At 41.7% G+C, this 57671-nt stretch carries 53 protein-coding genes (2 of these 53 only partly in view); 34 read left to right on the forward strand and 19 right to left on the reverse strand.

What is annotated here, in order from left to right:
* Nucleotides 1-616, forward strand: the end of a protein-coding gene (locus LEP1GSC185_RS06980; RefSeq protein ID WP_008595774.1) for a glycerol kinase 5. Its footprint begins 932 nt before the window's first position; only the last 616 of its 1548 coding nucleotides appear in the window; the start codon falls outside the window, past its left edge; it ends in the stop codon at nt 614-616.
* 1 nt (nt 617) lies between these two features.
* Here the strand turns inward: LEP1GSC185_RS06980 and LEP1GSC185_RS06985 are convergent, their stop codons facing one another.
* Nucleotides 618-1052 (reverse strand): hypothetical protein, encoded by a 435-nt coding sequence (locus LEP1GSC185_RS06985; RefSeq protein ID WP_008596391.1) that lies wholly within the window; start codon nt 1050-1052, stop codon nt 618-620.
* Between the two features lie 98 nt (nt 1053-1150).
* On the opposite strand from LEP1GSC185_RS06985, the gene LEP1GSC185_RS06990 reads away from it, so the two are divergent.
* The 4 genes from LEP1GSC185_RS06990 to LEP1GSC185_RS07005 all read left to right on the forward strand — a co-directional run bounded on the left by LEP1GSC185_RS06990 (nt 1151) and on the right by LEP1GSC185_RS07005 (nt 6645).
* Nucleotides 1151-2377 (forward strand): alpha/beta fold hydrolase, encoded by a 1227-nt coding sequence (locus tag LEP1GSC185_RS06990; RefSeq protein WP_008594781.1) that lies wholly within the window; start codon nt 1151-1153, stop codon nt 2375-2377.
* Nucleotides 2378-2615: 238 nt separating this feature from the next.
* On the forward strand, nt 2616-4472 hold the full coding sequence (locus LEP1GSC185_RS06995; RefSeq protein WP_008594770.1) for a SpoIIE family protein phosphatase: 1857 nt from the start codon (nt 2616-2618) through the stop codon (nt 4470-4472).
* Between the two features lie 59 nt (nt 4473-4531).
* A complete protein-coding gene (locus LEP1GSC185_RS07000) occupies nt 4532-5887 on the forward strand; it encodes an ammonium transporter (RefSeq protein ID WP_010513555.1) in 1356 nt (451 codons plus the stop codon).
* An 83-nt stretch (nt 5888-5970) separates the two neighbouring features.
* The gene (locus LEP1GSC185_RS07005) at nt 5971-6645 is read left to right on the forward strand and encodes an LIC11874 family lipoprotein (protein WP_008594545.1); all 675 of its coding nucleotides are present in this window, start codon (nt 5971-5973) and stop codon (nt 6643-6645) included.
* A 140-nt stretch (nt 6646-6785) separates the two neighbouring features.
* On the opposite strand, the gene LEP1GSC185_RS07010 is transcribed toward LEP1GSC185_RS07005, so the two are convergent.
* Nucleotides 6786-7535, reverse strand: a complete 750-nt coding sequence (locus LEP1GSC185_RS07010) for a menaquinone biosynthetic enzyme MqnA/MqnD family protein (protein ID WP_008596054.1) — start codon at nt 7533-7535, stop codon at nt 6786-6788.
* 176 nt (nt 7536-7711) lie between these two features.
* Here LEP1GSC185_RS07010 and LEP1GSC185_RS07015 point away from each other — a divergent pair, with 176 nt between their 5' ends.
* Genes LEP1GSC185_RS07015 through LEP1GSC185_RS07025 form a run of 3 tightly spaced genes read left to right on the forward strand, consistent with a single transcriptional unit; the run spans nt 7712 to nt 9231 of the window.
* Nucleotides 7712-7981, forward strand: coding sequence for an STAS domain-containing protein (locus tag LEP1GSC185_RS07015; protein ID WP_008593872.1), 270 nt, complete (start codon nt 7712-7714; stop codon nt 7979-7981).
* A 3-nt stretch (nt 7982-7984) separates the two neighbouring features.
* Nucleotides 7985-8860 (forward strand): CheR family methyltransferase, encoded by an 876-nt coding sequence (locus tag LEP1GSC185_RS07020; protein WP_008595428.1) that lies wholly within the window; start codon nt 7985-7987, stop codon nt 8858-8860.
* A gap of 20 nt (nt 8861-8880) precedes the next feature.
* Entirely contained in the window at nt 8881-9231 is a 351-nt protein-coding gene (locus LEP1GSC185_RS07025) for a rhodanese-like domain-containing protein (protein ID WP_008593600.1), read from the forward strand.
* A 26-nt stretch (nt 9232-9257) separates the two neighbouring features.
* On the opposite strand, the gene LEP1GSC185_RS07030 is transcribed toward LEP1GSC185_RS07025, so the two are convergent.
* Nucleotides 9258-11249 (reverse strand): methyl-accepting chemotaxis protein, encoded by a 1992-nt coding sequence (locus tag LEP1GSC185_RS07030; protein ID WP_008594921.1) that lies wholly within the window; start codon nt 11247-11249, stop codon nt 9258-9260.
* 23 nt (nt 11250-11272) lie between these two features.
* On the reverse strand, nt 11273-13267 hold the full coding sequence (locus LEP1GSC185_RS07035; RefSeq protein ID WP_008595731.1) for a methyl-accepting chemotaxis protein: 1995 nt from the start codon (nt 13265-13267) through the stop codon (nt 11273-11275).
* 308 nt (nt 13268-13575) lie between these two features.
* Here LEP1GSC185_RS07035 and rsmH point away from each other — a divergent pair, with 308 nt between their 5' ends.
* The 13 genes from rsmH to LEP1GSC185_RS07100 all read left to right on the forward strand — a co-directional run bounded on the left by rsmH (nt 13576) and on the right by LEP1GSC185_RS07100 (nt 29065).
* Nucleotides 13576-14538 (forward strand): 16S rRNA (cytosine(1402)-N(4))-methyltransferase RsmH, encoded by a 963-nt coding sequence (gene rsmH, locus LEP1GSC185_RS07040; protein WP_008594702.1) that lies wholly within the window; start codon nt 13576-13578, stop codon nt 14536-14538.
* Nucleotides 14535-14894, forward strand: a complete 360-nt coding sequence (locus LEP1GSC185_RS07045) for an FtsB/FtsL family cell division protein (protein WP_008594785.1) — start codon at nt 14535-14537, stop codon at nt 14892-14894. Before rsmH ends, LEP1GSC185_RS07045 begins: the two co-directional genes overlap by 4 nt.
* Complete coding sequence (locus LEP1GSC185_RS07050; protein ID WP_008593739.1) at nt 14872-16362, forward strand: UDP-N-acetylmuramoyl-L-alanyl-D-glutamate--2,6-diaminopimelate ligase; 1491 nt, start codon at nt 14872-14874, stop codon at nt 16360-16362. Before LEP1GSC185_RS07045 ends, LEP1GSC185_RS07050 begins: the two co-directional genes overlap by 23 nt.
* Before the next feature lie 187 nt (nt 16363-16549).
* Nucleotides 16550-17662, forward strand: coding sequence for a phospho-N-acetylmuramoyl-pentapeptide-transferase (gene mraY, locus LEP1GSC185_RS07055; protein ID WP_008594967.1), 1113 nt, complete (start codon nt 16550-16552; stop codon nt 17660-17662).
* A complete protein-coding gene (locus LEP1GSC185_RS07060) occupies nt 17659-18810 on the forward strand; it encodes a peptidoglycan glycosyltransferase FtsW (RefSeq protein WP_008593518.1) in 1152 nt (383 codons plus the stop codon). The genes mraY and LEP1GSC185_RS07060 overlap by 4 nt, the downstream gene beginning before the upstream one ends.
* On the forward strand, nt 18807-19883 hold the full coding sequence (locus tag LEP1GSC185_RS07065) for a UDP-N-acetylglucosamine--N-acetylmuramyl-(pentapeptide) pyrophosphoryl-undecaprenol N-acetylglucosamine transferase (protein WP_008595025.1): 1077 nt from the start codon (nt 18807-18809) through the stop codon (nt 19881-19883). Before LEP1GSC185_RS07060 ends, LEP1GSC185_RS07065 begins: the two co-directional genes overlap by 4 nt.
* The gene (murC, locus tag LEP1GSC185_RS07070; RefSeq protein ID WP_008593585.1) at nt 19883-21280 is read left to right on the forward strand and encodes a UDP-N-acetylmuramate--L-alanine ligase; all 1398 of its coding nucleotides are present in this window, start codon (nt 19883-19885) and stop codon (nt 21278-21280) included. The genes LEP1GSC185_RS07065 and murC overlap by 1 nt, the downstream gene beginning before the upstream one ends.
* A 137-nt stretch (nt 21281-21417) precedes the next feature.
* A complete protein-coding gene (locus LEP1GSC185_RS07075) occupies nt 21418-22416 on the forward strand; it encodes a glycosyltransferase family 2 protein (protein WP_008595798.1) in 999 nt (332 codons plus the stop codon).
* A gap of 5 nt (nt 22417-22421) precedes the next feature.
* Nucleotides 22422-23528 carry a glycosyltransferase gene (locus tag LEP1GSC185_RS07080; protein WP_008594427.1) on the forward strand — a complete coding sequence of 369 codons (1107 nt, stop codon included), beginning with the start codon at nt 22422-22424 and terminating at the stop codon, nt 23526-23528.
* Nucleotides 23529-23639: 111 nt separating this feature from the next.
* Entirely contained in the window at nt 23640-25058 is a 1419-nt protein-coding gene (locus LEP1GSC185_RS07085; protein ID WP_008595594.1) for a lipopolysaccharide biosynthesis protein, read from the forward strand.
* Nucleotides 25059-25109: 51 nt separating this feature from the next.
* On the forward strand, nt 25110-26021 hold the full coding sequence (locus LEP1GSC185_RS07090) for a polysaccharide pyruvyl transferase family protein (protein WP_008596490.1): 912 nt from the start codon (nt 25110-25112) through the stop codon (nt 26019-26021).
* Nucleotides 26022-26033: 12 nt separating this feature from the next.
* On the forward strand, nt 26034-27026 hold the full coding sequence (locus tag LEP1GSC185_RS07095; RefSeq protein WP_008594148.1) for a glycosyltransferase: 993 nt from the start codon (nt 26034-26036) through the stop codon (nt 27024-27026).
* Nucleotides 27023-29065: an acyltransferase family protein gene (locus tag LEP1GSC185_RS07100; RefSeq protein WP_008595409.1), complete on the forward strand. Its 2043-nt coding sequence runs from the start codon at nt 27023-27025 to the stop codon at nt 29063-29065. Before LEP1GSC185_RS07095 ends, LEP1GSC185_RS07100 begins: the two co-directional genes overlap by 4 nt.
* A 48-nt stretch (nt 29066-29113) precedes the next feature.
* On the opposite strand, the gene LEP1GSC185_RS07105 is transcribed toward LEP1GSC185_RS07100, so the two are convergent.
* From LEP1GSC185_RS07105 to LEP1GSC185_RS07115, 3 genes are read right to left on the reverse strand one after another with little or no spacing between them, the layout of a single operon-like run.
* On the reverse strand, nt 29114-30232 hold the full coding sequence (locus LEP1GSC185_RS07105; protein WP_008594409.1) for a 5-(carboxyamino)imidazole ribonucleotide synthase: 1119 nt from the start codon (nt 30230-30232) through the stop codon (nt 29114-29116).
* Complete coding sequence (purE, locus tag LEP1GSC185_RS07110) at nt 30229-30717, reverse strand: 5-(carboxyamino)imidazole ribonucleotide mutase (protein ID WP_008595503.1); 489 nt, start codon at nt 30715-30717, stop codon at nt 30229-30231. Before purE ends, LEP1GSC185_RS07105 begins: the two co-directional genes overlap by 4 nt.
* A 48-nt stretch (nt 30718-30765) precedes the next feature.
* Complete coding sequence (locus tag LEP1GSC185_RS07115) at nt 30766-32178, reverse strand: UDP-N-acetylmuramoyl-tripeptide--D-alanyl-D-alanine ligase (RefSeq protein ID WP_008594687.1); 1413 nt, start codon at nt 32176-32178, stop codon at nt 30766-30768.
* 91 nt (nt 32179-32269) lie between these two features.
* On the opposite strand from LEP1GSC185_RS07115, the gene LEP1GSC185_RS07120 reads away from it, so the two are divergent.
* The 5 genes from LEP1GSC185_RS07120 to LEP1GSC185_RS07140 are packed head-to-tail and all read left to right on the forward strand — an operon-like array spanning nt 32270 to nt 37198.
* Nucleotides 32270-33319 (forward strand): Gfo/Idh/MocA family protein, encoded by a 1050-nt coding sequence (locus LEP1GSC185_RS07120; RefSeq protein ID WP_008595758.1) that lies wholly within the window; start codon nt 32270-32272, stop codon nt 33317-33319.
* A 4-nt stretch (nt 33320-33323) separates the two neighbouring features.
* A complete protein-coding gene (locus LEP1GSC185_RS07125; RefSeq protein ID WP_008593732.1) occupies nt 33324-35027 on the forward strand; it encodes an ABC1 kinase family protein in 1704 nt (567 codons plus the stop codon).
* On the forward strand, nt 35024-35581 hold the full coding sequence (locus LEP1GSC185_RS07130) for a lipoprotein signal peptidase (protein WP_008594863.1): 558 nt from the start codon (nt 35024-35026) through the stop codon (nt 35579-35581). Before LEP1GSC185_RS07125 ends, LEP1GSC185_RS07130 begins: the two co-directional genes overlap by 4 nt.
* Nucleotides 35582-35583: 2 nt before the next feature.
* Complete coding sequence (locus tag LEP1GSC185_RS07135) at nt 35584-36111, forward strand: cyclic nucleotide-binding domain-containing protein (RefSeq protein ID WP_008594032.1); 528 nt, start codon at nt 35584-35586, stop codon at nt 36109-36111.
* On the forward strand, nt 36104-37198 hold the full coding sequence (locus LEP1GSC185_RS07140) for an AI-2E family transporter (RefSeq protein WP_008594376.1): 1095 nt from the start codon (nt 36104-36106) through the stop codon (nt 37196-37198). Before LEP1GSC185_RS07135 ends, LEP1GSC185_RS07140 begins: the two co-directional genes overlap by 8 nt.
* Nucleotides 37199-37226: 28 nt before the next feature.
* Here the strand turns inward: LEP1GSC185_RS07140 and LEP1GSC185_RS07145 are convergent, their stop codons facing one another.
* The 4 genes from LEP1GSC185_RS07145 to LEP1GSC185_RS07160 all read right to left on the reverse strand — a co-directional run bounded on the left by LEP1GSC185_RS07145 (nt 37227) and on the right by LEP1GSC185_RS07160 (nt 41763).
* Complete coding sequence (locus LEP1GSC185_RS07145) at nt 37227-38765, reverse strand: sodium:solute symporter family transporter (RefSeq protein ID WP_008594988.1); 1539 nt, start codon at nt 38763-38765, stop codon at nt 37227-37229.
* Complete coding sequence (locus tag LEP1GSC185_RS07150; RefSeq protein WP_008593615.1) at nt 38765-39076, reverse strand: DUF485 domain-containing protein; 312 nt, start codon at nt 39074-39076, stop codon at nt 38765-38767. The genes LEP1GSC185_RS07145 and LEP1GSC185_RS07150 overlap by 1 nt, the downstream gene beginning before the upstream one ends.
* Nucleotides 39077-39198: 122 nt before the next feature.
* Nucleotides 39199-39915, reverse strand: a complete 717-nt coding sequence (locus LEP1GSC185_RS07155) for a hypothetical protein (RefSeq protein WP_008595065.1) — start codon at nt 39913-39915, stop codon at nt 39199-39201.
* A 21-nt stretch (nt 39916-39936) separates the two neighbouring features.
* The gene (locus LEP1GSC185_RS07160; protein WP_008594285.1) at nt 39937-41763 is read right to left on the reverse strand and encodes a hypothetical protein; all 1827 of its coding nucleotides are present in this window, start codon (nt 41761-41763) and stop codon (nt 39937-39939) included.
* A gap of 113 nt (nt 41764-41876) precedes the next feature.
* Between LEP1GSC185_RS07160 and LEP1GSC185_RS07165 the strand changes: the two genes are divergently transcribed.
* The 3 genes from LEP1GSC185_RS07165 to LEP1GSC185_RS07175 all read left to right on the forward strand — a co-directional run bounded on the left by LEP1GSC185_RS07165 (nt 41877) and on the right by LEP1GSC185_RS07175 (nt 43744).
* Nucleotides 41877-42239 (forward strand): STAS domain-containing protein, encoded by a 363-nt coding sequence (locus tag LEP1GSC185_RS07165; RefSeq protein ID WP_010513535.1) that lies wholly within the window; start codon nt 41877-41879, stop codon nt 42237-42239.
* A gap of 61 nt (nt 42240-42300) precedes the next feature.
* Nucleotides 42301-43044, forward strand: coding sequence for an LA_1326/LA_4305 family lipoprotein (locus LEP1GSC185_RS07170; RefSeq protein WP_008595881.1), 744 nt, complete (start codon nt 42301-42303; stop codon nt 43042-43044).
* A gap of 13 nt (nt 43045-43057) precedes the next feature.
* On the forward strand, nt 43058-43744 hold the full coding sequence (locus tag LEP1GSC185_RS07175) for a DUF1003 domain-containing protein (protein WP_008594761.1): 687 nt from the start codon (nt 43058-43060) through the stop codon (nt 43742-43744).
* A gap of 38 nt (nt 43745-43782) precedes the next feature.
* On the opposite strand, the gene ileS is transcribed toward LEP1GSC185_RS07175, so the two are convergent.
* From ileS to LEP1GSC185_RS07205, 6 genes are all read right to left on the reverse strand, one after another.
* Nucleotides 43783-46521 carry an isoleucine--tRNA ligase gene (ileS, locus tag LEP1GSC185_RS07180; protein WP_008593656.1) on the reverse strand — a complete coding sequence of 913 codons (2739 nt, stop codon included), beginning with the start codon at nt 46519-46521 and terminating at the stop codon, nt 43783-43785.
* Nucleotides 46522-46524: 3 nt separating this feature from the next.
* Nucleotides 46525-47169 carry a leucine-rich repeat domain-containing protein gene (locus tag LEP1GSC185_RS07185; RefSeq protein WP_008593775.1) on the reverse strand — a complete coding sequence of 215 codons (645 nt, stop codon included), beginning with the start codon at nt 47167-47169 and terminating at the stop codon, nt 46525-46527.
* Nucleotides 47166-49397 carry a phosphoribosylformylglycinamidine synthase subunit PurL gene (gene purL / locus LEP1GSC185_RS07190; protein WP_008595166.1) on the reverse strand — a complete coding sequence of 744 codons (2232 nt, stop codon included), beginning with the start codon at nt 49395-49397 and terminating at the stop codon, nt 47166-47168. The genes LEP1GSC185_RS07185 and purL overlap by 4 nt, the downstream gene beginning before the upstream one ends.
* A 77-nt stretch (nt 49398-49474) precedes the next feature.
* Nucleotides 49475-49837, reverse strand: a complete 363-nt coding sequence (locus LEP1GSC185_RS07195) for an LA_3696 family protein (RefSeq protein ID WP_008594061.1) — start codon at nt 49835-49837, stop codon at nt 49475-49477.
* Nucleotides 49838-50108: 271 nt separating this feature from the next.
* Nucleotides 50109-50588 carry a flavin reductase family protein gene (locus tag LEP1GSC185_RS07200; RefSeq protein ID WP_010513527.1) on the reverse strand — a complete coding sequence of 160 codons (480 nt, stop codon included), beginning with the start codon at nt 50586-50588 and terminating at the stop codon, nt 50109-50111.
* Nucleotides 50589-50644: 56 nt separating this feature from the next.
* Complete coding sequence (locus LEP1GSC185_RS07205) at nt 50645-52135, reverse strand: amidase (RefSeq protein WP_008596395.1); 1491 nt, start codon at nt 52133-52135, stop codon at nt 50645-50647.
* A gap of 206 nt (nt 52136-52341) precedes the next feature.
* Between LEP1GSC185_RS07205 and LEP1GSC185_RS07210 the strand changes: the two genes are divergently transcribed.
* Both LEP1GSC185_RS07210 and LEP1GSC185_RS07215 read left to right on the forward strand, forming a co-directional pair.
* Nucleotides 52342-53310: an ankyrin repeat domain-containing protein gene (locus LEP1GSC185_RS07210; protein WP_010513525.1), complete on the forward strand. Its 969-nt coding sequence runs from the start codon at nt 52342-52344 to the stop codon at nt 53308-53310.
* Nucleotides 53311-53457: 147 nt separating this feature from the next.
* Complete coding sequence (locus tag LEP1GSC185_RS07215; protein ID WP_008595654.1) at nt 53458-55170, forward strand: HsdM family class I SAM-dependent methyltransferase; 1713 nt, start codon at nt 53458-53460, stop codon at nt 55168-55170.
* Between the two features lie 6 nt (nt 55171-55176).
* Here LEP1GSC185_RS07215 and LEP1GSC185_RS07220 read toward each other — a convergent pair whose 3' ends face one another.
* Both LEP1GSC185_RS07220 and LEP1GSC185_RS07225 read right to left on the reverse strand, forming a co-directional pair.
* Nucleotides 55177-55602 carry a MarR family winged helix-turn-helix transcriptional regulator gene (locus LEP1GSC185_RS07220; RefSeq protein ID WP_008594860.1) on the reverse strand — a complete coding sequence of 142 codons (426 nt, stop codon included), beginning with the start codon at nt 55600-55602 and terminating at the stop codon, nt 55177-55179.
* 18 nt (nt 55603-55620) lie between these two features.
* On the reverse strand, nt 55621-56085 hold the full coding sequence (locus LEP1GSC185_RS07225) for a MaoC family dehydratase (RefSeq protein WP_008594866.1): 465 nt from the start codon (nt 56083-56085) through the stop codon (nt 55621-55623).
* Between the two features lie 516 nt (nt 56086-56601).
* Here LEP1GSC185_RS07225 and LEP1GSC185_RS07235 point away from each other — a divergent pair.
* The 3 genes in view from LEP1GSC185_RS07235 to LEP1GSC185_RS07245 are tightly spaced (each overlapping or abutting the next) and all read left to right on the forward strand, a layout consistent with a single transcriptional unit that may run on beyond the window.
* Nucleotides 56602-56979, forward strand: coding sequence for an NADH-quinone oxidoreductase subunit A (locus tag LEP1GSC185_RS07235; RefSeq protein ID WP_008593867.1), 378 nt, complete (start codon nt 56602-56604; stop codon nt 56977-56979).
* Nucleotides 56970-57530 carry an NADH-quinone oxidoreductase subunit B gene (locus LEP1GSC185_RS07240; RefSeq protein WP_008595348.1) on the forward strand — a complete coding sequence of 187 codons (561 nt, stop codon included), beginning with the start codon at nt 56970-56972 and terminating at the stop codon, nt 57528-57530. The genes LEP1GSC185_RS07235 and LEP1GSC185_RS07240 overlap by 10 nt, the downstream gene beginning before the upstream one ends.
* Nucleotides 57527-57671 carry the start of an NADH-quinone oxidoreductase subunit C gene (locus LEP1GSC185_RS07245; protein WP_008594213.1) on the forward strand. It continues 377 nt past the right edge of the window, so the window shows 145 of its 522 coding nt (coding positions 1-145); the start codon lies at nt 57527-57529; its stop codon lies off the right edge, out of view. Before LEP1GSC185_RS07240 ends, LEP1GSC185_RS07245 begins: the two co-directional genes overlap by 4 nt.

The following is a 57671-nucleotide window of genomic DNA, read 5'->3' on the forward strand; positions in this document are numbered from 1 at the left end:
ACTGAACGGAAAAGCAACTTATATGTTAGAAGGTTATACTGGAACCGTAGGAACTCTGATCGACTGGCTTGGAAAAGGTATCGGTCTTTCCGATACTCCGAAAGTTTTGAACGAACTTGCTTCTCAAACAAACGATACAGAGGGGGTTGTATTCGTTCCGACCGCTTCCGGGATGAGATATCCCCATTTTAATCCGAATGCAAAGGCTTCCGTATTCGGATTATCTCTTGCAACTCATAGAAGACATGTAGCAAGAGCGGTGCTGGAAGGGATTGCATTATCTTTATTTGATATACTGGAAGGAATCAAGAAGGACACCAATGTTTTGGTAAAGTCCATCATGGTAGACGGAGGAGTTTCTCAATCGGATATACTACTACAATGTCTTGCGGATTTTTGCAATGTGGAAGTAAAACGTGCACCTGAGCCTGATATGACAGCTACCGGCGCCGCTTATCTTGCAGGACTCGGTTCTGGTTATTGGAAAAGTTTAGAGGAGTTGAGTAAATTGGAAAGAGGTTATAAAATTTTCAAACCTAAGATGGATCCAAAATTCAGAGAATTAAAATTGGAACGCTGGCATAGAGCGGTTCAGTCTACACTGAAGATAGACTGAACTATTCTTGGATACGAATGGAGCTGACCACAGTGGTTAATTGTTCCGCCAAATCCTCGGTAGGCTCCTCGTCCCCATTATAAGTGATTAAGATCATTCTTTTTTTAGCGGAGACCAGATAGACCATCCAATGTCTTCCATCTTCCTTTAAGAATTCGCAAGCGATGATCTTGGAACCTTCGTTGTTTTCGAAAAAGGCAGCCATTTCTCTTACATATTCTATTTTATGGGTCGCGAGATATCTTTCTAATTCTTGTTCCGGTTCGAAGCTGCCTTCTTTATTCTCGAAAGCATAAACTTGCATAGCGCCTGCGCCATTCTCCTCGAAAAAGGCCGGAATACCTTCGATCACAATATTTTGCCAATGGCCTGGGATCACCATGCTGTACCAGCCGGAGGGGGAGCGATAAAGTCTGTAGTCTAACTTTTTATCCATTGGAGAAACTATTTCGTCATCTTAATCCGGTTAAAAATCCATGCAAGCATGTTTGGGAATACTTGACATTCGTATTGTCTCAGTGATCCTCTCCTGTTGTGATCGCAATCCTGAAAAATAGAAGAGGCCCCTTTTATCTGATCACTACGTTTTTCGCGATCATATTTTTTGCGGTCTTTGCTTCTTCCCTAGCAATCCTATTTTCCTTATTCTTGATAGCAGTACTTCTTTTATATCCAGTTTTATTAGACTGGTTCTCCCGCTTATACGGACAGGAAGATATTGCGGACGAACTCCATTTTGCAAAGACCAAAGACGGGTGGAATATAGCTTTACATAGGCATATTCCACCGATTCCGAATCCTGAACTCGCTCCAGTCATCGTGGTGCATGGGATCGCTACGAATAAGTATGTGATCGATTTGGACAAAAGACATTCTCTTCCATATTATCTGAAACTGAGAGGTTACGAAGTATTTGCAGTTTCTTTGAGAGGTGCCGGGAGTTCCTACCATGAAAGTAGTGGAGGTTACGAGGATTTTACTTTTGATGATTTAGTAAAATATGATGTTCCTGCGATCATTTCCAAAGTGCTTTCTCTGACGGAGAGTAAACGTGTGAACTGGGTTGGCCATTCTATGGGCGCCATGATCTTCTATTCATACTTAGGGACCGTTTCTAAGTCCGAAAAGGAAAAGATCGCAAGCTTTGTTTCTCTGAGCGGGCCGGGGAATTTGAATCATCTTGGCCTAAGCCTTATCGGTTTACTTTCTAGATTTCCTCGTGCCAGAAAAGTTTTGGATCTGAAGTTCGGTGCTTCTATGCTCGCACCTTTAGCCGGAGAGATCTACACACCAATCGATCAGATACTTTATAATCCTAAAGCGACCCGACCTAGAATCGTTAAGAAGGTAATGAAAAACGCGGTCGAAAATATCAGCGAAGGACTGATAGAACAATTCATGTCTTGGATAGAGACGAAGAGGATGAGCTCCCTCAACGGATTCTATGATTATATAGATCTGCAAAAAGAAATCACTGTTCCTAGTCTGTTTATTGCAGGTGCAAACGATGCGATCGCAACCCCTGACACTGTCCGATTTGTATACGAAAGAGCGGGAGCTAAGATCAAAAAATTTTATGTGATCTCCAAGGAAGAAGGGGCAAGTGACGATTATGGTCATGGCTGCTTGATCCTAGCCGAGAAGGCGGAAGACGATGTGTTTCCTAAGGTCGATGCCTTCTTGAGAGAACATGGAACTTCGAAAAAGCAGAGCTGGTTTTTGAAGTTAAAACGAAAATTCGGGCGTAAAGTTCGGGCCTAAACACGACATAATTCAGAAATTGCCACCTTAAAAGAGTGGCATTCTTCCTCATATCTCACCAAATCCTAAGTATGTCTCAATATAAATATGCTTAGATAATAAACATATTCCAAAATTGTACCCACAAATTATGCATAATAGTTGAATTTGGAGAATTGGTACGCTAATTGCATAAGATATCGGTAGAGCGAAACGAATCCAAAGAGAAAAAGAATCGGATACGTAGAGGTGCTTGACCATGATAGAACTTAAATTTGGGCAAAGAAAAGTAGTTAACTTTCGCGGGGCAAGGAAGGTCGTCGGAGGTTTAACCGAGAAGAATAAGATCGATATCCTTCTTTATATCAGCAAGGAATTCGCGAACGCGGATAAGGAAGAGGAACTTTACGATATCGTGATCAGCCTCTGTAAGGACATCTTCGAGTGCGATAATACCACTCTCAGGATGTGGAAGGGAAATCTTTTGGTCCCTTCTCGCTTCTTTAAAGAAACTATACCTCCTCGTCGGGACCTTAGTCAGGATGAGGGTTATTCGGGATTCACTTTTAAGACCCGTATGCCTTTGCTCATTCAGGACTTAACCCATCACGCGGAATATATAGACGAGGGGGAAACCACTCGGGCCGTTATGTGCGTTCCGATCATGTACAAAGAAGATTGTCTCGGGACGATCGCTGTGGAATCGGACACCGAGTTTTTTTATAGAGAAGACGATCTTGAAATCTTAGAAGCTCTAGGTTCCCAACTTGCCCTTGCGATCACAAGTGTCCGTTTGATCCAAGGTTTGGTCCACGCGAACGAAAGAGAGGCCCAGATCCTAAAACAATTGGAATGGGATATGAGAATGGGCCGTAACGTTCAGAGCCAGATCGTAGAGACCGCGATCGCTCCTTGGAACGGTTTACATTTCGGAACTTATTATGAGCCTATGACAGAGGTTTCCGGAGATTATTTTAACGTAGTCAGACAAGGAAACTCTATCACCGCGATCATAGTGGACGTATCGGGGCACGGTATTCCGGCTGCGTTAGTCACGATGTCCATCCACTATCAATTCCAACGTTGTACTTCCCTTGGTATGGGACTATCCGAAACTTTGGCCGAGTTGGGTGAATCCATTCGGCCACAGCTTCCGGATGGGACTTATTTTACCGCGTTCATCCTAAAAGTTTATAGCGACTATACGTATTCCTACGTGAATGCGGCTCATCAAAAAATGCTACATTACCATAACGGTCATGGAAGGATAGAAGAGTTGGATACCCAAGGAGTTCCTCTCGGTATTTTCGAAGTAGAAAGAAGTAATTTCGAAGAGAAACATGGAAGGATACTTCCCGGCGATATCCTGTTCCTTCCTACGGACGGTATTACGGAACAGAAGAATGAGCAACGCCAAGAGTTGGGAAACCAACGTTTTATAGAATGGATCCGCCAAGAAAAATCCACCATAGAAGAGCAAAGAGATAAGATCTATATTGCAGATTTAGTCGGTTCCTTGATCGGAAGATTCAAAAGATATAAAGGCGATATGAGAAACGGAGACGATGTTTCTTTATTAGCGCTCCAATGTAATCCCGAGCTTGGAAAAGCTAAGACATTACTTTCTCTCGCAAAGTCTGCCGCAAAAGCAAAGAAAGACCAAGTTGCATACGATAAGGCGCTGGAAGTATTTTCCATGGACGAGTCTCTCAAAGACAGTTTGGTACTTCTCGGAAAAATGTATTACAGAGATAGGAATTTTGAAAAGAGCGTTCAGTTCTTGGAGAAGTATATCAAAACGAGCGGAGAAGAATCCGAGCATATCCATTATCTCTTAGGAAGAGCGTATTACGAACTGGAAAATATTCCGGAAGCGAAAAGAGCATTAAAACGTTCTCTTGCGATCGATCATACATACGCAAAGTCCAGCTTAAGGTTAGCTAGATGCTATTTAAAAGATAATGAAACTCCTAAGGCTATCAAGGTCCTACAACAAGGGATCAAAAGTGCGCCTACGAACGAGTATTTAAAAATTTCCCTTAAAAAGTTGGAGGAACTAGTAAAAAGAAAATCAGGAGATCTAGTCGTTTCGGAACAAAGAAAAGAAGCGGTTTAATTTAATAAGCGAAGTTCAGGAATCGTGTTTAAAAAATATATAGGAGATTTAGGAAAAATATGCGCATATTGATATTACTTACGCTCGCCTTTGCCTCGAGCGGAATTTGGGCCGATGATGCCGCACCCGCGACCGCAGAATCCGCGTTAAGCGCAGTCGCAACTTTAAGAGATGAAACGAACTGGTTATGGACCTGTATCGCGGGCTTTTTGGTATTTTTTATGCAAGCAGGTTTCGCTTTGGTCGAAGCCGGATTTACCAGAGCGAAAAATACAGTAAACATTCTCATGAAGAACTTTATGGACTTCTCCTTGGGCTCTTTGGCTTTCTGGCTAATCGGATTTTCAATCATGTTCGGACCACAGATTATTAGTGGTGTCGGATTTGGTTCCATATCTTTGGCGGACAGTCTTTTGATCGTGGACGGAAAGCCCGACCCAGGAAAGTTTACATTCTTCATATTCCAGTTGGTGTTCGCAGGAACTGCAGCGACCATCGTTTCTGGAGCTATGGCGGAAAGGACTAAGTTCGTGGATTACGTAATCTTCTCCGTATTGATCACTGCTTTTGTATATCCGATTTTCGGTTCCTTAGCATGGTCCAATTTATTTAACCCGGATAACAAAGGTTATTTGGTAGAAGCGGGATTTATAGATTTTGCAGGTTCCACTGTGGTCCACTCAGTAGGTGGATGGGCAGGACTTGCCGGAACCATAGTGCTCGGGCCTCGTATCGGAAAATACCAGGACGGGAAAGTTCTTCCTATCTTAGGTCATAACATGACGATCGCCGCTCTTGGGGTCTTTATCCTTTGGTTGGGCTGGTTCGGATTTAACCCGGGATCCACTACTTCAGTAGGTGGAGGAACCTTCGCGATTATCGCAGTTACGACTAACTTTGCGGCTGCTGCCGGTGCCGTTTCTTCCATGATAGTGACCTGGATACTTTTCAAAAAGCCGGATATAGGTCTGACTTTGAACGGTGCCTTGGCTGGACTTGTGGCGATCACTGCTCCTTGCGCGAACGTAAGCATTAGTTCTGCGATCATCATCGGTCTTGTAGCCGGTGTGCTTGTAGTATTCAGCGTTTTATTCTTTGATAAGATCAAAGTTGACGATCCTGTGGGAGCGGTTTCCGTTCACGGAGTTTGCGGCGCTTGGGGAACTATAGCTGCGGGTTTATTTGCAGAGCAGGCTTTTGGCGGAGTAAACGGCTTATTCTTCGGAGGCGGGATCGACCAATTGTTGGTTCAGCTACAAGGTGTAGGGATCGGATTTGTTTGGGCATTCGGAGCAAGTTTAGTAATCTTCTTAGGACTCAGATTCACCATCGGTCTAAGAGTTTCCGAAGACGAAGAGATCCAAGGTCTGGATATTCTGGAGCACGGAAACGAAGCGTATCCAATTTCCAAATAAAAGACTTACGAAAACCTCCGCAGTCGACTGCGGGGGTTTTCTTTTACGTTGACGAAAAAGAAAGGTTCCTCCCGAATTGAGGTATGCGTTCGGGTTTTTCCATCCGCTTTCTCCAAAAATCGCTTTTATTACTTTGTTTTCTTTTTTTCGGATGCTTCGAATACGAAGAAACTTTGACAATCAATTCCAACCTAAGCGGCACTTTAGAAATTTCCTATGTGGTTCCCACCAAACGTAAGTCGGAAGAATCGCTGATCAAATTCCTTCCCACCAGAAAAGAAGAGATCCAGAATAGATTGAACAAAGGATTTTTCTCCAAAAGTCTCGTACTAAAAGATTATACTTTTCAAAAATTAGAAAGTTCGGAAGCGGAACCGGGTGCATTCCGTGAAAAAGCAAAGGTTACCTACAAAGTAGACTTCACCGATATTTCTCAATTGGAGAATGTACTTCTCGGAAATGTTCAGATCAAAAAAGAGAAGGCGAATACGATCTATATCAAAAGGGAATTTCCTTCCATCAGTAAATCTCTAGAGTCCATGCAGATGGACGGAGAGAAAAAAGTCTTAAGCGAAACTCTAAGATTGATCCGTGGAAATGCGCTTAACTTCAAAGTGAATTTTCCGATCACTTCTGTTTGTTATACGAATCGGGGAGAACAAAGTTTGGGAAGACTATCCTACAGATTGCCTCTTGCTGACACTGTGGAGAAGTCGGGGAACAAGTCCTGGGATTACAGGATTACATTCGTCTACTAATTCTTTAAGTGAAGATTGGGTGCTTGTCGCAAGGCCTTCGGCACATTTCCCTTCGGGCAACGTCGACAAGCTGGTACTTAGGTTAATTTTTCGTCTGTGTAAATTGGGTTGCCGCCATGTTGTTGGGTTGGGCGGTGTTGTTACAAAATCCCTAACTCGCTGCAATACTTCCCGAAGAGTTCAAAACCTTTTCGATCGCTTTCTGTGATTTCGTAATGTAGTTCTTGGGTGAGATAGGTTCTGACTAGGTCGGAAGGCAGTCTGGATTCTTTTTGGATGATCTCTTCGATATGTGCGAGCCCGTATTTTAAGGAATCCTCATAGAAACTATCCGGTAATTCCAAAGGCTTTTTTGATGCCCAAAGTGCGAATATGAACGAGGTCCCAGTGGTTTCATACCACCATTCCGCCAGGTCTTTTACTTCATAAACATCCGGATCCCATTCGGCGAATAACGCGTTGTCCCCGAAAAGCATATGGGAACCTCGTCCAATGGAAATTTCTTCCTTTATGATCTTAGGGTCCGTGGGAGCTACTTCCGGTAATTTTCCGGAATCGTTATGTACTAATACTCTGACCAAGGCCATGCTGGTCCTGGAACCGTTGTCCGTGAGGATTCTGTAAGGAGGGTAGGCTTCCTTCTTATTTTTGAAAAACTTAATGGAACGGACCTGCGAAGAGGCGCAGACCCCGACTTTCATGGATACGGAGAGTACGTCCGAGTTTCTAAGGCATTCGATGGAGGATATTAACCCTACGTCTACCAGGCCCCGTAATAGATAGTCCTTTAGGAGGGAAGGATTTTCTGGGACGACATTATGCTCTGAATTCTGCTCGAATCCCCAGGTTAGGGGACGGGCGTTCAGGTGTTTGACGATTCCAATTCTCACTTACTGTTTTTTTCCAGAAAAAAGATCCGTTTTTTTAGCCTATTTACCAGAAAAACGACGCTTCCCTTCTAAGCCAGAAAAATTAGTTTTTCCTTTCCTTTTCCAGGCTGTTTCCCGACTGTATTCCGGGGTAGGGACTAGTTCGTCCAATCTATGGAATGAGTCCGTCGAAACCGATGCTGATCAAAGTAGATTATGAGATCCTAAATGGTGATCATGAGGCTTTGCGTGCCTATTTGAATTCTCATATAGAAGGGAATCCTGCTTCCGTAATTTTAGATCTGAATGAGGTCCAAGTGCTCACCTCAGTCGCTTTAGGGACGCTGGTCGCCTTTGCAAATCGTCTCCGGGGCCAGGGAGTTTTATTGGAAACGATCAATGTCAGCCCTAAATTATTGGAAATTATTAAGTTAGTCTCTTTGGACCAGGCATTGGGTATTCGTTGATTTATGGATGATAGTTTTTCCAGTTTCTCACAGATCACAGACGAAGAGTTCAAATTCATCAAGGATTTGATGTATAAGGAAACCGGAATATTCCTGGCGGATCATAAAAAGATAATGGTCCAGTCCAGGTTGAATTCTAGGGCCAGGATGCATAAGATGCAGAATGTTTCGGAATATATCCGAGGTCTGCAAGCCGACCGTAAGTTCTTTCAGAGTGAACTTACCGAACTTATCAATCGTATCACTACCAACAAAACCGATTTTTTCAGAGAAAATCATCATTTCGAATTTTTAAAGGAGACCTTCTTCCCTTCGGTAGAGGAGAAGGCTTTGAAGTCGGGGAAAAAGCAGCTTCGTATCTGGTCCAGTGCTTGTTCAACTGGCGAAGAACCCTATACGATCGCCATCACTTGTGCGGAATATTTTATGCACAAGCCTGGTTGGGATATTAAAATTTTTGCATCCGATATCGATACGAATGTGGTCCAGACAGCTCAGGAAGGTATTTACAAAGCGGATCGCTTGGAACCGGTGAGCGAGGCGATTAAGAAAAGATATTTTTTAAAAGTAAAAGATCTTTCAGGTAAAAACCAGGATACCTATCAGGTAAAACCCGAGATCAAATCTATGATCGAATTCCATAAGATAAATCTTTTGGAGACTCCGTATCCGATACGAGAGAAGGTGGATTGTATCTTTTGTAGGAATGTGATCATATACTTCGATAAACCAACTCAAAAGAAAATTTTCGAGAATTTTGAACATGTGCTAAAGGATAGGGGTCTTTTGGTGATAGGACATTCTGAAACTCTTTTTGGGATTTCGGAAGCGTATAAGTTCTTAGGCCATACTGTGTATCAGAAAAAACCTAAAATTTAATCTTAGTCGGGGAAAATCCTATGTTTAGAGCATTTTATATTTTTATAATATTTGCTTTTTTTTCTTTTTCTTCCTGCAAGAACAAAGAAGATAAAGAGCTCGCAGAATGGGTGGGAAAGGGCGCGCTCGTCGTGGATGTTAGAACTCCTGAAGAATATGAAAAACGTCATTTCCCGGGAGCGGTCAATATACCTGTCGATAGTTTGCCTATGAGGGTGGACGAGTTAGGCCCCAAGGACAAACAAATCATTCTGTATTGCCAATCGGGTCGGCGCAGCCTGAAAGCGAAAACTTTCTTAGAAGAAGAAGGTTTTTCTAAAATTAGAGATGCAGGGAGAATAGACCGTCTATTCTCCGCTGTTTCCGAGTGAATCTATCCGTTTAATTTTCTAAACGATTATAGTTTAAATTTTTCCGAGATATTTTTGAGTATCTCCGCAGTATTGGAGAGATTTCGGGCGGAAGAGGACATTTGTTCCGCTCCGGAGGCAGTATTGATCGTATGTTCGTTGATCTGCATGATCACTTGAGAAATTTCGGAGACAGCTTTTTTCTGTTCATCGGTCGATAGTTTTACAGCTTCCGATTCTGTTCTTACTTTTCCTGCGTTATCTGTCACTGCCTGGTTGATCTCAGTTTGGGACCCTGTAATGGAATACAATCTATCCATAGCGTCTGAAACCTGGTCCACATTCCGGATGATCGCATGAATGATCTCTGTAGATGCTTGTATCCCTTTGGCTCCGCTATCCAATTCTCCGGTATTTTTGGTGATCATCGCTGAGATGGATTTGATAGAAGAGGCTGTCTTTTCCGAAAGTTTGGAGATCTCTTCCGCAACGACTGCGAATCCCTTTCCCGCTTCTCCTGCTCTTGCAGCTTCTATCGCTGCGTTTAATGCGAGTAATTGTGTTTGTTCTGAGATATCGTTAATGATCCCGATGATTGCGGTCATCTCTCCCGAAGATTTCAGAATATTCGAGATCATTGCGTTCATCCCTGAAAGAGATTCTTCTCCTTTTTTAGCCTGGTGAGAAATGGACTTTGCCATGTTCAAGGTAGCTTGGACCTCGTTTCCGATCTGATTTACACTTTGAGAAAGTTCTGTGATCTTGATCTGAAATTCGGAGATATTCTTGTACTGGTTGTAAATGGAACCGGAAATATTATCCATCCCAGCGGACATTTCTTCCACTGTGGCGGACATTTCTTCCGTAGAGGCCGCAGTGGACTGAGCTCCATTGGAGAAGTTTTCCGAACTTGCGGATAATTCTTCGGCCGAAGCCGCAAGTTCCTGGGAGATCTTTTGGATATCTCTTACTGAAGTTCTCAAACTTTCTAAGAAAGAGTTGGTGTCCTTACTTAGATCTCCTATCTCATCTTCATGATAAACTTTTAGGCTCGCTGTTAGGTCTCCCGTAGACATGGAGCGAAACAATTCTCTTGCTTCTTGCAAAGGATGAAGGCGAACATTCACTATTTTATAGATAATGAATATGGAAACGATTAAGAAGACGAGTGCAAATGCTATGATCCTAAATAACATTTGGTGGACTACTTCTGCGAGTTCGTCCTTTGATACGACTGCGGAAACTCTAAGGCCGTATTCCGGAACATCATAAACGGTAGCGATTTTGTCCTTTTTGAAAAAATACTCCATATGTTGTTCGGAAGGAAGGGTCATTAACTTTTTCCCCCAATCCGTTTTACTTAGATCCAATTTTAGGATCAGAGATTTGTCAGGGTGTCCAACGACTACTCCGTCCATATCTGTGATCGCTATATAACCGTCGGAGCCGATCGTGATTCCGTTCACTATGGTCTCGGTCATTTTGCTGAGAGAGATCGCAAAACCTAGAATACCTACCACTTTATTTGCGTCTTTGGTCGGCACAGTAAGGACGGCAACTGCCTCTCCAGTGACCGGAGAACGGTTTACCTTGCTTAAAAGATTTTTCCCTTCTAAGGCAGACTTAATATTTGAATCGAAGCCAGTTCCTCCCCAACGAAAATTGATTGCCTTTCCTGTTGCATCCGCGAAGACCAAAGGATTTTCCTCAGGGGTGGATAAGAATACGTTTTCATAAGTATCATATTTTTCGAATACGTTTGTTAATGTCGGATTCAGGCTGCCTTTATCTTTAGCAATAGTCGCTTTGATGAATGGAGTATTGGAATTTACGAACTCAGCCAAGGTAGTCTGTTGATCGAAAAAAAACTTAATATGTTTTCCGGCAAGTCTCGAGATCTTTTTCATCTCGTCAATGTAAGCTTCTTCCACATATTTTTTTGCTGTAAAGTACGCGAATGATGAGATCCCCACCGTAAGCAGAACGATTGTGACGGTACTTACCGCGAGAATGATGATCTTTAAACTGTTTCTTTGCATTTTTTGTTTCGGACCGGATTGAATTATATTTTGAACTTTTCGGTTATATTTTTCAGTACTTCCGCGGTAGTAGCAAGGTTCTGAGCCGATGAGGACATCTGCTCCGATCCTGACGCGGTATTTAAAGTATGCTCGTTGATCTGAGTGATTACTTGGGCGATCTCTCTGACCGCTCTTTTTTGTTCATCTGTTGCAAGTTTTACTGCTTCAGCTTCCGTTCCTACTCGATCCGATTGTTCATCCACGGATCTGTTCACGGATTCTTGAGCAGAAGTAATCTCGAATAGATGGTTCATTGCTTCGCCAACCGAGTCTACGTTTTTGATAATGCTATGTAGGATCTCTACGGAAGAACGAATTCCTTTAGCGCCTTCGTCCAATTCGGAATTGTTCTTATTGATCATTTCTCCGATTGATTTAATGGAAGACGCAGTTTTGACGGAAAGTTTGGAGATCTCTTCCGCAACGACTGCGAATCCTTTTCCCGCTTCTCCAGCTCTTGCCGCTTCTATCGCTGCGTTTAATGCAAGTAATTGTGTTTGATCGGAAATATCGTTGATGATCCCGATGATAGATTTCATTTCGCCGGAGGATTTTAGGATATTTTCTATCATGTTGCTCATTCCGGTGAGCGAACTTTCTCCTTTTTTTGCTTCTTGGGAGATGGACTCTGCGATTTGTAGGGTGTTTTTGATCTCTGAACCTATCTTTCTGACACCGGAAGATAATTCCTTTATTTTAGTATGAAATTCTAATATATTCGAATATTGTCTATCGGTGACCGAGGAGATATTTTCCATACCTGCGGACATCTCTTCCACGGTGGCGGACATCTGTTCGGAAGAGGCTGCTGTGGATTGGGCTCCGGTCGCAAAGCTTTGAGAAGAAACCGTCAATTCTTCCGCAGAGGAAGCTAACTCCATTGCGATCCGTTGGATATCAGTTAAAGAAGATCGTAGGCTCGCAATAAAAGAATTAAGATCAGCACTCATTGCGCCGATCTCGTCGTTGTATACGACTTGAATGTCCGCAGTTAGGTCGCCTTTGGACATTGTTTGGAAAAGTTTACTTGCGTTCTCTAAGGGGTCCAGCCTCTTCTTTAGAAGAATATAAAGTAGGAAAATGGAAATCCCGACGGTGCTTAAGCTGATAATCCCGATAGAGAGAAGTAGTTCCACCAACGCTTCTCTGATCTCAGTTTTAGGTTGGATAGCGATTACGGACATTCTCCATTGGTCAAGCCTTGAAACCGTGGAATAACGATCCGATCCTCTGAAACTAAATTCGAAAATCTCTCCACTTTTTAATTCCAGCATTTTTTTGCCGTAGGGTTCTTTAGCCACGTCAAGGTTCATGATCATCTCTTTTTTAGGGTGGGCGATCACGAGCCCAGCTTGGCTCATTACGGAAACATAACCTTGTTCCCCGATGCGGATCTTATTAATCACTTTTTCGGAAACATCTTCGAAAGAGAGGGCGATGTTCAAGACTCCGACAATATTCGCACCGTTACGGATCGGAACAGAGATCACTGCAACAGGCAGTCCCGTAATAGGAGATTTTTGAGGCGGACCTAAATAATATTTTCCCTCTTTTACTGCGGCGACATTTTCCTTTAACTCGTCCCCTTGGGCTTTGTAACCCAGGGACTTTCCGTCTAAACTATCAGCTAAGATCCTTTTTTCTCCGTCCAGGCTCATCACGAAAATATTTTCGTAGATCCCGTATCTTTGGTGTACTTCTTTAAAAAAATCTCCGGCAATCGGTTTTCCGGTAAGTGCGGTTTGTATTGCCCTCGGATCTGCGGCTAACGTTTTAGCTACATTTGTATGAGAAAGTAGGAATGCGTCGAACTCTTGAGCGACCACCGCTACCACATTCTGCATTTGGTTTAAATGGTTTTCTGTGATCTTCTTTTGGCCGAAATAGTAGGCGTTGCCCGAGATCAATAACGCTAATACCGTAAGAATAAGGACGCCCGCGCCTAGAAGAATGAATTTTAAACTGCTTTTTTGCATACTTATAATAAGGCCTTCCTATAGAGGCTGAGAGTTATAATAATTCGTCGGCTCAATCGGACGAATCCTTTCAAGCCTTTGTCACTAAAGCGGATTTTTATTTATGAAGAAGGTAGAACGTCCGGCATTGTATCTAGTAAAGTCGAACAGTCAAGAATTTAGTGCTTTCGCGTTAGCGAGATTGTGCTCTTACTCATTTGGGATTATGTATGTATAGGTTTGGCACTATTGTAGGAGTTCCAACATAGCCTAGAAAGAATATGAAATCGGCACGGTTCTTGGTTGCGTTTTGGATAAGCGGGTAGAACTTGGAAAACGAATTGGAACCTGTCCATTATTCGGTGCTCTATCGGGAGATTCTTTCCTTCTTCCTTTCCGTATTCGATAAGGACCGAGAACTCCTTTTTTTGGACGGAACGGCTGGAGAAGGAGGACATAGTCTTCTGCTCTTAGAACAGTTCCCGAATTCCAAATTGGTTTTGGTGGATCGGGATTCGGTCATGTTATCCAGGGCCAAAACAAGACTTTCCGCTTATTCTTCCAGAATCATTCCTATCGAAGCTAATTTTTCGGATCTAGATCCGGAGTTCTTAAACGGCTTCGGTGTTTCCAATCCGCCGGACGGTATCCTTTTGGATTTGGGAATTTCTACATTTCATCTATTACATGCAGGAAGAGGTTTTAGTTTCAGGGAAAATGAACCTCTAGATATGAGACTTTCATCTTCCGGCGGTATTTCTGCGGAAGATGTGATCAATACCTATCCAGAAAAAGCTTTGAGTAAAATTTTCTACGAGTATGGAGAAGAGCGTTGGACCAAGAAGATCGTAGAAGCGATCTTAGAAAGAAGGAGACATTCTCGGATCGGTTACTCCGGAGATCTTGCACAATTAGTTTCGAGAGTGATCCCCAGAAAGTTTTGGCCTCCCGGGAGACACCCCGCTACTAGAGTTTTCCAAGCTTTGAGAATAGAAGTGAATCAGGAACTTCTCCACATTGAAATAGGTGTCAAAAAACTTTTGGATCTGGTCGCAAAGGGCGGACTCTTACAAGTGATCTCTTTTCATTCTTTGGAAGATAGGATCGTTAAAAATTTATTCAGGGATTATGCAAGAGGTGGAGAAGCTAAACTTCTAACCAAAAAACCTGTCCTTCCCTCGGAAGCTGAGACAAAAGAAAATCCGGCCTCTCGTTCCGCAAAATTACGTGTCATCCTTAAATCGCTTCCTACCGATATGGAAGATGAAGAAGAGGAGGACGAAGAAGAATGAGCAGGGTTTCCGAATTTCTATCCCTTCGTCTTTGGCCCGACCTCGGATTTTTGTTTAGAGTGTTCGGCTGGATTATCGCTCCATTTAGTATTGCACTTTTATTCGTTTGGCAGAATGTTCAGGTCTCCAGATTAAATCGAGAACTTGCGATCGCTTCCCAAGAAAAAGAAAAACTTTTAAAAAAGAATGACGACTTAAAGATAGGAATGGCCACTTATACTTCTGCCCGGAGAATAGAAGCGCTTTATCGTAAGACATATCATTATTTACCGATCACAGTTGGAGATCGGATCATCACAGTGACTCTTCCTCCGGAAAGAAACGAGGCGGAACTTGAAACTTTCAGATCTCCTTAATCTTTTTCCGAATATTCAACTAATATCAGGATCTTTTACTTCGGATGAAACGTTCGACTTTGTACGCACGGATTCTAGAAAATTAAATCCGAACGATCTATTCTGCCTCCCCGATTCTTCCGGAGACAAAGGAGCAGAATACGCTAAGGCTGCTCCTTCTAAATATATATTAATAGGATCTAAATTAAAGATTCCGAAATTAGAGAATAAGATCGTTCTTAAGGTCGATTCCGATCCGGAAAGTTTGGCCGGTCCGATTGCTTCCTTTATTTTGGGGGATCCTTCTTCCAGGCTGAAAGTAATCGGAGTTACCGGGACAAACGGTAAAACTTCTTTAACTCATATCTTGGCTTACCTCGGAGAATCCCAAGGAAAATCCTGCGGGATTATCGGCACCACCGGCGTTAAATTTAAAGGGATCTTATCGGACACAGGGTATACCACTCCCGATCCAAGCAGCCTACAATCCATTCTGAAAGAAATGTATGATGCAGGAGTGGAATATGTATTTATGGAAGCGAGTTCTCACGGGTTGAAATTGGGAAGAACGAACGGAGTCCATTTCAAAGTCGGAGTATTTTCCAATCTTACTCAGGATCATTTGGATTTTCATCCAAACATGGAAGATTATAGAAACAGTAAGGCGCTTTTATTTTCTTCCTTAGCCTTAAATCCGGAAACTTTCGGAGTTATAGATTCAGATGCTCCCGGAGGAAGAGAATTTAAATCCGTCGTAGAGGCTAATTCCCCCGATCTGAAAATTTTCTCTCTTGGGAGAAGTTCGGGAGAATTCGAGATCCATTCCGAAGCGTTCTCTTTGGAAAAAACTTCTTACCAAATCAGACTTTCGGATGACTGGGGTGGAGATACTGAAGTTAACACCAATCTTCTGGGAGGTTTCAACGTTAGGAATACTGCACTTGCGTTTGTGACTGCGCTTGGTTTAGGCTGGGAGAAAAAGTCGATTCTCTCCGCTTTGGAAAGTATTCCCCAGATCCCGGGAAGATTTCAGATCTATTATAGCAAAGACAGATCTAGAATGGCAGTGGTGGACTATGCTCATACTCCGGATGCTTTGGAGAATATTTTAAGAAGTATCCGAAAATCCAAACCGAAAGAGCTGATCGCTCTTTTCGGTTGTGGAGGAGATAGAGATAAAACCAAACGCCCTAAGATGGCAAAGATAGCCCAAGAACTTGCGGACAAGGTAATACTCACTTCGGATAATCCTAGGACGGAAAATCCTGAAAGCATCTTGGATGATATTCAAGCAGGCTTTTCCGCCGGATATTCTCCCATGATCAGAGAAGCAGATAGAGCAAAGGCGATCCTTTACGGGATCTCTCACTTAAAAGAGGGGGGCTGTCTTCTTGTTGCCGGGAAGGGACATGAAGATTACCAGATCATAGGCAAAGATAAAAGGCATTTTGACGACGGAGAAGAGATCCGAAAGGCTTTCGGGCTCTAGTTTGCAACTCGGACTTCGCGAAGAGCCTGCCCATTGGCCGCAATACCTATTGCCGGCATAAATTTCCAAGATCCAAAAAAAATGGCGCAGATCCGAACTTGCGTCGATAATTAAGTCAGAGAAGAAGATTTTCTTTTTTACGTTTACTCGTACTTGGCGCGGGCGAATCTGTCTTCATAGAAACGATATGTTTTATTTTTTATACGAAAGATTTTTCCAAGATCTAGATTCATTAAGACTTTTCAGTTATGTAACCGTTCGGGCTTTAATGGCAGGGTTGACTTCTATGTTCCTGACTTTCTGGTTCGGGGGAAGAGTGATCGATTTCTTGCATGGATTAAAATTCAGGGAGAGTGTAAGGGACGACGGACCGAAATCTCATAGCGCCAAGTCCGGGACTCCGACAATGGGCGGCTTGATGATAGTCTCTGCGCTGGTCGTATCCGTTCTTCTTTGGGGAAATTTAAGAAATTCGAATATTCTACTATTGCTCGCTTGTGCTATCTCTTTTGCCACACTTGGATTTATAGACGACTACATGAAATCCGTAAAAAAGATCAAGGGCGGAATGAGGGCCCGCACCAAGTTTGCCGTTTCCGTAGTGTTGGCTGCGATATTTTGTGGAGTGTTCTTATATTCTACGGGAGAAGCTCCCAAAGGAACTACCGGTAAAATACTATTTCATTTGACTGATCTGTTTTTGCCATTCGTGAAAGGTCCGATCTTGTCCTGGGGCTATTTCGCTGTCCCATTTTCAATTTTAGTAATATTAGGATCTTCTCATGGAGTTAATTTGACCGACGGTTTGGACGGACTTGCAGGTGGAACTGCGGGGATAGTAGTCGGGACTCTCGGATTGATCGCTTATGTTTCCGGGACTCCTGTTGCCGCAAATTATCTAAATATTCCTTATCTTCCTCACGCTCATGAATATAGCGTGTTTCTTGCCGCTTTGACCGGAGCGTTGATTGGATTTCTTTGGTTTAATAGTCATCCTGCCCAAGTATTTATGGGGGATACCGGTTCTTTATTTTTAGGAGCAACGATCGGACTTACCTGCGTGATGTTAAAGAAAGAAATCCTACTCATCATCTTAGGCGGGATCTTTGTTGCGGAATCCTTGTCAGTAATCCTGCAGGTCGGTTCTTTTAAATTGACCCAAAAGAGAATTTTCAGAATGGCTCCACTGCATCACCATTTCGAATTGGGAGGAGTGCCTGAAACTAAGGTGGTCATCCGGTTTTGGATCGCGGCCATCATTCTCGCGATCATCTCCTTATCTAGTTTAAAAATACAATGAAGGCTCTCGGGAGAAAGTTCAAAGATTTTTGGGAATCTCCCGGTTCCCCCTTCGATCTGGTCTTAGTAGGATCGGTATTCTTTCTTTTACTCTTCGGAATATGCGTAATGTATTCCAGCTCCTCCGTTACCGCATGGAGGGAGTTCCAAGACTCAGAATATTTTCTAAAAAAACAATTGGTATGGGCTGCCATAGGCCTTGTAGTGTTTTTCTTCTTTGCGAATTTTCCTTATAAACGTTTGGAAAAATTTGCGTTAGGCGGAATTATTATCAGCGTCCTTCTTTTGGTTTTGGTATTTATTCCGGGAATCGGAAAATCGGTCGGGACTTACTATGGAAGGAACTTCCATAGATGGATCGGGATCGGGCCATACCAGTTACAACCTTCCGAGATTGCGAAGCTGGCGGTTGTGGTTTATCTATCTTCTCTTATCGTAAAGCTGAAACTAAAAGAGAATAGAGATCCTAAGAAGTTCATTCTTCCTGCAGTCTTATTGCTTGCGGTTTTAATATTGATCTTAGCAGAACCGGCTTTCGGGACCACGATGGAAATTTTATTCGTGGTGATCGCTTTTGTGTTCTTATTCGGATTTCCGGTCCGTAACCTTCTTCTTGTCGGTTTGGTCTCTCTTCCTTTAGCGTATCTTCTGATCAGCCAAGTAGGTTACAGAAGAAAAAGAATGGAAGTTTGGCTCGATCCATATCGATTCCGTTACGATGAAGGCCATCAATTAGTGACTTCTTTTAGAGCATTCTTAGATGGCGGTTGGTTTGGAAATAAATTGGCTAGCGGATATGCGCATAGATACCTAACGTATAGTCATACTGACTTTGTTCTCGCTACTTATGTGGAGGACTTCGGTTTTATAGGATTTTTATTCTTTTTTGCTTTGGTCATGATACTTCTTTCGAGAGTGTATGTTCTGCTAAAAAGAGTAGAGGATCCGTTCGGGTTCTATCTGGGAGCCGGTTTACTTTTTATTTTAGGTACTCAATTTGTGATCAATAGTTTTGTGGTAACTGGACTATTCCCGATCACAGGCATCAGCTTGCCGTTTATGAGTTACGGAGGATCTTCACTTCTCGTGGTTTTGGCGGCCTTCGGAATCCTTGTCAATATAACTAGAAAAGAAAACATAGGCGTATGAGATCGGTTTTAATCGCAGCCGGTGGGACCGGGGGGCATATTTCCCCTGGGGTCGCACTTGCGGAAAGTCTTGTAAGTCGGAAAGATTCCTTAGGTATATCTAACGTTTTTCTACATTCTCTTATCCGAAATAAGGATAATCCGGATCTAAAACAAGCTCCTTGCGAAGTTGTATGGCATAATACTCCGTCTCTTTCCGGAAATATTGTTTTATTACCTTTTCGATATGTATTCCAACTTATAAAATCTTGGATCAAGTTCAGGCAACTTGGGGTGGATGCAGTTGTAGGAATGGGCGGATATTCCAGCGTTCCTGCGCTTCTATATGCGGTGATCTTCGGTAAAAAATTATATTTATGCGAACAGAACTGTATTCCGGGAAAAGTAAATCGTATCTTCTTTAGATTTGCGGATAAGGTTGCATTTAGTTTTCCTCCCAAGGATACGAAACTTTCCTGTAGTTGGGAAATATTAGGAAATCCTTTAAGATCCAAAACCATTCCAAAACTTGCTTTGAAGTTCAGCGAGAAATGGGATCCTAAGAAGAAAAAACAATTTAACGTTTTAGTAATGGGCGGTTCCCAGGGCGCTAGACAGATCAATAATATGGTAGTCAGCCTGATGAAACACGAAGTAATCCAAGAAAGATTCCGTTTCAGGATGCTTACCGGAACCGCATTGTACGACGAAGTTTCCAAAAAGACTAAGGACGCGGACCTGATCTCTTATTCGGATAATATGGCGGAGCATTATGAATGGGCTAATTTGGTGATCGCTCGTTCCGGTTCCGGAGTACTTTCCGAATGTGCAGCTTATGCACTCCCAATGATACTCATCCCGTATCCGTTCGCTAAAGACGACCACCAAACGGCAAATGCAAAGTATATGGAAGCAAACGGCGCCGCTGCGTTACTCGAACAAAGGGACGAGGATGAAAGTAAATTGTTCCGCATTTTGAATGAGTTTGCGGAGGCTCCTGAACTCTTAAACCAAATGTCTATTAGATCATTAGAATGTTCTCATGTAGAAGCGTCTCAGGAAACGGTCGGCTTCTTTTTCGAAAATATTAAATAATGGAAAGCGGGTCTATCCAACAAAGACTGGGATTCTCCAAACCTTTTTTTCTCGGGATCGGCGGTTCCGGTATGTCCAGCCTTGCACATATATTGGCGGATGCCGGCTTTGAAGTTTCCGGTTATGACGGAAAAAAAAGTCAAGTAACCGATAACTTGGAGAAGAAGGGAGTAAAAATATTCTCTAAACTTTCCGACCTGGGAGAAAATATCGAATATGACTCCGCAATTTATTCTTCTGCCATACGTTTAGATTCTCATCCAATTGTAATATTCTTCAGGCAAAAAGGGATTCCATTCTTTCATAGATCGGAAGTTTTACATCGTTGTTTCGAGCATCTCACTTGTATCGCAGTAGGGGGCTCTCACGGGAAAACTACAACTACGGCGATGACTGCTCATATACTTAATGATCTAGGATATTCTCCGTCTGTTATGGTTGGGGGCGACGTTTCGTTTCTAAATGGGGTGGGCGGAAGGTTCTCTTCGGGAAAGATAGGGGTTTTTGAGTCGGATGAATCCGACGGAACCTTCTTAAATCATAAAGCCCAGGTGCGCATTCTAACGAATATTGACGAGGACCATCTGGACTTCTATCATACTAGAGAGAAGTTGCTGGAGGCATTTGCCCAATTTATTTCTTTCGGAACGGAGATGGTGATTTTGGATCTGGACGATCCTGGGATTTCCGATTGTCTTTCGCTAATACAAGATAGATCTAAAATTTTCGGATTTACTTCTTCTTCAAGCCCGAACGTTAAAGGCTCCGGCTTTAAGAGTTTAGTACATTATAAAATAGAAAATAAGAAACTGATATTCTACCTGGATGGAAAAGAATTCGAGATTACTTCTAGATTTCCTGGAAAACATTATCTAACGAATTCGCTCGCGGGAGTACTTGCCGCTTATTCTTTAGGAGCCGATCCGAAAGAAGCTGCTAGATCAGTTTCCGGATATGCGGGAGTCAAACGCAGATTAGAATACATCGGAAATAAGAACGGTGTGGATATTTATGATGACTACGGGCACCATCCTACAGAGGTCCAAGCGGTCCTTTCTTCTATCCGAGAGTTATCCGGAGGAAGAGGAAAGCCCGTGATCCTATTCCAACCTCATAGATATACTCGGACTAAAAACTTATACCTGGACTTCGCAAAAAGTTTGGACCAAGTAGATACGGTTCTACTTCTTCCTATCTATTCTGCGGGAGAAGATCCGATCCCTGGAGTTTCTTCGGAGTTGATTGCCGACAAAATGAGGATAAAACCTAAAATCCTTTCGGGAAATCTAAGTGCAGATCTCTTGATTTTGAAAGAGTTACTCAAACCCGGAGACGTATTTGTAAGTTTAGGAGCGGGGAATGTTCGGGACTGGGGACTAGAACTTCTGAAATCCTAAATTCTATTTTAGAATTTCTAATATAACTTATCTATTCTGGGTATAAATGAGCAACGGTTGCTCATTCTTTCTCGTTAGGGTTATCTTAAAAAGTATTGGACGAATCTCGAAAATCCCGCATTTTGACAAGTAGTAGAATGAAGTTAGTAATCAATATCCCTTGCTATAACGAGGAAAAAACTCTTTCTACGGTTCTTGCCGAGATCCCTAAAAAGATCCCTGGCATCCAAAAGATCGAAGTCCAAATTGTAGACGACGGTTCCACAGATCGCACCTCAGAGATTGCGGCTTCATACGGCTGTAAAATTATTTCCCACAAAAAAAACTTAGGCTTGGGCAGAGCATTCAAGTCCGGTATAGAGGCTGCTCTGGAAAGCGGCGCGGATATTTTCGTAAATACGGACGCTGATAACCAGTATCCTTCTTCTTATATTCCTGATCTGATCACTCCAGTCATGAATGGTTCCGTAGACATAGTTATCGGAAACCGAGTCCCATGGAAGGTGGAACATTTTTCTCCTTTAAAGAAAACTCTTCAATGGTTCGGAAATTTGATCGTCCGAAATCTGATCGGCACTAATATTCCTGATACCGTTTCCGGATTCAGGGCTTACTCAAGAGAAAGTCTTTTGAGATTGAATATAACTACTAAGTTTTCCTATGTCCTAGATACGATTGTGCAAGCAGTCAAAATGGATCTTGCTGTTTCTTCTATTCCGATCCCTACGAATCCTCCTACTCGAAAATCCAGACTGTTTAAGAACATTTTCCAACATATGTGGAAGTCAGGGACTTCCTTGGTAAGACTGTTGATCATTTATAGACCGTTTCAATTTTTCGGTGTTTTGGCCGTTACTACTTTCGTTCCAGCTCTCGCGATCGCGATCCGGTTTCTGATCTTTTTCTACTTAGGGATCGGAAAGGGGCATGTACAGTCTCTATTATTTGCGGTAGTTTTAGTGATTATTTCCGGGTTGTTTCTGGTCTCCGCGATCCTTGCGTTTTTGATCGGGAACAATAGAAAACTGAATGAAGAGATTTTGTATTACGAGAAGAAGAGGACTTTTTCAAAATACTATTCTGATAAATTAGATCATACGATAAAGTTCTCTAAAGGGCAGAAGTCTCCTCATTAACAGTTATGGTGAACATTGAGAATGTTTTCCTATTGGGACCTATAACCCCATATCGAGGAGGGATCGCTCAATACACAACTTTTTTAAAAAAATCTCTCTCTAAACTCTGTAATTTGCGGACTATATCTTTCAAAAGGCAATATCCTAAGTTTCTTTATCCTGGAGAAAGTGACGTAGATCCTTTTTCGACCGGAATAGATCCTGAAGTAAATTATTTACTTGATGCTTTAAATCCATTCAGCCTGATAAAAGTTGCGAATCATATTATTAAAAGTGAACCAGACTTAGTAATTCTTACCTGGTGGACTTTATTTTGGGCTCCAGGATTTGCCTTAATCGCCTTTCTTCTTCGTAGAAAAAAAATCCCGGTTATTTTTTTATGCCATAATCTTTCGGATCATGGGGCTATAGGTATAAAGAGAACGATCGTTGAGTTCTTATTATCACATGCAGATGGTTACATTGTGCATTCTATCGAACATAAGAATTTTTTAAAATTACATTATCCTGAAAAACCAGTATTAAGGATTCATATCCCTGCATACGAGGAATTTCCTGAGCCTAAAGGTTTATTAAAGAAACGAGGAAGATTGGAACTTCTATTTTTTGGTTTCATTCGACCTTATAAGGGTCTGGATATTTTATTGCATGCACTTGCTGAATTAAAGGATCCTGAGGTATACTTGACGGTTGCTGGTGAGACTTGGGAGAATAAAGAGATTCTCCAAGATCTGGTCAAAAATTTGGATTTAAAGAATGTAGAACTTCACCTTACTTATACGAAAGAAGAAGAACTAGCAGAGTTTTTTGGTAGATCAGATGCAGCTGTTCTTCCGTATCGCTCCGCATCTGGGACTGCGGTTGGTGCGGTCGCCTATCGATACGATTGTCCGATCATTGCCACTCGTGTAGGTGGACTTATTGATATCGTAACTGATGGAGAGACTGGGTATTTAGTTGAGCCTGAGTCCCCAGAGGCGATCGCGGAAAAGCTTAGAGGAATTTCTAGAAAGGATTTGGCTGGTATGAAAGGTGCGATCCGCAATTTCAAAAAAGAGCTTACATGGGAAAATGTAGCTGAGAAAATTTTAAAATTCAACTGGAGAAAATAGGGTAGCGGCCGAAAAAGAAAAAAATAAGGTTTTGAAATATCCAAATATACACTATCGTCGATTTAATTTGGCAAAAGTTCGACTTAAACTTGATTACTTCAGACTACCATTATGAGCAATAATTTAAGCTTAAGTAAGCTAACTCTGATATACGGAGTTGCTAATGTTTTCTCAAAAGGATTAACTTTTGTAGTATTTTTTATTTTTACCTTTTTTTTGAAAAAGGAAGAAATAGGGATTTTTGACCTTGTTCTGACAAGTTTTACCCTAGTTGTTCCGTTGGTAGCCTTACAGCTATATGATGGAATTCTTAGATGGTGCTTGAACTTAGAGAAGGACTCTATTGAAGTTTCAAAAATACTTTCCTCCGTTACGGTGGCGGTGTTTTTAAACCTTGTTTGTTTTTCTATAGTATATTGGATTTTAGCTCTTATAGTGGATATTCCATTTAGCTTTATCATTTACTTATTCTTAATATGCCAAGTAATCTATACAATTGTTCTGCAATTTGCGAGATCCATATCTTTGAATTTTGTTTATGCTTTTTCGGGGGTCCTTTATTCGGGAGTTTTTGCAATTGGTTCTTTAATCGTAATATTGGTTTCCGATTTTGGATTGAAGGGGATTATTTTTGCTAATCTGTTCTCTTCTTTCGTAGGGGTATTGTATCTCCTATATAAGACAAAATTCGTTTCTTACTTTAGTTTTTCTGCATTCGATCTGACATTATTGCGATCTATGTTACACTACACGATACCTTTGATCCCCAATCAAATTGGTTGGTGGGCAGTCTCTGAATCAAATAGGTATATGATACTATATTTTCTGGGGATTGGTGCAAATGGTTTGTTTGCAATTGCAATGAAATTCCCGAATATATTGTTGGTCTTGCATTTGATATTCAATCAAGCATGGCAAGAAAAGGTAATTCGTCTATTCGGAACAGCGGAAAGTAAAGAGTATTTTGACAATGTGATTGCTAAGTATCTAAAATTGATATTGGGTTTAACTGCTATTGCAATCGGATTTTCGAAACTTTTGTTACCGTATATTGTGAATCGAAATTATTTTGAAGTAGGGCATTATTTGCCGCTATTTTATTTTGCGGTTTGTTTTCAAGCCTTAGGCAGTTTTTATGGCGGTGGGTATCTCGCTGCTAAAAAAACTAAAGGTGCATTTTATACAACAATAGTCGGAGCCTTGGTGAACATAACGTTAAATTTCATTCTAATTCCTTATTTAGGATTGATGGGTTGTGCGATCTCTTTATTTGCTGGGAACGTTGCTTTATTTACTGCTCGCTATGTACATTCTCGATCCTTCTTTGAAATAGACTTTCCGATCAGAAGTTTATTAGTAAATTTGATTTTTCTTATCACATTTAGCATTTTCTCGATTTCGAATGTAGCATGGGTCTTAGGGTTAAATGCATTTGGGTGTGTTTTGTATTGTGCATATTTAAACAGGAATATGCTTAATCGTAATGTTCGATTTGGATTAAGTCAATTGGCAAAGGTTACTAAAAAGTGATTTGTGTGATTCATGAAAGTTTTCAGAATCTACTAATAATTTGAGCTAAGAATGAAGTTTATATATTATAAAGCTAAAAAGGGGAATTTTGGAGATGATTTGAACCCTTGGCTTTGGCCGCTCCTTTTTGGTCAAGAGGATGAGTCTGACGGTTTAGATCTGGTTGGAATTGGCTCGATCCTCTTTAATAATAATAAGATATTCAGTAAGGATCGTACGAAAATTGTTTTTGGGAGTGGGGTTCGCCCAATGCAGGATTCATTTAAGCCTTCTGAGAATTGGAGAATTTTATTTTTACGAGGCCCCTTATCATCCAGTTATTTAAATAACAATTATCCACATATTAGTGATGCTGCGTATTGTATTAGGCACACACAATTCTTTAAAGGGACTATAGATCAAAAGAAGAAATATGAGATTAGCTTTATGCCTCATTATCAATCCCTTGATTTTATCGATTGGGAGAGGATATGTCGCGAACTAAAGATCCATTTTATTTCAAGTAAATGTGAGTTAGGAGTCGAATATACTCTTAGAGAAATCGCTGCTTCTAAATTTTTAGTAACGGAAGCAATGCATGGTGCTATTTTAGCAGACGCTTTTCGTGTACCTTGGCATCGTTTCATTTTATCTACTCCATATACAGAAGGCCCCTTGATATCAGAGTTTAAATGGAATGATTGGCTTTTATCAATTAACAAAGCTGATAGCAGATTTACTGGAATTAAGCTTTATGAGAAATATTTATTAGGGAAAATGATAAATAGGATTACTGCCAATAGAATTAATATCGAGTTTTTTGCAAAGAATTCTGTTCAGCAAAAAATTTTGAGGGCGCTATCGCAAGTAGAAGGTTTTGCATTATCGGACAGCGAAGTAATTAATAAACTGGATACTCTTTTGGAGAAAGAAATTGAAAAAGTCAAAGAGTTCCAAAAGAGTAGTTATAAAGACAAGGCGTAGCGTTCGGATGCAATGACCATTGAATTAATTTCTCCCAAAAATTCACTCGGTATTACAAGATATTGTAAAGACTTTGAATCGATTTTTAAATCAAAAGGTATAAACGTAAAGTTATTACAAAAGCCTTCGAGTCCTGATTCTTTTGCACATTTTCATATAGGTAATAGTGGGCGTGAATTATTAGGTTTTGCTTTTCGTCATAGAGAAAAAGCGATTGTCACTATGCATGACGTTGTTCCTCGTCAGCCTGTATTAAGATTTTTTACGAAGCACATGCAATTATTTTTTCTACGTAAACATAAGTTAGTTGTTCATTCTGAATATGCTAAAAGGCTTGCGACCCGTATCGGATATGACAAGCCCATTGAAGTAATTCCGATGGGGCCTCACCCTTTGGATAGTTCATTAGATGTAGAGAAATATATTTCAATAAAGATGGAAAGAGCAGCCAACTTCAAGACTGAGGAAAGAGAAAAAAAAACGCTTCTACGTCTTTGCCAACCGGGAGTTGCTAAAAAAGCAAAAGCATTGCCTGAATTAGTAAAGGCGCTTTCAAAATATCCTCAAATTACCTTAGTAATCGCAGGTGGGGTAAAAGATAAAAAGACTCGAAATTTTATTCAGAAATTTAAAGGCTCAAATCTGATCGTGCTAGGCTATTGTAATGATGATGTTTTAAATGACGAAATATTGAAATCCGATTATGTTACTTGCTTCCGAACTGATTCCGTTGGTGAGGCAAATGGACCTTTGATTCTCTCCCATTATTTGGGAATACCTGTTGTCGGTTGGTCCTTAGGATCTATTCCTGAATATGCATTACCAGGAGATAGGCTATTCTCTGAAGGGACCTCTATTGAAGAAATATTAGGGATTCTTTTACATGATCACACGTTTCCTGAAGTTAAACCGGAGTTTCTCAGAAATCGAGTATTAGAATATTGGGATACAACATTTGAAAAATATAAAAATATGTATTTTGAATTGGGCTGGATATCTGTTTGAAACATAATGATTTAGTGAAATACCGTCCTGATATAGATGGTTTACGGGCAGTAGCTGTTCTTTCCGTTGTAATATTCCATGCTTTTCCTTCTGTCGTAACTGGTGGTTTCGTCGGAGTTGACGTCTTCTTTGTAATTTCCGGTTATCTTATTTCCAGTATTCTTTTTAAGAATTTAGAAAAGGGCACCTTTAGTTTCTTTGACTTTTATTCCCGCAGGATACGCCGTATTTTCCCAGCATTACTTACTGTGCTCATCTTCTGTTTGGTTTCTGGCTATTTTGTTCTCATGGGCGAAGAGTATAAGCAATTAGGAGAGCATACTCATGCAGGTAGTTTCTTTTTTTCTAATATTAAACTTTTAGATGAGTTATCAGATTATTTTGATAATGCTGCTGAGCTAAAGCCGTTGTTACACTTATGGTCATTGGGAATTGAAGAGCAATTCTATATAGCATGGCCCTTAGTGCTATTTATTGCTTGGCGCTTTAGGTTTAATTTATTCAGTATAACATTTTTATTCGCGTTACTTTCTTTAACATGGAATCTTGCAGATTATAAGAATAATCCAATTTACACTTTCTATCTTCCGTATTCTAGAATATGGGAACTATTATTTGGCGCGATTCTTGCTTGGTTCCAAACGTTTAACGGAAACTCTATTGCAGAGCTTTTACCGTCATATTTTAAAAAATTTAAATTCTTAAATCGTCCTATTTCTATCCCGATATTAAATGATAGAAAAATGCGGGACTTTTTGTCAATTTCTGGACTAATATTAATTTTTTGCGCCGTCTTTTTGTATAATAAAGATACTGCATATCCAGGATATGCAGCCATATTGCCGGTTACTGGGGCATTTTTACTCATTTTTTCCGGACCAGATGGACTCATTAATAGCAAATTTTTACGTTGGAAACCTCTTGTATTCGTTGGCTTAATTAGCTTTCCTTTATATTTATGGCATTGGCCTTTATTGTCATTTGCCTCTATTTTGGAATCTGGAACTCCTGAGTTAGTATGGAGATTAGTTGCTGTCCTTTTTTCCCTGATTTTTTCTATTTTAACTTGGCATTTCATCGAAAAGAAAATTCGTTTTCGAGAAAATAAATCTGTAATATTTGCGTTAGTTGGTCTTTTGATATTTGTCGGACTTCTCGGACGAAACATCTATAAGAGAAATGGATGGGAATGGAGAATTCGAGAATATAAACATAACGCCAAGATCTTTGAAGGTTGGAATACCGCAGAAGACGGCTGCGTACAAAGATTTCAATCAGAATATGGAAAAAATTTCCCCCATTGCCTTGTCGGAGATGCAAGTAAAGATCCTGACGTAGTTTTAATCGGAGATAGTCATGCAAATGCCTTGGCATATGGCTTGATACGAAAGTTTGAGTCTCAAGGATATAATCTCTTAAATATGAGTAAAGGGGGGTGCCCTCCATTTTTTGGAGTAGAGGATAATCCTAAGCACCCCTGTGAAGGACCAAATCATGTTTTGGAACTTCTCGAAAGGAATCCCAAGATTACAAAATTAATCCTCGCGAGTCGGGGGCCTAGATATCTTACCGGAAAGGGTTACGGAGAAATAGAAGCTAAATCTAGCGGTTCATTAAAATATAAATCTCGACCCGATATTACTGATCCACAGCAAGCATTTCAACAAGCCATGTATGATACTATTAAGAGGCTTACTGCTGCTAAAAAAGAAATAGTTTACATTGTAGATATACCTGAAATAGGATTTGATCCTAAGCGTTGCGTTCGACTAAGACCGTTTCAGTTAAAGTATAGCGATGTGGATCAAGAGTGTCGAATTAATAGAACGGATTTTGATAAGAGAAATATAGAATATCATAAAATTATAAGCTCTATTCAAAGAGATTTTCCAAGCGTAAAGATTTGGGAGGCATGGAAGTATCTTTGCGATGATAAGTTTTGCTACGCCAAAGTGGACGGAAAGTTATTATATCGTGATAGCAATCATCTTTCTTTAGATGGTTCTTACTGGCTAGGGGAAAAATACGATCCGAAATAGGATTTAAAATCTCCGGATTAGCTTGGTTTTTGGACCGAGCCAATCTTTCTAAAACGCCTTCTCCGCTCCATCCCCAACATAGTTCCAATGTCCCATTTTGCGGTCCTGCCTAGGATCGGACTTGCCATAAAGATGCAATGTGTATCTTTCATCTGCAAGGTAATTTGCCCAGAGAGTTGAGTCAGGAATATAATCCTGTCCTAAAATATTTTTCATAGAAGAAGGTTGAGAAGAGAGTTCCGAAGGAAACGGAAGTCCGGTAAGACATCTCAATTGAAGTTGGAATTGAGAAATGTTCGCTCCGTTTTGGGAGAAATGTCCCGAGTTATGCGGTCTTGGAGCAAATTCATTCAAGACGATCTTATCGCCTTTGATAAAGAATTCTAGACCGAATACGCCTATATAGTCTATCCCTTCTGCGAGTATCTTGGCGGATTCTATCATTTGTTTTTTGATAGGATCCGTAAAATTCCCAGGATGGATGGTAATATCTAAAATGTGATTTTTATGGATATTTTCGGAAGGAGAAAAACAAAGCATTTTTCCTTTTTGATCTCTTGCTAAGATCACGGAACCTTCTTTGTCGAATTCGTACCATTCTTCTAAGATCAGATCGAGCGGTTCTTGGCCTAACGAGCCTACCCATGCTCTAAACTCTTCTCTTGTTTTAAATTTGGTTTGTCCTTTGCCGTCGTAACCGAAGGAAGAAGTTTTTAATACAGCAGGGAATTTGGATGTTTCCGCCGCTTTCGTAGCTTCCGCTTTATTTGTGATCGGAAAAAAAGGTACAGTAGGAAGTCCTAATTTAGAAAATAATGTTTTTTCTTTGATCCTATGTTGTGCGATCCGGATACATTCCGGACTTGGAAAAACCGGAAGAGAATGTCTTTTGGAATAGTCGGCGATAAAATTCAGTTCCGCTCCCGGTATATTCTCGAATTCGAATGTAAGTGCTTCTATCGATTTCAAAAATATTTGAAGTGAATTTTCATCCTCATAAGGGGCAACCGTTTCAGAGGCTCCCGCTAACGAAGCGGGGCTATTTCTTTCCGGAGAATAAACGGATACCTGATAACCCATTCGGATCGCTTCTTGGGCGAACATTCTTCCGAGCTGTCCCGATCCCATTACTCCAAGCCTTGCGGGAGGATATAGAATTTTTGTCATATTAAGTCTTTGTTTTTGGACAATGCTTCTTCTTTGATATCGTTTCTGTATTGTTCCAATTTTTTAGATAATGTTTCGTCTTGTAGGGATAAGATCCTGGCTGCGAGCAGTCCTGCATTCTTTGCTCCGGCAGTTCCGATCGCTAGTGTTCCGACTGGGACTCCTCCAGGCATCTGCACTATGGACAATAAACTGTCCATTCCGGATAAGGCCTTACTTTGTATAGGCACTCCTAGTACGGGTAAAGTAGTGAGAGAAGCTACCATGCCGGGAAGATGAGCCGCTCCACCAGCACCTGCGATGATGATCTCAAAACCTTTGGATCTCGCGGATCTAGAAAATTCGAATAACAACTCTGGAGAACGATGTGCGGAGACGATTTCGGTGTGACATTCTATCCCGAATTGTTTCAGGATAGAGACCGTTTCTTTCATGGTTTCCCAATCGGAACTGCTTCCCATTATGACTGCGACTTTCGTTTTCACACTTGCAAATTCCTTTAATATCGATCCACCGGCAAGCCCGAAAACGTTCTAGGAAGCCTTAGTTCCTGAATTTAATTCTTCTACGGCTCTTTCTAATCTCATTCCTCTGGAGGCCTTTGCCAATAGATAAGAACCCTTAGGTACTTCTTTCCGGATAGTATCCACTAAGTTTTTAAGTCCTTCTTCGTCGCCGGGAAATGAGAAGGATAGAAGACCCGGACTCGCTTTTTTGCGGAAGCTCTTTAGCGCGTGAGAAGATTCGGTCCCGAATAAGAAAATACCTTTGCAGTTCTTTAAACCTGCTGCAAAACTTCCGATCTCGGTATGGAATTTGCGGGAATAATTTCCCACTTCTTTCATATCTCCTAATACTGCGTAAAATCCTTCTTCTCCTGCGATTTGGGAACACGCTTCCAATGAAGATAACATGGATTCCCTATTTGCATTATAAGTATCGTTTAGGATTTTATAATTTCCTACTTGGAAATCCAATCGTTTGTCTATGGATCTGAAATTTTGGATCCCATTCTGTATCCAATCAGTGGGAGCCCCTAATTCTTCCAGTAATGATACGCATAACGCTAGGTTTTCCAAAAGTTTGATCCCTGGAAGGCTCCAATTCAGGGAATAATTCAGGAACGATATCTTAAATCCGTCACGATTGGTCTCTATGATCTCTATTCTTCTTTTTAGAGGGACCGATTTGAACTTAATCCCGTAGCGTAGGCATTTTCGTTTTAGAAAATTCTTATATTCTCCGGACTCCGGATAGAACAGCACTCCACCTTTGTGCATTCCTTCCAAAACTTCCGCTTTTGCTTTTGCGATCCCCTTTCTAGAGCCGAGTAACTCTATATGAGCCGTTCCTATCGTTGTGATAAGCGAATAATCCGGCCTTGCCATTTTGCTTAGCCTGGAAATTTCTCCGGCATGGTTCATACCCATCTCGCATACAACGTATCTCGTTTTGGAATTGATACCGAATAATGTGAATGGAACTCCTATCTCGTTATTATAGTTTTTTTCCGTGACTAGTAAACCTTCTTCCAATGATGAAAGGCAGGAGGATAGGATCTCTTTTGTGGTGGTTTTTCCGCTGGAGCCGGTCACAGCGATCAGGATGGGATTAAATCTGGATCTATGGAATGTTGCAAGTTTTCCTAATGCAAGTAATGTGTCTTTGACTTGGATTGCTTTTGATCTTTGTTCTTGCGTGAGATTCTCTAAGATCGGATGGCCCTTCTCGCATAAAAAGTAAGAGGCCCCTTTTTCTAAGGCATCCAAGATAAATTCATGTCCGTCCCTATTTCCTCTTAAAGGAACGAACAAGGTCCCGGGTTCTACCATTCCGGATGCTGTGCTAATACTTTTTATCTCCGATTCCTTTTGAAAAGAGAAGTCGGACGAACTTTGTAAAACCCTTCGTACTGTTTCGGGATCGTATTGAAATGGGGCTTTCATCAGACCCAATATCTTCCTACCTAAAATACTCGCAGTCTATTTTTAAAAATTCCTCTTGCAAGCTCCCGGTTCCGGTTTTCAAGTATGTGGGATGCGAAAGACCAAGTTTGTTTTAATCGGTTTGGGAAGGATCGCTTCTTCCTTGGAAAAAGATCCATATCGTTCCAAGCCCTGCACTCATTCCGGGGTCTTATTCTCTTCTTGGGGTAAAAAAAATTTCGAGTTTGTAGGAGGAGTGGATCCCAATCCGGAAAAAAGGGAGATGTTCCGTAGGCAGTGGAAACTTCCCGAAGAGTCTACCTTCTCCGATCCGGATCATCTACCTTCTAAAAGTAAGCCGGAACTTGTGATCATTTCCAGTCCTTCCGAATCTCATTATACGAACGCGTTGGAATGGATTGAAAGAGGTGTTAAAAATTTTCTGATCGAGAAACCTGTTTGCGAAACTTTTCTACAAGCGAAGGATCTTGAAAAAATTTCACGCAAGAAAGGGATACGGATTTGGATCAATCATGAGAGAAGGTATCATCCTAAATACGTATGGGCCAAACAAGTTCTGGACTCTCAAAAATACGGACCGATCCGCACGATCCGTGCCTCTGTCCTAACTTCCGCCTTGGCTCCGGGTAGGGCATTCCAGGGAAGGACCGGGCCGTTATTCCACGACGGAACTCATGCAGTCGACCTGATCTATTGGTTTTTGGGAAAACCGGATCGTATCCGATCTTCTTTAACTAAAAGAAAAGGGTTCCCCATTGAGGACAGAGCTCTTGCTTTTTTAGAATATAAGTCCGGGCCGGCGGTGTTTTTGGAAGCGGGGGGCGCTCGGAAGTATTTTCAATTCGAGATGGATATTATGACCGAAGAGGCCCGTATCCTTCTATCCAATGACGGTATGAGACTTTTCGTTTCCAAACCTTCTAAGAAATACAAGGGATTTAATAGTTTGACGGAAGTCTCATTTCCCGAAAAATCATTCCTCGGATCGAACCCGTTTATGAACCTTTACGTGGAGATACGAAGTGTTCTTACGGGAAAGTCGGAAAGAATGACCGGGGATATCGGAGAAAATCTAGGCATCATGGAACTTTTACATAAGATCAAAACCGGCGCCGAAATTAGAACTGTTTCGGAAATCTAATCGTATGCCTGTAAGTTCCCAATCCACAAATTCAAATCAATTGCCTTCCTATTCCGCGAGAGGTAGATATTATCGGGGCAGTTTTTTTCTCTGGAAAAAAATATTTAGTCTATTCTGGTATTATAAATTTATAAGATTGTTCCTTTCTTCCAAATCGAGAGAAGAAAGAGAATTAGAATTTTATAAATCATTGGGCATAGAGTGCAGGGACTTCTTCTTAAAAATGGGAGGAGTGTATGTAAAGCTTGGCCAATATTTCGCATCTCTTTCTCATTTATTCCCTGAAAGTTTTACAGAACCGTTGCAGGACTTGCAGGATCGTGTTCCTCCACATCCTTTTTTAGAGATTAAGGAAAGATTTAAGAAAGAATTCGGAAAAGAGATAGCAGAAGTGTTTCCGGATATTTCCGAGGCGCCTCTTGCATCCGCGTCCATCGCTCAAGTCCATTCGGCTACCTTTAAGGGAGAAAAAGTAGCGGTTAAAATACTATATCCGGGTATCGAAGATATTATCGAAAAGGATCTAAAAGCTGTCCGTAAGTTCCTGAAAAGGATCAATCGATTCCTGGTGACATTCGATTTCAAAACAGTTCATAAAGAAATTGCAAAGTTAGTCGGAAGAGAAACGGATCTTCGTCTGGAAGCCGAGTCTATGGATCGAATGGCCAGGTATTTTGCAGAAGAACCTGATTATGTTTTTCCCAAGCTGATCCCTGAGTGGAGCGGCAAGAGCGTTTTGACGGCTCAATTCATAGAAGGAAAACGAATCACTCAAGCAGGCACATTAAAAAAAGGACAAGCAAAGTCAAGACCAGTAGATCTTCTTATCAGGGCCTATATCCTTATGATATTCGAGTATAGGTTTTATCATGCGGATCCTCATCCGGGAAATATGATCTATACTCCGGACGAAAAACTTTGTTTTATAGATTTCGGAGCGGTAGGAGAGATTCCTCCTAGCCAAGCAATCGCTCTTAGAAAGATCATTTTATGTGCTATGACAAAGGATTATCCTGCACTTGTGGAGGCCCTCGACGAGCTCGGGCTTGTTTCTAAAAAAGCGGATAGAGAGAAGTTGGAAGAAGTGGTCCGTTATTCCATGGAAAAACTTTCCAAATTTTTATCCGATACGGATTCGTTTAAGAATATTAAATTTGAACAGATCCATACGCCGGAAGATCTGAAGTTTCTAAAAGAAATCAATTCTAGTCTTCGCGGACTTCTCAGGATGATCCAATTGCCGACTGCTCTTGTTCCGTTGGAAAGAGTCCTTGGTCTCCTTGTTGGGATTACCGCAAATCTGGATCCGTATCGTACTGTTTTGGATTATGGAGAAAAACCGTTTAAAAGTCTGGTCTTCCAAGGAGAGAATCAATGGCAAAAGGTTCTGGTCCAGGAAGGCGGTATCTGGGGTCAGGCAGTTTCTCTTCCCGGAGAATTATTACAAGCGGTTAAAAATTTAAACAGAGGAAAGCAGGCCTATAAACTTCCGGATCTGGAACAACATACCAAGAGGATGTATTCCTTAGGACATCAGATCATCAGTACTGCATTCATACTTTTCGGTGTCCATTATGGAACCGATAGATTAGATAAAGGGATCGAAACTCAAGCAATGGCGGCTTACGGGGTATCGGTTTTCTTCGGAATCCTCCTTGCTCTATCCGTTATCAAAAATAAATTCAGCTCTAAAAGGAATCGTCAGTGAAATATTTCGAAAAGAAGTTCTTAGAGGTATACCCACCTATCTTTATCATCAGCGTAATTGTCGGAACAGTCATAGATCTGGTCACAAAATACATCGCTATACTATACCTAAGACCTCATAACCCGATCGAATTGTTAGGGGATTTTTTCCGTTTAACCCTGACCTTCAACACCGGTTTTGTGATGGGGCTCTTCCAAGGATTTCCAAGGACTTCTTTGGCCCTAACTGCAGTTGCGATCTTGGTGCTTATAGCGTATCGTTGGAAGAATTCGGATCTAGGGCATCCTGCCGGTTGGGCCTTAGTAATGTCCGGCGCATTCGGGAATTTTATAGATAAGTTTTTCGTAAAAATTATCGGGATCGGGGCCGAGTTTGGATTCGTAGAAAATCGTTATGAAGGAAGATTTATCGGAGTAGTGGACTTCTTGGACTTCGATTGGCCGAACTGGCTTTTGATCGACAGATGGCCTGCATTCAACTTTGCGGATTCTTGTGTGAGTGTGGGACTGGTGATCCTGATCCTGACCATGAAAATCGAAGAGGATAAGAAGTAGTTTTGAATTTCCTGCAGCTTCCCATCTGGAAAAAAATAGTTAAGAAAAAAGGAACCTCCAATCCGGAGATCATGCGTTTCCTTCGAGAAACTTCCGTATTCGGAAAATTAAAAAGAAGGACCTTACACGAGATCGCGAGACTTGTCCATATTAGGCAATATTCCGAAGGCGAGGAAATTTTCAGACAGGGAGAGGCCGGAGCGGGATTTTATATGATCTTCGACGGCAAGGTCACGATTCGTTCCGTAAGAGACGGGGTCGAGTTAGACCTCGCTCATCTAGACCAACATTCATTTTTCGGAGAACTTTCTTTATTCTCGGAAGAAAGAAGGACTGCAACAGCGATCGCGCAAGAGCCTTCTACTTTGCTTGGATTTTTTCAACCTGATCTGAAAGAAATTATAGAGACCAAGCCTAAGATAGGGATCGAGATCCTATTAAGTCTTACGGGAGTTGTGGTAGAAAGACTCCAAAAGACGAACCAGTTATTGGAAAAAGCATACTATAAGGGCAAACAAAAAAATGCCTGATACGAAACCGCTCTCTACATACGTAATCCGATTTATATTTTTCTTTTTGGTCGGAGCGGCCATCGTATTTTTTTCAATCGGCTTGCAGCTTCTTATAGTGCCGATAGCTCTTTCCTTAATTTTATTCTATATATTTAATGGAACCATAAACTATTTCGAAACTATGGGAGTGCCTAGGATTGCGTCGGTCGCTATTCTTATATTCTTACTTTGCCTACCTATTTATCTAGTCGCGACCGAAGTTGCTCCTCCTATCGTTTCCACTTTGCAGCCGATCATTAAGAACTGGAAACAAGATATAGATGACGCCAAGTTTAAATATTTGGTAGTAGGTTTCCAACTTAGATTTAATGATTACCCAGCTAGTTGGGAAGACACGATCCGTCCTGATGAATTGGTAAAACAAGCCGCCGAGTTCATTCACGCTCAGGTAAGCGGTTTAGTTTCCGTAATCCCTACGTTGATCGGATACCTAGTGGTCACTCCGTTATTTGCGTTTTTGTTTTTATTAAACGGGAACGGAGTATATAAAAATATCGTAAGTCTTGTCCCGAATCGATACTTCGAAATGACATTGATGGTGACTGCAAAGATCAACGAACAGATCACCAATTATTTGAGAAGTTTGGTGATCCAAAGTGCGATCATTACTGCGATTTCGATGATAGGATTCTATACGATCGGCTTAAAGTTCTTTTATATCTTTGCTCTATTCGCAGGGATTGCAAACTCCATTCCGTATTTAGGGCCTATAATAGGAATGGTCCCTCCGTTGTTCATGACTTTGACCCAAGGGGCAGGGATATTCAATTCGAATACGATCAACGAAGGAATGGGAATGTATGAACTGATGGTTGCGATCCTGGTTGTGGTCCTGATCGCACAAGCGGTGGATAACTTTTTTGTACAACCCGTCATCATTTCGGACGCGGTCTCTTTACATCCGGTAATCGTAGTAGGTGCGGTCACCGTGGGCGGAAGTCTACTCGGGATTGCCGGAATGCTTGTTGCAGTGCCGTTAGCTGCTATCCTAAAAGTGACGATTGCTTCTCTCTACCGATCAATGAAAGACCATAAGCTGCTTTGAGCAAAGCAGCTTATTCGATTTTCTTTTATTATTCCGCCCCAATCCCCAAGTAAACTCTGACTTTTTCAGATTCGTATTTTGCCGTTGCATTTTCGTCCGGAAACAGTTTAGAAAAAATGAATGCGGAAATAAATGCTAAGGACATAGAAACGATCGCAGGATTTTTTAAAGGGAAGATTGCCTGATCGAATTTAAAAACATCTACCCAGACCGTAGGACTGAATACTATAAACAAAGTCGACGATATCGAGCCGATCAGAATGGAGGACACCCCGCCTACTGTGCTGAAATTTTTCCAAACAATAGATAAGAATAGTGCGGGAAAATTGCCGCTAGCTGCGATTGCAAACGCCAATCCCACCATAAAAGCCACATTTTGATCCTTGAATAAAATCCCCATAAGAATGCTTACTAAACTGAATACAACGGTCGCCTTCTTTGCTACGGAGACTTGCTCTTTTTCCGTAGCTTTACCTTCTGTGAAAACATTAAAGTGAAGATCGTGTGAAATTGTAGAAGCAGCAGCCAATGTCAAACCTGCAACCACCGCGAGGATTGTAGCGAATGCAACCGCAGCGATAAATCCTAAGAAAGGTGTACCTCCGAGTAATTCCGCTAAAAGTGCCGCAGCCATATTTCCGCCTTTATCAATTCCAGCGATCTGTTCTCTTCCGATCAGAACCGCAGCAGCAAAACCTACGATCGGAATGATAATATAAAAATAACCTATAAACGTAGTAGCGTAAGCCACCGATTTTCTGGCTTCTTTTGCGTCGGGCACCGTATAAAATCTCATTAGAATATGAGGTAAACCTAATAGACCAAACATCAAGGCAAGTCCCAAAGAAATGGAATCGATCGGACTAGAGGCAAATCCCCCCGGTTCTAATGCGGTCCTTCCGAATTTGGTCTCCACCGCTGAGAAAAGATTGTCCAAGCTGAAGCCGAATTGTGCGAGAGATAAAATTACTAGTAATGTTACGCCGAAAAGTAGAAGGCAGGCCTTGATGATCTGCACCCAGGTTGTTGCGATCATTCCCCCAAATAGAACGTAAAGTAGCATCACTCCGCCCACGATCAAGACGGCTAACTCGTAAGGTAGGCCGAACATTAGATTGATCAGTTTTCCGGAGCCGACAATTTGAGCGATAGAGTAGGTGATTGTTACCAATATCCCTCCTATGGAAGCTACGATCCGAATAGGCTTTTGTTTTAAACGAACGGCTAAAACGTCGGCAAACGTATATTTCCCTAAATTGCGCAAAGGTTCCGCAAGAAGGAACATGAGTGCAGGCCAACCTACAAGCCAGCCGACAGCGTATATGATCCCGTCGTAACCTTTTAAAGCCACCATACCGGATATTCCCAAAAAGGAAGCTGCGGACATAAAGTCTCCTGAAAGAGCCAAACCGTTTTGGAAACCAGTAATCGATCTGCCGGCGGCGTAAAACTCGCTGGAAGTTTTAGTCTTTTTAGCAGCCCAATAAGTAATTCCTAATGTAAGAATTACGAATATAACGAAAAATAAGACTGAGATCAAGTTCGGTTGCCCTAAAGAGGATTCCATTATCTATTCTCCGAATCTAATTTAGATTTTAATACTTCTACTTCTTGGTCATGATATTTGTTGGCCCAGAGAACATACAAGAAAGTGAGTAGCCAAGAGAATAAGATCACCGACGCGCCGGCATACAATCCGTAGTTACCGGAATTTCCTAGTTTTTCCGTGACCCATTCTTTTTTTAAGGAGATGATGAGTATAAATCCGTAATAGTTCAGGAATAGGAAAAACAATGAAATGAAACTAACTGTCCATCTGGTCCGAACTAATTTTTTAAACTCGATAGATTCGATCAATTGATGCGCTTTTATCTTCATGTTGAAGTCCTTGGAACGGCGGAGAGAATAGAATTATACCTCCGGTTGGCAAGGATAAAAAGACTTTTAGAAATAAAACTAACCCGACTCTGTGTCACAATGTCGGCTATAGAAAGATCAGTTTAAAATAAAGCGTTGATCCCGTTTATGTTAACGGTCTTGATAATCTCTTTTTCCTGTTCGGTCTCTGCCACCTTCCAGGTGACACCTGTTGGAGTGGAAAGTAGACTTCTTCCTATCCTTTTTTTACCGAAAGGAAGGCCGTAACCGGAACTGCGCACTAAAAACATTCCATACTGGGAGGAAAGATCCGCATAATTTTTTAGATCCTGAGAATAGTCTATGCCGTTATCCGAAACGGAGTCTAAATGAAATGCCAAATTGATCCTATCGGATTTTAATTTTTCCAACTTTGATCTATCTTGGATCTCTTTGCCTGCAAAGATCCCAAAACGAAATCCTCCTAGGATCAAAGAATCTTCTCCCGAGCCTGGGATCGCAGGGGAATCTTCGGAAGATAAACCTTTTACATCGTACCAATCCACTAATACTATATTCTGTACGATCGGAATAGAAAATCTTAATTTGCCCTCATCGTCTCTACGGAACATCCCTCCACCGAAGATCGCGCCTTTATAAACTTCTGAGATCGCATAGATCTCATCTAAGAAAGTTTTTGCACGAGAAGCCAATGATTCTGGAGAACCGTTTCCTCCGCCGGGGAAATATAACGGTAGAATTAGAAAATCCGATTTTTCCTTAGAAAGTTTAGTTCTCTGTTCTGGAGAAACCGGCTGGGATAGATCCTTTTGGAAAAGGGTAATTTTTACTGAGGTCACTCTTTACCTGCGACTTTGAATTTAATCGGAAAGTATGGAAGGGTCCACGCCGAAACTATCGTCTTCTCCGTCGCCGGACTCGGCTCCTGGACTTAAAATTTCCGCTTCCGGAGCGGCGCTTACAGCCTTGATGCCGAATTCTTTTTCCATCTCTTCGGCGGAAAGCTCGGGAACTCCACCGAAAAGATCTCCATTTTCCAAACGTTCCGAAAACGCCAGAGCATAACAATAAGATTCCATAATACACTGTTTTATAGGTTTCTTATTCAATCTCTTTTTGGATTCCATCAGATCGAAAGTCATTAAAGTTTCCATATTGGTCACGATCTCTTTTTTGCCTTTCATATCCGCGATCAATTTGGAAAGAAGTTCCGCTGCCTTCTGGAAAAAATCCTTAGCGGTAACTCTTACGTTACGCGACTGTTGGCTTCTTTTAGTTTCCAGGGCGGAAGTTTTTTTGGAAGCTTCAATATAATTTGCGCCGGGGTTTTTAAGATGATTTTCCAGTTCTTTATAATATTGGTCGTAGATCCTGAATTGTTCGTGGATTCCTCTGGTTGTCTCATAAAGATCGATCAGTTTTTCGCGGTAATCCATTTTGGATCCGCCAACGATCGTCGGTTTTAGATCTATCTTTTTGGTGGTCATTACGAAGGAATATTCCTCGTCGAACTCTTTAAAGAATAACCAAGTCAAAAAAGCCTTGTCCCCGGAAGGAAGAATATCTTGCTCTCCTCTGGCATCATGACGTTTTCTTAATTGATCCAAAGGTAAAGATCTCATGAGTTTTAAGCCGTATTTCAGCTCTTTACTCAGACCTTCTTCCGGATCGACCGGTTTTTCTTCAGTAGGTTCTTCCGTGTCTTCCTCTTCCGGATGGGCTCCACCCGAAATTTCGTCTAACTCTTCTCCCTGTTTTCTTTGGCCGAGTTTCTCTTCAGGAAGAATTCCCAGAACATTCTCCATATATGTGCTCAAAAGAGGGATGTTTTTGTCCTCACTTCTGAGTATAGCAAGATAAAGTTTATCAAAAATGGTACCGTATAGAACGTCGAATTCCTGGAGCGCTCTTTTTCTTTTAGTGTTGTAAACTGTGGCGGGTTTACCCTCCAGTTTTTCGAGAGCCTGGTAGCCCAAGGTCACAGCTTTCACATAGGAGCCTTGGAATGGATACATATAATACAATTTTTTGAATATAGAATAGAGAGGTTGCCTCACTCTAGAGACCGACACTGGGAGGTCAGGGGCTGCGTTATGCCCTTCTAAGAGTTGGTTTAGCTCGGTACTATCGTAAGCCTTGTGCATTCTGCCTAGGATCTCTATGTAAAGGGGATTTTGTCCGTCCAATTCCTTTGCGATCTTAGAAGCGTAAGCAGGGTTTCCTAAAAGATCGTTCCCTACGAAGTTCATTTCTAAAAGAGCTTTTTTTCCGGCGATGTTCAGCTCGGACATGAAAGCGGGGAGAAGGTCGCTGGAGGAGAAAGACGTTACGCGGGAGATCCAACATTTGAATCGGACCGCCATACGATTGAAAAAATTTCCCATCTCATCTTCTAAGGCCTTACGATCCATGATCGGGTTCGGCTTAGAAGCTACCTGTTTAGCCGACGACCTTCCTGATTGAGAGGACTGATTCTGTCTGGGGTCTCTTCCCCCGGTTTGGCTTCTTGCACCTTGGCGGATCTGGGGTTGCTCTTTCTGTTTGCGAAGAGCTTCCTCTCTTTTTTTATCCTTATCAGAGACAACTTTTCCGCCAGCAGACTGGAACTTGTCGAACATTTCCCGTCTGGCTTTATCATCTAGGTTATTAGCACCGATAGTTTTTCTGGTTTTATCGAATTCGGACATGGACTGGATTCCTTGGAAACCGCTCTGATTGTATCTTGGCTTTCTGGCGAAATAAATCAACAAAGATACTTATTTCTTGACATACTCCGAATTCCTGGGCCTGTTATTTTCCCATGATTCTTAAAAGTCTCGCCCGAGAAAATCACCTGGTACTTTCGGTCCAGGAGGATATCTTGATGGATAATTCCAGGGACTTTTACCTGGAGTTCGAGGATAGCGTTCAGGATGGATACCCCCCCGTAGTTAGTTTTCATTTGGGGCTCGTAAAGTTTATAGACTCTTCCGGGATTGGTATTATCATCAAAGTCAGAAATCAGATCCGGGACCATCAAGGAACGGTGAATATATTCGGACTAAATAAGTCCCTACATTCCGTTTTTAGGCTTTCCGGTCTAGACAGAATTGTAAATCTGTACACGATTGAAGAATTTCTGGAGAAATACCCCGACTTTCGGGAATTTCTGACAGTAGAATGAACCGGAAACTCTTCTAAAAAGTTCCAACAAATAGATGAATCAATTCGGCAAGAGTCCTGTAATGAATTTTTCACTTTTAGATTTTATGAAGGGAAAAGCTCTCCGTACTTCCCTGATCTTTTTTTTAGCCTTTAGTTTCTCCGGATGTTATCCTTATTTTTTCAAGGACCGGATGTTCCGCTCCGAAGGAATGGGGTTTTTTACGATCGATATTTCGGATCTATCCGATTTCGATAAAACTTCCAAGAATGAAGATATTAAATTGGAACATCCTATCCAATTGGATCAGGCCAAAATTAAGGACTATTTTGGAAATTTAAGATATTCTAAACGATCTTCAGTAGGTTACTTTTCGGATTTTGTATTTTCAGACCACGAGTTGGATCTATTGGCAAGGGACCTCCCTTTTACTCTAAAAAATCTTCCGAATGACAAACTTCTTTTGATCATCTCCAAATATGATGATACACAATCTGTAATCTCGTTCGACGAGGTTACCAGTTGCGTTCTGTGGGCGGCAGAGGGTAAGATCAATCTTTTATTCGGACGGGTCAAACGTGAGCTCGTGGATCGGGACGCCGCACTTGATTTTAGCCGTTGGACCAGGATCGAAAAGATCAGACTAGCTCATGGCTTTGATGGAACCGAGATTGCGGAAGGGGAGAATGTGGATTTTGGACAAATCGACGGACTTCCATTACGTAAATGGGTTGTATTCGATATGAAAAATCCAAGCAAATACAAGTTTACACCTAGAAAGCAATACCAGCCCGTTAAACTTACCGACGAGAACGATAGACCTTGATCCGGATAGTAAGATGGATCTCGGATATTGCTGTTTAAACCCTTCTATAACGGATCCTAAAGATCTAATCTCTTTCGAATACATCAATCCCGAAGTCTTGGATCTTATCCAAAAAGATCCAAGATATAAAGAAGGAAGCCGGATGATCTCCTTGGGAGAATTGAATCTGGCTACAATGAAGTATATACAAGGTATGATCCAAAAGGAGACTTCCGAATTAAGTTCCTTGGAAGAGGAAGTCAGAAACAGCCTGGAAAATCAGGAACTGATCTCCGAGGATCTCAATCAAACCTTTCAGTCCACTTTGACTCTCGGACAAAGAGTCGCGGATAAAGTGGCGGACTTCGGCGGAAGTTGGACATTCATAATTATGTTCGGATTATCCATGGCAGTTTGGATTGCGATCAATGTTTTCTTCTCCATTTGGAGATTTGATCCTTATCCGTTCATTTTATTGAATTTACTATTGTCAACTTTGGCCGCCATCCAAGCTCCCATCATCATGATGAGTCAGAATAGGCAAGAAGCAAAGGACAGAGCCAGGTCCGAGATGGATTATAAGATCAATCTAAAAGCCGAGTTAGAGATCCGACATCTTCACGAAAAGATAGATCATATTCTCAAAAACCAATGGAGTAGGCTGACTGAGATCCAGCAAATCCAGATGCAGATGATGCAAATATTAGGAAATCGTAAATAAGGTCGGATCTGAGGTTTTTTTGCGTCGGTTTCTGCGACCTAAATGGCCGCAGAACAACGTTTACAAAGGCCGTTATGTCTTTCTTCTGCAGGATGTCTCCAGCAGCGTGGACATTCTTCTTCCTTCGGTTTTACGACTCTAACCGAAAAATGTTCACCGGAATATTCGGACAACTGTTCTCTATCGGATTTATCGAAACCGACTTGAGAAACCGTAAAGATCAACTCCAGCGCCTCTATGGAAAAATCCTTTTGTAATTTATCTTCCGCTTTCGAGGAGATCTCCACTGCTGCTTCCAAAGATTTTCCTAATTTGCCGGCCTGTCTTGCCAACTCCAAAGTTTTGTGAACCGTTTCTCTCGCAGTCAACGCTTCTTCGAACTTAGTTTCCAATTCTTTGTTCCTTAAAGAAGAAAGATCCGGGAATTCCTCCATAAATACCGATTCTTTTTTACCATTCTCTTTCCAAACTTCTTCCGTAGTGAAACTTAAGATAGGAGCGGAATATATACAAAGAGTTTCTAATACGATCTGAAGGGCTGTACATGAAGATCTTCTGGTTTTGGAATCCCTTCTGTCACAGTACATTCTATCCCGGATCATTTCGAAATAGTCCTGGGAAAGTGTCACAGTGCAGAATAACAAAAGTTTCTGATATACTTGGTGGAATTGATAGTTCTCGTAATGGTATTTAAGCTCTTCCGAGAGTTGTGCCAGTTTGGAAAGATAGTATTTATCTACTTCTTCCAAATCGGAAACTTCGAGATTTTGATCGGAGGTATGTCCCGCTAAATTTCCCAAAAGATATCTGAATGTGTTCCGGATCTTTCTGTAATTATCTGCAATGATCTTGAGCCCTTCTTTTCCGACTCTTACATCGTCTCTGAAGTCTTGAGAGCTTACCCAAAGTCTGAGTATATCGGCTCCGTAAACGTTTATAATATCCGTGGTTGGGTCTATTCCATTGCCCAAAGACTTGGACATGGCCCTTCCTTGTTCGTCCAAAACATAACCATGAGTGAGGACTGATTTATAAGGTGGAATTCCGCGTAACGCCATGGAGGGCCAAAGACTAGATTGGAACCAGCCTCTATGTTGGTCGGAACCTTCCAAATACAGATCGGCAGGGGGTTCGTTACCTCTCTCTTTTAAGACAGCAAAGTTGGAAACTCCTGAATCAAACCAAACGTCCAAAATATCTTTTCCTTTTCTAAAGGAAGAAGATCCGCATTTGGAACATTTTGATCCGGGAGGAAGAAGAGAATCCGCAGGTTCACTGTACCAGATCTCTATTCCTTTTTCTCTCACTAGATCGGTGAAGAACTTTACCGATTTTGCATCTAAATGGGTTTCATTACAATTCTCGCATGTGAATGCAGGAATAGGAACTCCCCAGTTTCTTTGCCTGGAGAGACACCAGTCCGGTCTCGTTTCCACCATGGAGCGGATCCTGGTGATTCCCCAGTTCGGGATCCAAGTTACTTTATCGATCGCTTTCAGGGACTTTTCCCTGAGTTCTTGGTAATCTATCTTAAAAAACCATTGTGGGGTCGCGCGGAAGATCAAAGGCTTCTTACTTCTCCAGCTATGAGGATAGCTATGTTCAAACTCGGAGTAATGAAGTAGCAGACCTTTTTCTCTAAGCAATTCTACGATCTTAGGATTTGCATCCCAGACTTTGATCCCTTTCATCATAGGGAATTCGTCGGTATACCTACCGTAATCGTCTACTGGAGAATAAGGTTCTAATCCAGCGGCTAAACCGATCTTATAGTCGTCTTGCCCATGACCTGGAGCAGTATGAACGGCTCCTGTTCCAGCATCCAGAGTAACGTGTTCTCCAAAAAGAGGAATGGAATCCTGATCCAAGAACGGATGACGGAAGATCATTTTAGAAAGTTCTTCTTGGGAAACGGATATTTTTTTGGTGAGTTGGACTTCCGCAGCTTTTTCAACCGCTTCTTTTAATCCGTCAGCGAGTAGTAACTCCTCTCCATTGGGAGTTGTATAGAAGGAATATTCGAACTTGGGATTAAAGCTGATGGCTAAGTTTGCGGGAAGAGTCCATGGAGTAGTAGTCCAGATCAGGCAGAATTTCCCAACCTGTCCCTTGATCGGAAATTTTACATAGATGGAAGGAGATTTGTGGGGATAATATTCGATTTCAGCTTCCGCGTGAGCAGTCGCAAGTTCTATACACCAATAGACAGGCTTTTTGCCTCTATATACATAACCTTTTTCGAATAGATCTCCGAAAACTTCCACGATCTTTGCCTCAAAATCAGGACTCATCGTTTTGTAGATCTTACCTTCTTCCCAAAAGCATAAGAATCTAGAAAGATCCTGCCCTTGTTTTTGAACGAATTGTTCCGCGTAGTCTCTACAGAGTTTTCTTAATTCTTCCGGGCCGATCTCTTTCGCTTTTTTACCCAGATTCTTCAGAACTTGCACTTCGATAGGAAGACCGTGACAGTCCCAACCGGGGATCATATCCGTTTGATAGCCCGCAAAAAACTTGGACTTAACGATCATGTCCTTTAGGATCTTGTTAAGTGCGTGCCCAGTGTGAAAGTTGCCGTTTGCATAAGGAGGTCCGTCATGAAGAATGAATTGTGGACGATCCTTTCTTTTTTCCTGCATTTTACGCAGGATCTTTTCCGACTGCCAGGTTTTGATCTGGTCAGGCTCCCTAGTGGAAAGACCCGCCTTCATTGGGAAATCCGTTTGAGGGAGTATTACGGTATTTGAATATGGATTCTTCTTATCTTCTTCTTTCATTGATTAAAATTCTATCTTCACTTTAGGGAGAAGTTTTCTTGCAGATTCTATCTGAGAAGGTTTTAATCCCGTCTCTTTTAAGATCAGTAATCTTAATTTAGGATGACTGGCCAAAAATCCTAAATTTTTAGGGAATGAAGCGATCTTTCTGTTTCTTGCCAGATCTAAGACTTCCAGCTTAGGAAATCCCATCAGTATATCAATATCGGATTCTTTGAATTCGATCTTATTGGAATCCAAATAGACTGCTTCTATGGGGGTTCCGGTCAACTCTGTAGGAATTCCAACAAAGTCGTTATTTCCTGCGAAAAAAAATCTGAGTTTGGATAGTTTAGAAAAGGAAGCGGGGAGTTTTTCTATATCGTTTCCGTATATATTCAAATGTTCTAAATTACTCCAGTCTCCTGAATTTTCAGGAAGAGAAGTAAGCTCGTTCATTCTCAGATCCAACCATTTCAGATTCGGGAAAGTGAATAAAACAGGAGGAACTGTTCCGAGTTTGCCGAGGCCCAAATCCAATTTTTCCACCGAGTTTGGATTTTTAGAAGCTTCGTTTAATATCTCGGAAGCAGGTCGTCTACAGTCGGAGATAATAAAAGCGGCAAAAAGGATTAAGTAAGCGATACTTATTTTTTGGACGGATCTCATTTGAATATCTCCTCTAAACCGGATTCATAAACCGATTTCAGTTCGTTCGAAGAAATGGAAATTCCATATCCTTCTATATGGAGTTTAGGATCCGATTCGACTGTTCCGATTGAATGGAAGTCCAAGTTCTTGGAGGAAACGAGAGATTTAATATTTTCCTCTTTTCCTTTTTCATAACCGATCAGAACCGAGCTTGCGCTTTCACCGAAAAGAGTAAGATCCTTTCTGGATTGTTTGATTGCGCTTAAGTCCGCCTTGATCCCTAATCCGGAGAGTATTACGATCTTTGCAAGTGCCACGCCGATCCCTCCCAAGGAAAGATCTTTAGCGAATGACAGGTTTCCGTTCTTTCTTAAAGAGACTAGTACTTCTAATAGGGACTTTTCATCCGCAAGTTCGAATTTTGGTATCTGTCCTTGCACTTTTCCTAAGAAAGCTTTTTGGTATTCGCTTCCACCCAGGCTTGGATCGAATTTACCGATTAATGCCAAGGAAAGCCCGGATTTTTTAGGAGCACCCCAAACCACTTCTTTCTGGTTATCCAGAATCCCCACCATTCCGATCGTAGGAGTAGGAAAGATCGGACCTTCCGGAGATTCATTATAGAAGGAGACGTTTCCTCCGGTTACCGGAAGCCCTAAGAATCTACAAGCGTCTCCCATGCCTCGGACGCATTCGGAAAACATATAATAGTTTTCCGGAATATATGGATTTGCGAAGTTTAGGTTATTTGTCACTCCAAGAGGTTCTGCACCTGTGACCGCCACGTTCCTTGCAGCTTCACAAACTGCAAGCGCAGCACCCCAGTATGGATCCAAATAAGTAAATCTGGAATTACAATCCGTTGCAGTAGCCAATGCCATATCGGTATCAGGTATAGCGGATAATCCTCCATCTGCGCCAGGTCCGATCAGTTTGACTAGGCCAACCTCGGTATCATACTGTTCGATGATCGGTTTTCTAGAAGATATATTCCAAGAATTTAATAGTTTAAGTAACTTTTTACCAGCTTCATTCTCTTGCAGATCAGGTGTGGAATCCGGGCTCCAAGAAGAAACTTGGTCCAAATACGCAGGACGTTTCGTTTCTCTAACGTATCTAGGAGCGCCTCCCCCTAAAACTAAAGTATCTGCAGGTATCTTAGCCTTTAGATTTCCGTCTTTATAAACTTCTAATAGGCCGGTATCGGTAACTTCTCCGATCTGGACTGCGTTTAGATTCCATTTTTTGAATATGGCGACCAGCTCTTCTTCTTTACCTTTTTGTGGGATTACCAACATTCTTTCTTGGCTTTCGGAAAGCATCGCTTCATAAGCGTTCATTCCGGTCTCGCGGAAAGGAACTAGATCCAAGTTAATCTTCATTCCTGATTTTCCCTTTGCACTCATCTCCGAAGTAGCGCAGGAAATTCCGGCGGCGCCCATGTCTTGGATACCTACTAAAAGTTTTTTTTGGATAGCTTCGAGAGACGCTTCCATCAGTAGTTTTTCCATAAATGGATCTCCTACCTGAACAGCCGAACGTTTGGATTCCGACTCTTTAGTTAGATCCTTGGATGCGAAGGATGCGCCATGGATACCGTCTCTTCCCGTAGTGGAACCGACGATGAAAACTGCGTTACCCACCTTTCCTCCGGTGGTTGCGCTTGCCATCTGGTCATGTCTGACAATTCCAACGGTCATCGCGTTCACCAAAGGGTTCTTGGAAAAACATTCGTCTATGAATAGTTCTCCGCCTGAGACCGCGATCCCTAAAGAGTTGCCGTAATCTCCGATCCCTTTTACGGCTCTGGATAATAAGTATTTGTTTCTAGGCTCATCAGGGTTGCCAAATCTAAGAGAGTTTAAGGATACGATAGGTCTTGCTCCCATCGTAAAAATATCTCTCATAATGCCGCCGACACCGGTGGCTGCACCTTGGTAAGGTTCCACTGCAGTTGGGTGATTATGACTTTCTATTTTGAAAACTACAGCCAGTCCTTGGCCGATGTCCATGGCTCCCGCATTCTCTTCTCCTGCTTGGGCCAAAAGTTTATCTGACTTTGTGGGAAGAGTTTTTAATTGAAGGATAGAATTTTTATAAGAGCAATGCTCCGACCACATTGCGGAGAAAATCCCCAGTTCTGTGGAGTTGGGGATTCTGCCTAGGATTTCCTGGATTTTGCTAAATTCTTCTGAGGTAAGACCGTGTTCGAGAGCGTCTTGGAGGGAGACGGATTCTTTTTCCATTACGGGACCAGTTTTTCGGACTTGGCCCCCACTGAAAACTATTTTAGGGCAGGGATTTCGGCTACTGCTGGAAAGAGTTATAAATATTTGTATATTGCTAAGTATAAGGGAATGGCTCCAAATATCGCCGCAATCATCCATCTGGTCTGGCTTTGGATAGATTCCTGTAGGGAGCTAATCTTTTCATGGACGCGAGCAAACTCCTTATATACGTCCGTGAATTGTTCTTGGATCTTTCCGAAACCTGCATGCATTTCCGCTCGCAATTTGCCTGTCTCTTCTACGAGTCTTCTTTCGTATTTTTCCATAGATAGTTCGATCATCGTCTTGTTCCCAAATTGTTGATGCTTTTGAATGAATTCCGCCAACTCTTCCGTAACTTCCTCTCCAAGAGATTCTTTTAATTTTTTGGGAGTTTTCGGGACTAATTCTAAACCCATAGTCTATCTCCTCGTGGTTGTCTCCGCAACCACTTCTCCCGGAAACAGTTGAAAATTCGTATGTCCCGCTTGTACTTTTTATGGTTATTTAGAAAATATTAATGTTCTTGTTTTGATTTCGGAATTTGGAATCCACATTCCAAAAAATTTTCTCTTAATTTTTACTTGCCTGGAGATAGTTTATATTGTGGGAATTTGTTTTGCGGAGGAGTATCAAGAATTTATAAAGTAATAATAAAAAAGAAAGGGCAGAATGTCCTGCCCTTATTTTTTATATATTGTGGTAGTTCCTGCGGTAATACAAAAGAGGTCTTTTTGAATCATCGGATACGGCGGATATAACTCTTCCGATCACTATTGTATGATCACCTCCATCTACTTGTTTTTCCAGTTCACATTCTATCCTGGCTAAAGTGCCGTTCAAAAAAGGTACTCCGTTATGGCCTAAGTCGCAGGCTAACTTTTGGATCAGCTCATGTTTATCTATCTTGCCGGATGCAAATTGGTTGGAGAGTTCTTGCTGGTCGGACGAGAGGATATTTACAGTGAATAGACCGGAAGAAAGAAGCGGATCATGGCTTGCTATATTCTTTTGGAGATTAAAAAGTACTAAAGGAGGATCCAAGGAAAGCGAACTGAAACTGCTGACAGTCAGTCCTCCCGCTCTTGTGGTATCTGAAAAAGTGACCACGGTTACCCCGGATGCAAAATGAGAGAGTGAATTTTTGAATTCGTCCGCGCTGAAAGACATAGTAAGTAGATCTTTTTTTTGAGCCAATTTGTAAAGTGAATTGTCTTAAAAAATCCCTAGGACTTCTTAATATCCGCCCAAGGTCTTTCTTTTTCCAATTGCCCCGCTAGTCGGAAAAGTACATCTTCTCTCCCTCTTTTGGAAGTGAATAACATCCCGATCGGTAGACCAAGAGTCGTTTTGGAAAGCGGAACGGACATAGAAGGTTGTCCGGTAAGATTCGCTAATTGAGTGAATGGAGTTCTAGAAAGATTTTTTTCCACAAGCTGGTCCACCATTCCGGTTGCTAAAAGTAATTTGCCTGTTCCGATCCGTCCTATGATCTGCATTGCAATTTCTTCATATAGCTTGGGTGCAAGCTCTCCGATCTTAGCCGGAGGTTCCGCAGTGGTTGGAGTAAGATATAGATCGTAATTTTCTAAAAATTCTTCGGAAATATAGGCCGCTTCATCCCAATATCGAATTGCGGATACGAACTCACCTGCGGATACCGATCTTCCGAGTAATCCTAGGATCCAAGTAGTGGATTCCACATCTCCCATCTTTGCTTTTCTGCCTAAAACTTTGTCTAAGCGAGAGATTTCCGAAGCAACTTCTCCGAAATACATGGTTACGTACGCTTTTGCTAAACGTTTTCCATCGATAGAAGGGGAACGTTCTTCTAATTTATGGCCCAAAGATCTTAGGAGTTTTACGGTGTCGTGTAACGCGTCTATATGATCTTGATTGACCGGGGTTCCGATAGGAGAGGCGAATGAATACGCGATCTTTAGTTTGCCCGGGGACTTCTTAGCCTCGGAAAGATAAGAAGTTTTGTTTTTCTCCATAGAGAACGCTTCTTCTATCCCGACTCCCGAAACTATATCCAAAACCGCTGCGCTATCTCTAACGGATTTTGTAAGAACATGGTCTTGGGAAGCTCCTTGCCAGACTCTTCCGTAAGGGCGGACAGGAACTCTTCCTCTACTCGGTTTTAATCCGAATAATCCGCAATACGCTGCAGGAATTCTGATAGATCCTCCTCCATCCGAACCTGTTGCGATAGAACTCATTCCGGAAGCAACTGCTGCTCCTGCTCCACCACTAGAACCACCGGGCGTCCTTTCCGGGTCCCAAGGATTTCGAGTCGGTCCGTGAAACTTCGGCTCGGTAATTCCCATCAAAGCGAATTCGGGAACATTTGTAGTTCCTATAAAAAGAAATCCGGCTTTTCTGAGCTTGGAAACAAACACACTGTCGTCGGAAGGAACGTAATTTTTGTATGCTTTGGAGCCGGAAGTGATGTTTTGTCCCTTCACATGGTGTAATAGATCTTTAATAAGAAGTGGAACTCCATAAAAGGGTCCCTTAGGTATCAGACCGGATCTTAGCGCTTCTCTCGCCTTGTCGATCGTGTTCAAAACAACTGCATTCAATTCAGGATTGAATCTATCTATCTTCGCTTCAGAAAAATCTAATAATTCCTTAGGTTGGATCTTCTTCTTTCGGATCAAATCGGCAAGACCGATGCTATCATACGAATCGAATGGGAATTTTGTACTGCTCATATTCTTCCGCCAGAAAGGATTTAGGACTCGGTCGAAGGGGCAATTCCAGGCCGGATCCTGGGAACCATTTCCCGAATAAAACGCTCTAAGGAAGAGAGGCATAAAGCCCCGCCCACTAGGGTCAAGGATATTCCCCAGCCAAAGGGAATTTTCATTTATAGAATCGCAGCTAAAATCAGGATGGGTAAATATCGGTGATCGGAATAATGGATTTATTGGCAAAATACGGCAAACTTAGACGCGAAAGCTGGGCTGTGCTCGTTTTCGTATTCGGTTTGGCGACCTATGCCGATACCGAGCTGGACAAACAGTTTTTATCTGCAGTTAAAGAAGGCGACCTTCGTAAGGTAGAATTACTTCTGAACCAAGGCGCCACAGTGGACGCAAAGGATGATGACGGCCGCACAGCGATCATGCTCGCAGAAGGTGAGGACGTAGTCGAGTTTCTCATCAAACATGGAGCCAATATCAACGCCCAAGATGTGGATGGGAATTCCGTATTATTCTATCGTCTGCTTCCTATCTTAAAAGTAAAAATTCCGGATATGGATGATCTGGCCGAGGCAAAACGACTGATAGAGTCCGGCGCTTTGGTGGAATACACTGCTCGAAAGGGTGAGGACCAAAAACCGGTTTCCCTTCTCAACATGGCGATTCGGAACCAAAGCCTTGTTTTAGTGAAATTTTTGATAGAGAACGGTGCTAACCCAAATCACGATCCGGGCGGAATCGAAGAATATCCACTCTTCTTAGCAGTGGGAGGCGCTTCTTCTCCTTCTAATTTAGCGATTGTAGAATATTTGTTGGCGAACGGTTCCAAAGCAGTGTTCACTAGCAGATTAAAAGACGCCCACACTCCTAATGGGAGTTACCAGATCGGTGCAAGAAACGCATTTCATTACGCTACAGAACCGAAACAAACTGATCTCAAAATTTTGGATGTTTTAGCTAAGGCCGGAACAAACCTAAATCATAGAGACGCAGAAGGTAAAACTCCTCTTATGGAAGCCATCCAGAGAAAAAATATTTCTGCTGCTCAGAAATTGATCCAGCTAGGATCTGATCTTACACTTGCGGATAACCAAGGTAAGACGGCACTAGATCTGGCAAAAGAATATCATCTGGATGAAATAGAACGGATTTTGGCCGAAAAACTTTCCTCTAAGACACAATAATTCAAAATCTTCTTAGTATACAGTTTTTAGAGTATACCTAACAGACATTTCGGTATAGGATTCTTTTTTCTAAAAACCTTTAACAATTGTAAGGTTGTCATGTAGATTCGTCGTCATATCAACGTTATATAGGCGAAAATTTCTTTCATGATCGTTCCATGCGAAGACACACTTGATTCTCATCCAGAAAAGCCAAATCCTAAAGCTAAAGAAAAAGCTTTAGGCCAATTTTTCACGCCTTCTGCCTTAGTGGGACCGATGTTGGAATGGGTTTCAGATACTAAAGCTGTTTTAGAAGGAAAAAAGATCAAAGTTTTGGATCCTGGAATGGGAGAAGGAATTTTTTTCCAAGAGTTTCTGGATCGTTTTCCTGAACTGGATAGCGAGTTCCATGGTTGGGAGATCGATCCGATCTTGCATGAGAAGTGTATACAAAACCTAGAGAGATCCGGTTTATCCAAAAATCGTTTTCATTTGGTGTTAGGGGACTTTCTACAAAACGAAAAGAAAGAATACTACGATATCATACTATGCAATCCTCCTTATCTTCGACTCAGCCATTCTAAACATGGAAAAAAATTGATCCGTCAATTCGCAGAGGACATCAAAGAGGAGATTCCTGGGACAGCAAATCTGTATGTCTTCTTTCTTCTCCGTATACTAAGGCTTTTAGAGCCGGGAGGACGGGCGTCCATACTTGTGCCTTACGAATTCTTGAACGCTGGATACGGAGTTCCGATAAAAAAAGCGATCATTCAATCAGGATATCTTCGTCGTATACTTATCCTAGATTCTTCCTGGTCCTTATTTACGGGAGCTGTGACTTCCTCCTGTATACTATTCTTGGAAAATTCAAGAACAAACGAAGAAGGTTTTCTTTGGTCTAGGACCTCATCCTTCATTAAAGGAGAAAGTATAGAACTTTCAGAGATTGTCTGGAGAAAAATCCGTCCCGATGCCGAAGCAAAGTGGACAAGATTATTGAGCGAGGACTCGGAACCGATACAAAACATAAAAAATGATGATAAAAATTCACCTAACAATAATTATGTGACTATGCCCGAAGATATTCGTCAAGGATGGGTCCCTATTAAGGAATTCGGAAGTTTTAGGAGAGGAATTGCAACTGGGGACAACGGATACTTTCTTTTATCCGAAAAAGACGCTTCGAACTTATCCATTCCTCGCAATTATCTTAGATCTTCTATTCCGAAAGCTCAATACGCACTGTCTCCATTTTTTACAGGAGATGATTGGATCACTTTGAAGTCTCAAGGTGCTAAAGTCTGGCTCCTAGACGCAAAAGAAGTCCCGAACAATCAGGAAGGAGAAGGTATAAACAAATATCTGGAAGAAGGAATTAAACGAGGTGTTCCTAAACGTTTTCTTCCTTCCAAAAGAAAACCTTGGCATTCGCAGGAAAATCGAGGACCTTGTCGGATCTTAGCTACTTCTTTTCACAGGGAAGAAGTTCGATTCGTGTTCAACCAAAGCCCTGCAGTCCATTTGACTTGTTTTCATGGATTTTCCGCAAAGCCGGAGTATACTCATTTCGAAGAATATTTATTTGCCTATCTGATTACCCCTCACGTTCGTAAGGAGTTGGAATCTAGAACTAGAGAGTATGCTCAAGGACTACGAAAAGTGGAACCGGGAGATCTGAATTCTCTTCTTGTGCCGGATTTCAGAAAATTAAAAGAAGCGGAGAAGGAGAAGATAGGAAAATTACTCCATAATTATAGGAATATGATCCGACCTTGGACTCCTGGCCGTAGACAAAAAGGGGAAAAGGGGATCAGAAACCCGGAAGAAGAAGCGATACTCAAGAGTATTGAGACGGAATTTCTAACCGGGTTATAAGATTAACTACTTTAGATTTTTATAAAGTTTATCCAAAAGCCGGACTAGATCCTTTTTTTCCGGCTCGGTAAAACCTTTATAAAGACCTGCAAGCAAAGAGCGAGAGATCCCAAGCATCACAGGACGAATAGAGTAGGCCTTGCGAGTAAGTTGCAGATTGACTACCCTTTGGTCCTGAGTGTCTCTGACCCTTTCCACATAACCGAGATCTTGCAGTTTATCCACAAGCGCTGTCAGAGTGGACTTATCCCTGTCTATCATCCGAGCGATGTCTTGCATCGGAACCCGTTTGGACATTGCAAGGGCGAATAAAATATCCGCATGGGTAGTGGTCAATTGCCCTAAACCTTTGTCTTTCAGTTCCGAATTCAGACGTCTATGGAATTCGTCCCTGATCCTAGAAATCAGATAAATGATCGTACGAGGATTCATTTTAGAATACCTTGCCGATTAGGCGAATTGGTAGAGATAGATCACTTCGCCGATAGCTGCAGGTTTTGCTGCGCCTTCTACTTCGAAGCTGAGTTTTAAGGTCATTCTTGCGGTACCTCTTAGATCCTTCAGTTCTACTAGTTCTGCTCTAAGTTTGAGCTTGGAACCCACCTTAACAGGATCTAAAAAGCGGAGTTTTTCCATTCCGTAGTTGATCCCCATTTTGATATTTCGTAGTTCTAAGATCTGGCTCAACAGGTAAGGAGCCATGGAAAGTGTAAGATAACCGTGAGCGATAGTTGTCCCGAATGGTGATTCTTTGGCAGCTCTTGCCGGATCCGTATGGATCCATTGGTGGTCGAGGGTAGCATTTGCAAATGTATCGATTTGTGCCTGGGTGATTTCATGAGCGTCAGATACGCCTAGTTCTTTTCCTTCGTATGCTTGTAATTCTGCGAAGCTGGAGAGTACGAGTTTAGCCATATGATTTTGTCCCTGTATCTATATATCCAAAACCTTAAAGCCTTAAATAGTTTTGTCACCAACTTTTTAGGAAAAACCAGAACGACTGTTCTGTTCGTGAGCCAAAGTTTTCAGGCGGAGGCGCAAAGTCGTCGAGAGGAATTGGCACGCAGAGGCGCAAAGACGCAGAGTTTTGTATAGGGTTACTTTAACAATATTTTTCCGTGACCCTTGTGTCCTTCTCCGCGGCTTCGTGGCTCTGCGTGAGAAAAAACTGCATCTCTCTTACCTAATCTTTACTTTAGAAAAATTTAAAGTTCTTTACTGAGAATTAGAACACTCGTTCTGTTTTTCTCGAAAAAACTCTGCGTGATCTTTGTGTCTCTAACAACGGTATTGAAAAGCGTTCTCAGCTCGAAAAAAGGAAAATTGTAAAATTAGAAAATGATAGAATCCGGTCTTCCGAGCTGTTGGAAAGCCCCCGTTCGGGATTTTAGATTGACATAGGCGAGTAATCGAGTTTGATAGAAGTTAGATATGGGAAGTTCGCCGGACCATCTAGGCCCCCTGCTGATTCAATTCCTCCTGGGAGTAGGATTCTCCGCTCTCATACTCGGACTCGCTTTTCTACTAAACCCCAAAAAAAGATCCAAACCTCACGATACTTTTGAGTGCGGGGTACCGTATTACGGGGATGCAAAGGGATTGTTTAATATCAAGTTTTACCTAGTCGCAGTTCTGTTCATCCTTTTCGATATAGAGGCGATCTTCCTTTTTCCATATGCCGTGAATTTAAAATCATTCAAAGAGGCTGGGTTGGGTAATTTTCTCTTAATAGAGATGTTTGTTTTTATCTTCACACTTGTGGTTGGATTGTATTATATTCGGAAGAAGGGGGCCTTAGAATGGGATTAAACGAACAACTTGCTCAACCCGGATCGTCTTACGGAGATTCCTTCCAGATTGCGACCGTAGATTCGGTTATCAATTGGGGAAGAAGTTACTCCTTATGGCCTTATCCATTCGCGACTGCATGTTGCGGGATCGAATACATGAGTACCTCTTGCGCAGATTATGATATCGCCAGGTTCGGAGCGGAAAGGCCTTCTTTTTCTCCAAGACAAGCGGATATGATCCTAGTTCTCGGGACCATCACTTACAAAATGGCTCCGGTTCTTCGTGAAATTTACGACCAATTAGCCGAACCAAAGTTTGTGATCAGCTATGGAGCTTGCGCTTCTTCTGGTGGAATGTTCCACGCATACTCTGTTTTACAGGGAATCGACAGGATACTTCCTGTGGATCTATATGTTCCGGGCTGTCCTCCTAGGCCCGAAGCTCTTTTGGATGCAGTAATCAAACTTCAGGAAAAAGTAAAAACCCAAGGGTTAGAAGCCAGAAGACAGGAAGTAATGGATAAGATCCGGGAAATGAACGAAAGAAACAAACCCCTGGTCGTCCAATGAAAGAAACAATCCAGAGTTTCCTAAAAGACAAGTTCTCTCATTTTATCTCCAAGGAAGAAGAAATACTCACTAATCTTCCTACATTCTTTCTAAAGCCGGAAGGTATTGTTCCCGTTCTTTCCGCTTTAAAAACGGCACCCG

The organism is Leptospira licerasiae serovar Varillal str. VAR 010, assembly GCF_000244755.1.
Taxonomy (GTDB): domain Bacteria; phylum Spirochaetota; class Leptospiria; order Leptospirales; family Leptospiraceae; genus Leptospira_B; species Leptospira_B licerasiae.

Coding starts and splice junctions, on each gene's coding strand:
- LEP1GSC185_RS06985 (WP_008596391.1), bottom strand. CDS start 1,052: ATGGATAAAAAGTTAGACTACAGACTTTATCGCTCCCCCTCCGGCTGG.
- LEP1GSC185_RS06995 (WP_008594770.1), top strand. CDS start 2,616: ATGATAGAACTTAAATTTGGGCAAAGAAAAGTAGTTAACTTTCGCGGG.
- LEP1GSC185_RS07000 (WP_010513555.1), top strand. CDS start 4,532: ATGCGCATATTGATATTACTTACGCTCGCCTTTGCCTCGAGCGGAATT.
- LEP1GSC185_RS07005 (WP_008594545.1), top strand. CDS start 5,971: ATGCGTTCGGGTTTTTCCATCCGCTTTCTCCAAAAATCGCTTTTATTA.
- LEP1GSC185_RS07015 (WP_008593872.1), top strand. CDS start 7,712: ATGCTGATCAAAGTAGATTATGAGATCCTAAATGGTGATCATGAGGCT.
- LEP1GSC185_RS07020 (WP_008595428.1), top strand. CDS start 7,985: ATGGATGATAGTTTTTCCAGTTTCTCACAGATCACAGACGAAGAGTTC.
- LEP1GSC185_RS07025 (WP_008593600.1), top strand. CDS start 8,881: ATGTTTAGAGCATTTTATATTTTTATAATATTTGCTTTTTTTTCTTTT.
- LEP1GSC185_RS07030 (WP_008594921.1), bottom strand. CDS start 11,249: ATGCAAAGAAACAGTTTAAAGATCATCATTCTCGCGGTAAGTACCGTC.
- LEP1GSC185_RS07035 (WP_008595731.1), bottom strand. CDS start 13,267: ATGCAAAAAAGCAGTTTAAAATTCATTCTTCTAGGCGCGGGCGTCCTT.
- LEP1GSC185_RS07045 (WP_008594785.1), top strand. CDS start 14,535: ATGAGCAGGGTTTCCGAATTTCTATCCCTTCGTCTTTGGCCCGACCTC.
- mraY (WP_008594967.1), top strand. CDS start 16,550: ATGTTTTATTTTTTATACGAAAGATTTTTCCAAGATCTAGATTCATTA.
- LEP1GSC185_RS07060 (WP_008593518.1), top strand. CDS start 17,659: ATGAAGGCTCTCGGGAGAAAGTTCAAAGATTTTTGGGAATCTCCCGGT.
- LEP1GSC185_RS07065 (WP_008595025.1), top strand. CDS start 18,807: ATGAGATCGGTTTTAATCGCAGCCGGTGGGACCGGGGGGCATATTTCC.
- murC (WP_008593585.1), top strand. CDS start 19,883: ATGGAAAGCGGGTCTATCCAACAAAGACTGGGATTCTCCAAACCTTTT.
- LEP1GSC185_RS07075 (WP_008595798.1), top strand. CDS start 21,418: ATGAAGTTAGTAATCAATATCCCTTGCTATAACGAGGAAAAAACTCTT.
- LEP1GSC185_RS07080 (WP_008594427.1), top strand. CDS start 22,422: ATGGTGAACATTGAGAATGTTTTCCTATTGGGACCTATAACCCCATAT.
- LEP1GSC185_RS07085 (WP_008595594.1), top strand. CDS start 23,640: ATGAGCAATAATTTAAGCTTAAGTAAGCTAACTCTGATATACGGAGTT.
- LEP1GSC185_RS07090 (WP_008596490.1), top strand. CDS start 25,110: ATGAAGTTTATATATTATAAAGCTAAAAAGGGGAATTTTGGAGATGAT.
- LEP1GSC185_RS07095 (WP_008594148.1), top strand. CDS start 26,034: ATGACCATTGAATTAATTTCTCCCAAAAATTCACTCGGTATTACAAGA.
- LEP1GSC185_RS07105 (WP_008594409.1), bottom strand. CDS start 30,232: ATGACAAAAATTCTATATCCTCCCGCAAGGCTTGGAGTAATGGGATCG.
- LEP1GSC185_RS07115 (WP_008594687.1), bottom strand. CDS start 32,178: ATGAAAGCCCCATTTCAATACGATCCCGAAACAGTACGAAGGGTTTTA.
- LEP1GSC185_RS07120 (WP_008595758.1), top strand. CDS start 32,270: ATGCGAAAGACCAAGTTTGTTTTAATCGGTTTGGGAAGGATCGCTTCT.
- LEP1GSC185_RS07125 (WP_008593732.1), top strand. CDS start 33,324: ATGCCTGTAAGTTCCCAATCCACAAATTCAAATCAATTGCCTTCCTAT.
- LEP1GSC185_RS07140 (WP_008594376.1), top strand. CDS start 36,104: ATGCCTGATACGAAACCGCTCTCTACATACGTAATCCGATTTATATTT.
- LEP1GSC185_RS07145 (WP_008594988.1), bottom strand. CDS start 38,765: ATGGAATCCTCTTTAGGGCAACCGAACTTGATCTCAGTCTTATTTTTC.
- LEP1GSC185_RS07150 (WP_008593615.1), bottom strand. CDS start 39,076: ATGAAGATAAAAGCGCATCAATTGATCGAATCTATCGAGTTTAAAAAA.
- LEP1GSC185_RS07160 (WP_008594285.1), bottom strand. CDS start 41,763: ATGTCCGAATTCGATAAAACCAGAAAAACTATCGGTGCTAATAACCTA.
- LEP1GSC185_RS07165 (WP_010513535.1), top strand. CDS start 41,877: ATGATTCTTAAAAGTCTCGCCCGAGAAAATCACCTGGTACTTTCGGTC.
- LEP1GSC185_RS07170 (WP_008595881.1), top strand. CDS start 42,301: ATGAATTTTTCACTTTTAGATTTTATGAAGGGAAAAGCTCTCCGTACT.
- LEP1GSC185_RS07175 (WP_008594761.1), top strand. CDS start 43,058: ATGGATCTCGGATATTGCTGTTTAAACCCTTCTATAACGGATCCTAAA.
- ileS (WP_008593656.1), bottom strand. CDS start 46,521: ATGAAAGAAGAAGATAAGAAGAATCCATATTCAAATACCGTAATACTC.
- LEP1GSC185_RS07185 (WP_008593775.1), bottom strand. CDS start 47,169: ATGAGATCCGTCCAAAAAATAAGTATCGCTTACTTAATCCTTTTTGCC.
- purL (WP_008595166.1), bottom strand. CDS start 49,397: ATGGAAAAAGAATCCGTCTCCCTCCAAGACGCTCTCGAACACGGTCTT.
- LEP1GSC185_RS07195 (WP_008594061.1), bottom strand. CDS start 49,837: ATGGGTTTAGAATTAGTCCCGAAAACTCCCAAAAAATTAAAAGAATCT.
- LEP1GSC185_RS07200 (WP_010513527.1), bottom strand. CDS start 50,588: ATGTCTTTCAGCGCGGACGAATTCAAAAATTCACTCTCTCATTTTGCA.
- LEP1GSC185_RS07205 (WP_008596395.1), bottom strand. CDS start 52,135: ATGAGCAGTACAAAATTCCCATTCGATTCGTATGATAGCATCGGTCTT.
- LEP1GSC185_RS07210 (WP_010513525.1), top strand. CDS start 52,342: ATGGATTTATTGGCAAAATACGGCAAACTTAGACGCGAAAGCTGGGCT.
- LEP1GSC185_RS07215 (WP_008595654.1), top strand. CDS start 53,458: ATGATCGTTCCATGCGAAGACACACTTGATTCTCATCCAGAAAAGCCA.
- LEP1GSC185_RS07220 (WP_008594860.1), bottom strand. CDS start 55,602: ATGAATCCTCGTACGATCATTTATCTGATTTCTAGGATCAGGGACGAA.
- LEP1GSC185_RS07225 (WP_008594866.1), bottom strand. CDS start 56,085: ATGGCTAAACTCGTACTCTCCAGCTTCGCAGAATTACAAGCATACGAA.
- LEP1GSC185_RS07235 (WP_008593867.1), top strand. CDS start 56,602: ATGGGAAGTTCGCCGGACCATCTAGGCCCCCTGCTGATTCAATTCCTC.
- LEP1GSC185_RS07240 (WP_008595348.1), top strand. CDS start 56,970: ATGGGATTAAACGAACAACTTGCTCAACCCGGATCGTCTTACGGAGAT.